Source organism: Methylobacterium oxalidis (genome assembly GCF_007992195.1).
Classification (GTDB): Bacteria; Pseudomonadota; Alphaproteobacteria; order Rhizobiales; family Beijerinckiaceae; genus Methylobacterium; species Methylobacterium oxalidis.
The window spans coordinates 1-43,598 of record NZ_BJZU01000105.1; the positions used below are offsets into that span (position 1 = coordinate 1).

The window sequence follows — 43,598 nt, forward strand, 5'->3', positions numbered from 1 at the left end:
CTTAATGTGCGTCTGGCAGGCCGATGAGCAGGTGGGACCCCCGACGACTCGGAGGTCTCTCCGATGCGGACATTGGCGCAGACCCTATCTAGCGAAGCCCTCGAACATCTGATCACAGGGCTTGCCGAGGCTGCTCTGGAGCATGCCAGCGAACATGTGCCGGTGCTGATGGAACGCCTCTGGCGCTTGGAGATGCAGGCTCGGGCAGACGGCGTGAGTTCCGAGTCCATCAGCGCGATCAGTCGGGGGAGGCGTTTGCTTGGAGATAGACGCTGCCTGATCGTGATGTGAGTTCTTGTAGAGTAGTGCAGCGTATGATCAACCGCGACACGCGAGCGCGCTCAATCACAAGACGCCTGCTATCGATCCTTGAGGAACCAATTCCCTGCGATCCAATGGACCAGCATAGTCAATATTGCGAGCTTCTCGAGCTGGAGAGCGCCGCACAGACAGCATGCGTCGAGCAGTGGCTCCTCGACGAGTTGCAGATTGCACGTGAGGCCGCCGGGGAGGCAGTGCTCGTCGCAGCAAGCGAAGCACGCAGGCACTGACAAACGCTCAAGACCGCGCCTCCTTCCTCACGAGGGGACGATTTCATAGCGCTTTAGCCCGCCCGACAATCACCGTCGCAGCGAGCTGCTTTGCGTTTCAGCGAGCGTAAGGGTCGATGTTCAACTCGGCTGCTGTTCGGCTTCCTTGTCCGAGCCACCCTCCGTCGGCATGCTCTGTCTTCCTGGTGGCGGATCACTCCTCGGCTGATCTTGATCAGCATCCGGCTTGACGTCCGGCCCAGGTGGACTGCCGGCTCCAGGATGGCCCTGCACGTCATCGATGCTGCCGAGGCCGCCGTCGGTGGGCTTCTGCGAGCCCGAAGGATCGGGCGCGTCTGACGGGCTCATATTTCCTCCAGAGACTTTGTGTTCTGCAGAAACCAAGCGTCGGAGTAGAAGCGCGTTCCTCGAAACTGAAGCTATGCGCCATCCAGACCGATATCCGGTGCGTTGCCTGACGGAAGGCAGCGCAGGCTTGACCGACACAATCGCGCCAGTGAACTACGTGCTGCGGGCATCCCGCATCTGAACGACGGCTCACTGGCCCGCCCGGCAGTCTCCCATTTGCGCCGCGGCGGGCCATTCTGCGCCGATCTGGCTCCTGATCGTGCCGGAACCGGTGTCATCGGTCCGAGTTCACCCCGCGCTCAAGCGGGAGGGTGGGCGTGCCGCGGTTCTACATCGACTCGAATGACGACGACTTCCACCTCCGCGATGAGGAGGGTCAGGAGTTCCCCAATCTGGCAGCAGCGCGTGATGCGGCGATGATGATGCTGCCCGATATGGCGCGGGAGAAGCTTCCCGACGGCGACCAGCGCGTGTTCTGCGTCAACGTTCGAGATGAACGAGGCGCAACGCGCTACACCGCGACCTTGAGCTTGGTCGGCGAGTGGAAGCAGACCGAGTAGGCAGCCAATCATTCACCGCTCGGTTCGCCGCACGCGATTGTCTTACAGCAGGAAACCCTGCGCCTTCTCCAGAGCCTCAAGGCCGGCCTGGGTGATCGCCCACATGCCTGCTGTCGCATCGAAGGTGACGTAGCCGAGACCGCGAGCAGCCTGGCGAGCCTTCCCCTGCGCCACTGTGCAGCCGATGCCAATCTTGCGTGGCGGAATGGGACGGCCGCGTTCGGCCAGCACGCGCAGGAACTTCTGCATATCCGGGCTCATGAGCGGCTCCCAGATCCGCTGACCCGCTCCAATTCCGGATGTTTGAACGGCCGCGCCTTTCTCTGCCACTCACGGTTGCGTGATTTCCGCTTCCAGAGGTCTCGCAGCCGAAGTCGCGTGGCATTCTCTTGCCGCGCTTCACCTGCGTGAATGTCCAGTATTGGTGCGTAGGCATCATCACCTCGCTGGACCACACTCTCCAGCGCGGCCCCGCCGGCAGCCTTCATCGTTTCCGACAACTGGCGGGGCCGCCTTCCTCGCACTCAGGATGCTCCAATCCAACCCCGCAGCCTCACAGCTCGCGGGGCTTTTCGTGACCTTCCCCGCCGGGAGGCCGGGTGCCCAGCCAATGGCGAGCGGTGGAGCGGGTGCCAGTGGGAAGCGGGACACCTTCGCTACGGATCCCTGCTGCCGTGACATCACGAGGCTGCTGTGACCTATCACTCGGTCGAAGAAGCCGAAGGCAGGCGAGCCCTACACGCAAGCCCGTGCGTTGACGCCGGCAGAACTCCTCTGCCGGCTGGAGCATCGATGCCCTGGTACTTCTTCGACGTGCTGCACGACGGTGATGACGTCACCCGGGATCACAAGGGCGTCGATCTTCCCGACCTTGATGCAGCCCAGACCCACGCGATCAAGATCTGGCACAGGATCATCCAAGAGCGAGTTGCCGGCGGGCGGGATCCCAAGCACTGGAATGTTGCCGTTCTGGACGTGCATGGGACGGTGCTGGCACTCGTACCGATGCCGACAGGCCCAGATGGTGGGCCGCCCGCGATGGGCTAACGCCTGGCTTCAGCGCCGCCCTACGCCCGCTCCGGGCTTGCTGTCGCGGTCGGCGGCCTCCAGAGCGGCCTCCCGAGCCTTCTCCTCGCTGCGGTAGGCCCTGTCCGATCTCTCGATCAGCTTTCCGCTTCGGCGGAGCGTCCAACCGAAGTGGCCCTCCGGCTTGGTGAGGGGCTCGACTTCGATGCTGTAGGGGTGCGGTACGTCGTTGCTCATGGCCACGCTATGCCACGGCCGGCCAAGGTGACCAACTCGCCGTCGGTCAGCGTCGCGACCGGCTCAGCCCCCGCGCCGCTCCTCGTCCGCCACAGCCTCTACGGCGGCAATGACGTTCTCAAGCTCGGCGATCCGGCGCAGCATGCTGTCCGGCGGGAGCATATCGCGTTCGGCTGCCTCCAGGATGATCTCGCGCTGGTGCGCCTTCAGGCGGTCAAGGAGTGCTTCGAGCTTTTGCATGGAGGCACCTTTAGCTGTGGCACCTGTCGCGAGTACTGCGGCGCCTTCGACTAGCCGAACGCGACGTCGGAGCTAACTGATCCGCCGCCACTTCGGCTGCTGCTTCGTCCAACCGCACTCGGCCAGCCCGCGCCGCTCCAACGCCTCGCAGATCCGCTCGACCGCCGTAGACCGCTCGCCCCAGCAGTCTGGCACGCATTGTGAGCGCGGCCGTTTCAGTGTGGAAGGCACTTGAAACAGAAAGACCGTATTCTCGGCTCAGCAGAGCGGTGGTACACATGACGTGATCGAGCGCATTCCAAGCGAATGCCGGCACATCGGCTTCGATTGCTAGATCGATATACACAGTTTTCATCGGATTCAATATTAGGCTTGAAGCGTGAACCATTTTACCAAGGACGCTCTATCGATTCGCGCAATTGAGTGCGGTTGGAGTATTGGTGATTTCAGCTATGGAACTCCAACCGTTTTAGAATATGGCAATGATGGCAAGTTAATTGTCGGAAAGTACTGCTCATTTGCCATCAATGTCCGAATATTGCTTGGCGGAAATCATAGAATGGATTGGGTTACTACTTATCCATTTAGCGTCCTAAAACCTTCCGTCGCTCATATTGCAGGACATCCCAGCACACGCGGAGATGTGGTGATCGGGCATGATGTCTGGCTCGGGGATGTGTGTGTAATACTGTCCGGAGTTACGATCGGGCATGGAGCAGTTGTAGGTGCGGGGGCGGTTGTCACACGAGATGTCCCACCGTATGCTATAGTCGGTGGCAATCCTGCAGAGATTTTACGTAGGAGATTTTCTGAGCAGCAAATCCAAGACCTGCTTAAAATCACTTGGTGGAATTGGGACGAGGAAAAGATAGAGAACAACCTTGATTTTATGCTCTCGCAGGAAACTGATCACTTTATCCAGATACACCTATCTAGGAAACATCCGCGGTCTATTCGAGATCTGGGCAAACTGATAGCTAGAAATCTTCCGAGCTTCGGTTCGAAGACAGCGAGGTAGTGATCTTGATCTGCCATTCATGACCTGCGGATGTCGTACAGCGTCGTGAACTCGTCGATCAGCGCATCAAGCACACAGTGCAGGGCATGCCGTGATAAGCGGCTCACCGACCCTTCCGGGCTGCAGTCGATCGCGGTTTGATTTGCTCCTGCTCGAGCGTCATCGAAGCGATGTGGATGTCCGGCGCGCGGGCCACCTGGAGCGCGACGTACCAAGCCTCATCCTTCGACAGGCGGCCCGTGAAGCCCAGTTGCTCCGGGTCTTCTGTGAAGCAGATATAGGCCACCGTGAAGCCGATCGCGTCCTCGACGCGGTAGGCGGCCTCAAGCTCGACCACACGCCAGGGCGGTGGGAAATCGTGGGGTTCGGTCATGCCGTCGCCTGTATCAGCCCGAAGGCGAGAAGGCCGAGTTCCATCAAGACAACACGGGCTTGAGCGATCAAGCGACCGTACACTTGCGTCCTGCCGGACTGGATCATCGCTCCGACCGCGCCAGCAGGATCGCGGTGCTCACCGCGGCGCGCCTCAGCTGGTCGGTGGCATTGGCGTTGAGGACGGTCTGCGAGGCCCTAGCGTGCGAGAGGACGCCGGGCGCGAGGCCGTAGCCATCGCCGAACACGAAGAGGCTCGTGGTGGGGTCGGCCATGTATGCGTCGACCACGGCGCTCACGTCTTCGTCGGTGATCGCCTTCGCCTTGAACATGTCACCGGTTGTCAAATTCTCAGCCATTGGCAGGCGGCGTCAGGCCCTTCATTCCGAGCAAGCGCGCCGATGCTATGATCTGGCCGGCATCGAGCCCTCTGCCCTCAGCGAAATAGCGGAGTTTGCCCTCCTCCTCGACGACCTGCAGCGGCAGACCACCTTCGATCAGGAAGCGGATCACGTTGCTCAGCACGAGGTCGAGGATGTTCGTCTCCGCCATGACCCGAGGATAGGGCTCACCACCTGAATTCCCGACTGTGACGCCGGGCGGTATCAGCCCCACCTCGTTCCGCCAGGCACATCGGTGCCAGCGGTGAAAATCCGGCTTCATACAGTTACGGTTCATGGATAATGCCGCAAATTGCATGAAATTCGCCGCGCACCCTCGACCGCCATTCAAACGGTGGGGTAGGTGTGCGTCAGCTTTCAGGGATATCGTGGTGCAGAACGCGATCGAGTGGAATCGCTATGCCGTCGTTCATTGGAAAGTGAGCGTGCTCTCTGAGCGAGGCGAGGCTCATCGAAAGGGAAAAACTCGAGCTTTTGCAGGACTCATGCAGGCTGTGACATTCGTTAAGGCTCTCAGCGATGAGCATCGGCAGACAGCGAGAGTTGACTGCGGCGGTAAGTCCTTTCGTATGAACGAGATCGATTACCTCGCCGGACATGAAGACTTCCTGCGCGAGGGCCGACTTGCAGCGACATGACGCGTCCTACTGCAAAGAGGTCGCCGGGGTCTGCGGTCTGTCACACAGCAAGCCCCACGCGCGTTTCAAACCCGATCTCCACTTGAATTCCCAAGCGGGTGGGCAGCGCCAGCGTGTCGTGCGAGCCGCGCGACACGGACCAGTACGGCCGCACCGTCGCTGCGTGCCGATTGGGCAGCGAGGATCTGAACGGCTGGATGGTGGGGCAAGGGCACGCCATGGCATATCGGCGGTACTCGGAGGCCTCGTGCAGCAGGAACTCACAGCCAAGGCGCTGAAGCGCGGCATCTGGGCCGGAACGTTCCAAGAGCCGCAGGAATGGCGCCGGGCCAAGCGCGAGCAGGGCGTGGCCACCCGACCAGAGGCCGCCGCCCCACGGGTTTCAGGAGGCTGCCAGATTAAGGGCAACATTTCGAGAAAGGGCGAGACGGTTTATCACCTGCCGGGCACGCGCGATTACGAGCGAACCCGCATCGACGAGGCAGGCGGCGAGCGCATGTTCTGTTCGGAGGACGAGGCGAAGGCGGCGGGCTGGCGGCCGGCGCGCGGCTGAGCAGCCCTACTATCGAACCTCCGCGTGTTCGGCGCAGCGTGTCCGGTACCGCGACCATGCTCCTTCGGCTGAGTGGCAGCCACAGGTCTCGCACACCTGCAGAGAGCGCGACCACGTCCGCTCTGTCACCTCGGCGGCGAGATCGAAGTCGGCCTCCTTCCAATCACCGACAGGCCCGATGATCAGGTGCAGACCGGCGCAGTGCTCGCGTGCTACCCGAACGACAACGTGGCGGTTCTTCACCGCAGCCGCACATCGTCGAGGATCTCAGTCCAGCCAGAACCGATCCACACCTGCGCGTCGTCCGCGAGAAGCTCCGGATAGCGCTCACGGATCTCCGCCGCATCCAACCGCGGCATCTTCGGCGCAGCGAGCTTGCCATCTGCGGCTGCTCGGCCCGCTGCGATGATCTGCCTCGCGGTGGTCTCGTCGAGATCCTTGCCGAGGTTGACCAGCGTGGAGATCTCTTGCGTCAGGCGTGCCCCTTCAGGCGTGTCGCGCCCGACGGTCCGGCGCTGCTCGATGCGCTTGCCCATCTCGTTGCGGAGGATGTCACGGGCGAGGCCGAACAGGATGGCAGGCGGGATGGTGGGGTCCATCGCGTCGCTCTGACAGCCCGCGAGCAGCATGGTCAAGCGGATCGGCAGGCGCCCTTTGGACGCGCAATCAGACGAAGGCCACGCCGACCTCCAAGCCTCGCCGCCAGACCACGCTCACGGGCCGCGCCTTTCTTGCCCCGAACGAGAGCTCGAAGCGCTCCGGCAACAACCCAATCGCACTGAAAGCCAGCTTCGCTCCCGTGTCCGACTGGTCCACCACGGTGCAGGTAACCTGTCGTCCGTTTGCGAACGTGGCCGTCCCAGGTACGTTGGCAATCGTGCGGACGGAACGGCGTCGCTCTTGCCCGGCGAATAGCATTCGGATTGCTTTCAGATCGGCCTTCCCAGCTGAGCTTTAGGCCGTCGACCATTGAGGATCGGTAGCTAAGGCCGGTCCTCAAGCTTGCTGCGGCACGCTGAGAAGCGGCTGCTTTCAGGCAGCCTTGCGGCGGCCGCGCCTCTTTGGAGCTTTCGCTGTCTCTTCGTCAGAGGCACGGGCACCCGGCCGGCCGAGGCCGATCGACTTGGCAAGTTCGGAGCGCTGGGCCGCGTAGCTGGCGCACACCATCGGGTAGTCGTTGGGCAGACCAAAGCGCTGGCGGTAGCTGTGCGGATCGAGCCCATGCCCAGTCAGGTGGCGCTTCAGGGTCTTGTAGGGCTTACCGTCGATGAACGAGATCAGCGCGTCCGGCGTGATCGACTTGCGGATCTGCGATGGAGTCGTCTTTTGAACCTCTTCCTCAGCGTTGGTCTGAGGCCCGCCAGCAGCGAGGCCGCTCAGGGCCGCGTGCACGCCAGCGATCAGACCCGGCAAATCGGCAACCGGCAGGGAGTTCTTGGTCACATAGGCCGAGACGATGTCGGCTGCAAGCCCGATGAAGTCTGGGCTCGGCCCTTGCATTTCTTCGATCACGCTCAAGATCCGTAGTTTGTGCTACCCTCAGCGGCTGTAGATCACCATTGCCACAAGCAAATCAAGCGCGGCTGTGCAAAAATATACCGAAAACTTTCTTTCGGCAGTTGACACATGTGAGGGTAAGACCCGTCTAATCAACCCCTTGCCGCTTCGCGTGCCGCAAGCGATGACCTGCATCATCGGCCGGACGAGGGCCGCTGCAGCTCCATCGCCTCCTTCACTAGCGCTTCGAGCCAAGTGCACACCCGCATTCGACCAGATGCACGCAATCGCATGTGAATGGGTCGGGCCGACTGCGCCGTGCACATGCGTGGTCGAGCGGTTGGGGTAAACCATTCGTTTCCAGCCTGCCGCTAGCAGGGCGGTATGCCGCTGAAGCCGTAAGGCCCGCTGTCACGGGTCGGCCTACAGCAGACGCGGCACCAGACCCTCGTTCCTGAAGGACGAACGCGATGCGAATGGTTGTCTATGCCGACGGCGGCTGCGACCCCAATCCGGGCCCGGGCGGGTGGGGCGTCGTCATCTCCGGTCCGAATGGCATGCTCGAACTCTGCGGCGGAGATCTCGGCACCACCAACAACCGCATGGAGCTGACTGCCGCCATCCGGGCTCTGGAGCACTTTCCCGACGGCGCGCAGCTCGAGATGCGCTGTGACAGCCAGTACGTGATCAAGTCCGTCACCGAATGGATGCGCGGCTGGAAGGCGAAGGGCTGGCGAACCACCACCGGCGAGGTGAAGAACGTCGATCTGATGAAGCGCCTCGACGAGCTCGCCAGCAGCCGAGACGTGCGTTGGACCTGGGTGCGGGGTCATGCCGGCGACCCGCTCAACGAACGCGCCGACCGATTAGCCGCGCAAGGACGGCGCGAGGCGCGCGGCCTGTCGCGATCATCCGCTCCGGCCACGCCGCCTGTGCCGGCTGCTTCGGAGAGGGTGGGCCGCACGGCACCGGTGCAGATCGACCTCGCGCTGGGGCTTGAGATCGCGCGCGCAGCCCAGCGGGCTGGCACGACACCGTCAGCCTTCGTCGAAGAGGCGGTCAAGCTTGTGCTCGCACTCGGCCCTGAAGAGACTGCCCGCCTGCAGTCGCGCCGTAAGGCCCCGCCAGCCACCGCCGCTTGAGCGATGGAAAGCCATCGGTCATTGCACGCACACGTACTCTGAAGGTCGTTCTGGGACGTTTCAGCGGCAGGAAGGACACGAAATGGAAATGGCCGGCTCTGGCCAGAACCGGAACCTCCGCTTTCGAGACGTGAGGGCATCGAAGCGGACGTGACAGCCGGGCCGCTCCGCTTCCGTTGTGAAACTCGGGCACGTTCAACTGCGCAACTCAGCGCTGCCAAGTTCTCAGCGACGCCTCAGCAGCCGCGCCCTTCAGTATGACGGGCTCGCTTGAGGTGACGGCTGGCGATCACTCGCCCCTGGCGAGGGCGGCTGCTCGCTCCACGCTGATGCCGGCCACCAGCGGATCGGCGTGGCGATGGGCCAGCCGCCAGTCCGAGCCGACACGGCGGAAGATGAGCGTCACCCGCAAGGGCCAGTCCTGAGCCGGCAGCCCGCCGACCTCCACGTGCTGGCGCTCGACGACAACCAGCGCGACCAGATCGGTCGCGCCGTAGGCCTGGACGACCTGCTGCTCGAAGGTGCCGTTCCGGAAGAAGTGCGCCATCGCCTGCACACGCTCGTCGGTCAGATCCGAAGCGCGCGTCGGCGCGCCGCCGAACGGGGTCATCAGCGTTAAGTCGTCCGTGTAGCGGATCAGTGCCCGGTAGGTGTCGACGTCACCGCGCATCAGCGCGCCGTGCGCCTCCGCGCAGCGCGCGGCGAGCCGGGCGACCTCGTCGGACTGTGCAAGGGTCGGGACGAGGCTCGCGCCGGCGCCTGCAAGAATCGCGCGTCGGGATGGAGACATCTGCGGCCCTCTCCTGTGATGAGACGCAGCAACCGCGCTGCCGCTCCTGCATCGTCCCTCGCGCGTGCTGAAGCCAGTGATACGATCTCAGCGATATGCTGAACGAGATCGACCTTTCCCGGGTAGACCTCAACCTGCTGGTGCTGTTCGAGGCGGTGCTGGCGGAGCGGCATGTCGGGCGCGCGGCCGAGCGCCTGAACCTGTCGCCATCGGCCGTCAGTCACGGCCTCGGACGGCTCCGCCGGCTCCTGAACGATCCTCTGTTCCTGCGCACCCCGAGGGGCGTCGTGCCGACCGATCGGGCGATGGAGCTGGCCGCTCCCGTCGGCGAGATCCTCACTCGGGTCCGAGCCGTCCTCGCGGTCGCCGAGCCGTTCGATCCGGCACGCTCGCGGCGGCGCTTCACGGTCGGAGCGCCCGACGGGGTGTCGGCCGTCGTCCTGCCGGCGCTTCTCGCGAGCCTGCGCGCGCAGGCCCCGGACGTCGCCGTCAGCCTGAGCCAGCTTCTGCCTGTCCAGGGCGACGTCTCGCCCGAGCGCGCGTGGCGCGACGCCCTGGCCGCTCTCGAGGCGCGAGCGCTGGACATCGCGATCCTCCCGTCCGACGCGGTGCCCGCGCGCTTCGCGCGGACGAGGCTCTACGAGGAGGACTTCGTCATCGCCCTGCGACGCGGGCACCCCTACGCGCAGGAGCCGACGCTCGACCGCTACTGCGCGATGCGCCACCTCGTGGTCTCGGCGACCGGCGACCCGTTCGGGTTCGTCGATCAGGTCCTGGCACGGCACGGCCGTGCGCGGCACACCGTTCTGACCGCGCCCAACTTCCTGCTCGCGCTCGCACTCATCGCCGAGACCGATCTCGTCGCCGCCCTGCCGAGGCGATTCGTCGCCGCCCATGCCGCGCGCTTCGGCGTCGACGGCGTCGAGGCACCCGTCCCGTTCGGCCGCTTCCCGATCAACGCCGTGGTTCCGCGCGCGGCGATGCCAGACCGGGGCTTGGCGTGGCTGCTCGACCGGCTCGCGAGCACGGGACGCGCGCCGGGCTGAAGCGGGAACCCCTCAGTGCGCGGGCTGCGAGGCCGCCGCTCCCGTCTTGTCGTGCGTGGCGAAGCGCTCGACCAGCGTCGCGCTGGCCGCGTTCAGGCCGATCACCTCGACCATCTTGCCGCGACGCCGCGCCTTCAGCACGACGCGGTCGAGCGCGCCGATCGCCGAGATGTCCCAGAAATGCGCCGCCCGGACGTCGATGACGATGCGCTCCACCGGCTCCGCACCGTCGACGGCCTCGCTGAACGTCCCCGCCGAGGCGAAGAAGATCTGGCCCGACACGCGGTAGGTCCGCACCCGGCCGTCGGCCGAGAGGTCCGACTCGACCCGGCTCAGCCGCGAGACCTTCCCGGCAAAGAACACGCCCGACAGCAGCACGCCGGCCAGCACGCCGATCGCGAGGTCCTTCGTCGCGACCACGACGCCCACGGTCACGACCATCACCGCCGAAGAGGGCAGCGGGTTCGTCCGCAGCCGCGCCAGGGAGCGCCACTGGAAGGTGTTGAACGAGACCATGACCATCACCGCCGTCAGCGCGGCGACGGGCACGATCGCGAGCAGGTCCTGAAGCGCCACCAGCAGGAGGAGCAGGACGCTTCCGGCGACGAAGGTCGAGAGCCGCCCGCGCGCGCCCGACGAGACGTTGATCACAGACTGCCCGATCATCGCGCAGCCGCCCATGCCGCCGAAGACCGCGGACGCCATGTTGGCCACACCCTGGCCGAAGCATTCCCGGTTCTTGCTGCTCGGGGTGTCCGTCATGTCGTCCACGATCTTGGCCGTCAGCAGGCTCTCCAGCAGCCCGACGGCCGCGAGCGTCACGGCGTAGGGCAGGATGATGCGCAGCGTCTCGAGGGTGAAGGGCACGTCGGGCAGCGCGAGGCTCGGCAGCGCGGAGGGCAGCGCACCGAGTTGCGCGACCGTGCGCACGTCGAGATGGAAGGCGGCGGTGATCGCCGTCAGCACGGCGATCGCCACGAGCGGTGACGGCACGGCTCGCGTGATCCGCGGGAAGCCGTAGATGATGAGAAGGCCGAGCGCGATCAGGCCGTAGGTGGCGGGCGTGACGCCCGTCAGTTCGGGCAATTGGGCGAGGAAGATCAGGATGGCCAGCGCGTTGACGAAGCCCGTCATCACGGATTGCGAGACGAAGCGCATCAGCCGGCCGAGCTTGAGCAAGCCGGCTCCGACCTGCAGCGCGCCCATCAGGATGGTGGCGGCGAAGAGGTATTGCACGCCGTGGTCGCGCACGAGGTCGACCATGACGACGGCGGTCGCGGCCGTGGCCGCTGAGATCATGGCGGGGCGCCCCCCGGCGAAGGCGATCACGCAGGCGATGACGACGGAAGCGTAGAGGCCGACCTTCGGATCGACGCCGGCGATGACCGAGAAGCCGATGGCTTCGGGGATGAGGGCCAGGGCGACGACGAGGCCGGAGAGGATGTCGGCACGGACGCGCGCGACGGAGGCGCGGGCGCGCTTCAGGGATGTGAGCATGGGATGACCGCAGGAGACCGTACCCGCACGAAGCGCCGGGTCCGAGACGTGTCTCGATTGCGTGGTCCGGCGGATCGGCGGCCGGAAGAGCCACCCGGGCTTTCACCGGGTCCAGACGGATGGCCCTCGTTTACTAGACTTGTGCCGCACCACAACATGCCGAGCAGCGCTTTCGGATGCGCGAGGGCATGGCGCGGGGCGAGCGGTCACATCGGTGTGGCTTGCAGCGACGTTCATCGATCGGGGATGCTTGCTCCCGACACCATCCCTGAGACTGCCGCCGGCCTTCTCGGCGCCGCCGATCTCGCCCCCGAAGCTCGGCCTCGCCCGCCCGAGGCTTCGGTCACCGAGGAACGTCAGCCGGCATCAAGCACGCTTGAGATCTCTTCATCCGCCTGGGCAGTGGGCATCAGGATGTCGCCCCCATGCAGGATGAACGCGCAGAAGAGGAGCGTTCCTGCCATACCTGCTACCGGGTAAATGAGGGGGATCAGCTTGCTGCCGGACATCTCAGAACCCCTCTGCTGAACCTGTGGCTCCAGAGTGTGTCACCTGAGACAACTCGCCGGCGAGCGCGCCGTTTCAGAAGCGCCCATAGGCAGCCGGACGGCCGCGGAAGGCGCGATGCGTTTGCCCGACGGTGGCCGAAAGCAGCACGTCCGCTCGGGAGCTCAGTCTGCCGATATCCGGACATTCCGCGCGGCTCATTCGCTAGCACGTGCCGCTCGCGGAGGACCGCTTCGCTGTTGCAAGCAGATGTCTGCAGGCGGACGCAACACCAGCATGTCGCAGCCCACCAATAGCGCATCCGATCCGATTGCATCGTAGCCAGCAGCTACGATGCATCCTCAACGCTCGGCTGATGGGAAGCAGACCAGGTTGCCTCGGACGTGCTTCTTGGTAGCGGTACGCTTCCTGAAGGGCAGATTCGGACCGCCACGCCAGATGTCTCGGCACCCGGATAGGCTGGCGCCGCCAACCTGACACCTGCTACGCTTGGCTGTCGTCCGTTATGCCGGAGGAGGTATGCGAACCCGCACCCCGCCGTTCTCGACCCTCAGGCTCTTCGACGCGGCCGGTCGGCATCTGAGCTTCGCCAAGGCGGCAGCCGAGCTGAACGTCACACCTAGCGCCGTCAGCCACGGGATCGTCGGTCTGGAACGGGCGCTCGGCGTTAAGTTGTTCCTGCGCGAACCCGGCCGGCTATCGCTAACGCGCGAAGGGGCCGACTACCTCACCTACGTGTCCGAGGCCTTGTCGCTCATCCTTGTCGGTACGCGGCGCCTGCCGACGCCGCACTCGGGCAGGACCATCGCCGTGAGCTGTGCGCCGACGGTCGCCTCGAGATGGCTGCTGCCGCGGCTCCACGCGTTCCGCGCCAAGCATCCGAGGATCGCCATCAACTTGGACACCTCCCATCGTCCGGTCGGCTTTCCCGTCGACGGATTCGACTTCGCCATCCGAATGAGCCGGATCCCGGCCGCGCCGACGAATTGGAGCCCCCTGTTCGGAGAATGGCTGGTTCCGGTCTGCAGCCCGAGCTACCGCGAGACCGTTGCCAGCGCCGGCGGCTTCGACCCCGCCCGCGCCACCACGCTCCACGTCACGTCCCTCAGCGAGGATTGGCAGGCGTGGCTCGACGCCACCGGAGCCGCCGATGTTCCTTCGCTCGGCACGATGCGCTTCGACACGATCCAGCTGTCGCTTGAGGCGGCCGCCGCTGGCTTGGGTATCGCTCTCGGTCGGAGATCGCTCATGGACCGGGAACTCCGCGACGGCACCCTCGTCGAGGTCGGGCAGGCAGTCCCGGCCGCGACGACCTATTGGCTGGTCAGCTCCGACTTGGTCGAACAGGAACAGGATCTCCGCAGCTTTCGGGACTGGGTCCTGACGGAGGCCTCGGCCATCGTATCCGACCAAGCGACGCGGATGTCTCCCGTTGCAAGATCCGTGGGCGGCCGAGGCTGCCCCACGCCCGCCGAGGCGGCAACCACCTCGTGAGCACAGCTCATCGGTCGCGCAGAGCTTCTCGTTTGCCTCGCCGGCACCCGGTTGCGACCTTCGCATCCGAGGAGAAGAGCGATGGCAGCGATCTCGAACCGGTGGATGTTGCGGGAACGACGGAGCGGCGCGATCCTCGTCGTGGCGACCGCGGCGCTGGTTCTGAGCGGCGCGATGGGTATCCGGCAGACCTTCGGGCTGTTCCTCGGGCCGTTCTCGTTCGAGCACGGGATCCCGGTGGCGACCGTCGCGCTGGCGATCGCTCTCCACAACCTGGTCTGGGGGTTCGCCCAGCCTTTCGCTGGGGCGGCGGCGGACCGCTATGGCGTCGCTCCGGTGGTTGCCTTCGGTGCTCTCGTCTTCGCCGGCGGCCTGGCGCTGGCCGCCCTTGCACCCTCGGGTCCAATGCTCCTCCTCGGTATGGGGCTGATGGTCGGCATCGGCATCAGCTGCACGAGCTTCGGGGTCGTGCTGACGGCGGTCGGCCGGGCGGCCACGCCGGAGGGCCGCAGCTCGGCATTGGGCCTCGCGAGCGCCGGCGGCTCGCTGGGTCAGGTCCTGCTCGTGCCTTTCGCCGGGACGATCACATCGGCCGCGGGCATGACGGCGGCACTTCTCGCCCTCGCCGGCATCATCCTCGCGGTTGCCCCGCTCGGCCTCTGGCTCGACGGCGGTGATCGACGATCAACGGCCGACGCCGGGACCACATCAGCCAGCCTCTCCGACGTGCTCGTGCAAGCCTGCCGGAACCCCGGCTACCAGCTTCTCACGCTCGGCTTCTTCACCTGCGGCTTCCAGCTCGCCTTCATCGCGACGCATCTGCCGGGCTACCTCTCCCTCTGCCACATGCCTGCGAGCCTGAGCGCGACGGCTCTCGCCCTGATCGGCCTGTTCAACATGGCTGGCAGCTGGGGCTGCGGCTGGCTCGGCGGACGCTTCCGCCAGCAGCACGTCCTCGCATGGCTCTACCTGATCCGAGGCGTCGCGATCGGCGCCTTCGCCCTCGTGCCGAAGACCGAAGCCGTGGTCGTACTCTTCGCCGCCGTCATGGGCCTGACGTGGCTCGGCACCGTCCCGCTGACGAGCGGCCTCGTGGCGAAAGTGTTCGGGGTCCGCCATCTCGGCACCTTGTTCGGCATCGTCTTCCTGAGCCATCAGATCGGATCATTCCTCGGCGCGTGGCTCGGCGGCGTCGTTCTGGACGCGACCGGCTCCTACGGTCCGGTCTGGGCGGCCACGGCTCTCGCCGGCCTGTTAGCCGCTCTGCTCCACTTCCCGATCGACGACCGGCCGGTCTCCGCCGGTCTGCCCATGTCAGCGCGGGCGTGATGTCGACGCTCGTCGTCGACCCCCTCGCTGCCGGCGGCGCACTCGCCGAAGCGGTGACGGTTCGATGCCGGGACGGCTACGTGCTGCACGGTCACCTCTGGAGTGTCGATCCGCGACTGGAGCCGATGCTCGGCACGGTGGTGCTGAACCCCGCGACCGGAGTCCTCGCGGGCTACTATCACGCCTACGCACGGTTTCTCGTCGCACACGGGTTCGAGGTGCTGACCTACGACTACCGCGGAATCGGCACTTCCCGCCCGGCCACTCTGAAGGGGTGCGGTATCCGCTGGCGGGACTGGGGCGAATTGGACTTCGATGCTGTGGTTCGATGGACCCGCGCCCGCCGCGGCGGGCCGCTGCTCGTCGTCGGGCACAGCATCGGCGGCTTTCTTCCCGGCTTCGCGGAGGCAGCCAATCTCGTCGACCGCTACCTCGCTGTCGGCGCACAGTTCGCCTACTGGCCCGACTACGCCGTCGGCGACCGGCTCCGCATGGTCGCGAAGTGGCATTTCGCGATGCCGGCGATGACGGCATTGGCAGGCTACTTCCCGGGCCGGCAACTCGGCTGGCTTGAGGATCTCCCAGCCGGCATCGCCTACGAGTGGAGCTTTCGCCGTGCCCGAATGGAACTCAGCTACCCGCGGCGCGCGCGCGAGGCGATCCTCGCCCGCTTCGCGGCCGTGCAAGCCCCGATCCTGGCCGTCGGAACGACCGACGACGCGTTCGGAACGCCGCCCGCGATCCGCCGGGGTCTCGATTACTACGCAGCAAGTCCCCGCACGCAGGTCGAGTTGACGCCCGCTGCGCTGGGCGCGACGACGATCGGCCATTTCGGCTTGTTCCATGCCCGCCGCAACGGCACGTTCTGGACCGACTCGCTGGATTGGCTGCGCGACGGCAGGAATCCTTGGCCGGAAGCGGTAGCCGCCACCCTTGGTCCGTGTTGTCGCAGCAGGACGCTTTCACGATGACCACCTCCGCCCCCGCCATCCGCGCCGTCGACGCTCCTGTCCGGGCCAAGGCGAGCAACTATCCCGAGCCGTTCGCCTCGCGGATGGACGGGCGGATCAAGCAGCCACTGGGAGACCTCTTCGGGCTTCGGAACTTCGGGGTGAACCTCACCCGGCTGCGACCGGGAGCGGTGTCAGCCCTCCACCATCGCCACACATGCCAAGACGAGTTCATCTATGTTCTTGATGGCGAGCCGACGCTGCTCACGGATGCGGGCGAAACGCGTCTGGAGCCCGGCATGGTGGCTGGCTTCCCAGCGAACGGCACGGCGCACCATCTCGAGAACCGCACGAACCGTGACTGCCTGATCCTCGAGATCGGGGACCGCAGCCGCGGAGACGAGGCGACCTATCCGCAGGACGACCTGATGGCTTTGATGGATGCGAGCGGGACTTGGCGCTTCTCCAGGAAGGACGGAACGCCCTACTAGAGCGGGGCTCGTCCGACCGGAAGCTGCGCAGGGTGGCTGGGGGTTGATGGGGCAAGGAGGCGCTCATACCGGCAACCTTGTCCGTTGATCTTCGCCATCGCGTGGCGTCCGCAATGTCAGCCAGTGCGACCTGTCGACAGACCGCCGAGCGCTTCGGCGTGAGCCGAGCCAGTGCCAGCCGCCGGTCGCAGCAGAAGCGGCGCGTGGGCCACGTCGCGCCCAAGCCGCTGAGCGGCGATCAGCGCTCCCGCCACATCGAGGCGCATGCCATGATCAGCCTCCCTGCCGCGGCCGACCCCTCATGTCGGCACTGACCGATTCGGACCTGCAGGAACTCGCCCGGAGCGAGCACGGCTTCCGGGGAAAGCTCGGGAGCGTCGGGCGCGGCGGCCCGGCGGTCGAGGGCCTGAGCCAGACCGTGACGAGCCTCATGGCGATGCCGGACGCGACGACGATGCTGGCACTGATGCGGCGTCTCGACCCGTTGCACTGGCGGCTGGTGTAGCGGGGTCGGCTGTGATCTGAGCTGCTCCGATGTCCGCTCCCAAGAAGCGTGCTATCCTGGCTGAACGACGGCTTTGGGCAGGAAGCCGCCGGTCCGCAGCCGCCTGCGGTATGTAGAATAAGCGGACATCAGCGTCCCGACCGGCGCCACCCTACTGCGGGCTCTCTGTCTCGCGGCATGCGGGTGTCGCCCCCCTCAACCGCGACAGAAAACGTTGAGGCCGCCGCTCGCTCCGGCTTGGATGAGAGATGAAGGCGCAATGTCAGTCGCTCGCCGCTGCTGCGATCGAGAAGAGTGCTGCGAGCGCGAAGTTGCCGGCCACGAGGAGGGTGAGCAGGGTCAGCATCGTCGCTCCCTTCAAGCCACGCAGGTCCAGACGACCGCGGCCCACTGCGGCGGGCATGCGCGGGTCGGCTTGGACATGCTCGAAAGCTTGGCGACCTGAGGAGCGGCATGCGCCGAGGTCAGCGTCGGCACGTGCGCCGTACCGACCATGAAGGCGCCGCAGATGACCAAGCGAAGAACGATATCGAGCATTGTTCCACCCCTCGTGCGGTCGTCGATGACCGTCTGTAGGTTCAGATGTAGAAGCTATGCCTTTCCTCGATATTGCGTAGTTCGTTGCGTGGTCGGCTAGACCCTGCCATCGGAGAGGCCAGATGCCGGAGCCACTGCCAGAGCCTACGAAAGAGCAGATCCGACTGCTCGCCGCCGCAGCCGCGATCGTCGTTGTGGCCACGGCACTGGCGTGGTTCTTCGTGATGCCTGATCGGCCCGATATGGCTGTTCAGGACAGCGCCGCTGCGGCCATGGTTGCGTCCATGGCGCTGCTCGGGAAAGCGAGGCGGCACCGGAAGCGATGAGAACCGACGGCTTGGGGGCTCAGCACCTGACGAAACTCCTTCAGCCCCGCCGGCACCCACCGCGCATGGCCTAATTCATCCGCGCCACGCTCAACACGCCACGGGTGTGGCTGCGCGGTGACGGCGGGAGGCCTGGAGCCGTTCTATACAACTACAAGTTCGCTTCCTGAGACCCGCGAACCGCCTCTAGCTCGCTCGGCTCGCCGCGGCGGGCTTTTTCATTTCGAGATCTCGCAGGGCGCAGAAAGGCTAGTGCGTCAGTAAAAAATGCTGCAATTGCAGAAATACCTCCTTGTCAGTTTGAGTGCACATCGGAAACACGCTGACCGCCAGCCATCAACCTTAACGCTTATCGAACGATTGCGTTCGAAACTCTCGCTGTTGCTTCACACATCGGAAGGCAGGATCAGCGAAGTTTCAAGAGATGGTTAACATCAATGTGGCCGTTGTCACCGATGGCAACGAAGGCGATGCCGTCATCAACGTTCTAAACAGTGGCAGCGTACAAGCAAACGACACAAACGGGGGATTTTCTGGATCTTTCTTTTCGGCGTTTAAGACGAGTCAATCTTACTACAACGTCGACATCAAGGCTTCGAACGGCAACACGGTCGATATTGGGTCAATCTACGGCGTCAATGCCGGAACGACTACAGATTTCCTAATTTTTCAGGGCCTCAATGCAGGAGGTAACGTCGCTGCCTCCATGCAAGCTACTTACAATCCAACAGATGTTACGCAAAATTATACATCGACTATCACGGCTCTCAACTTTGCCGGTATCACTACGTTGCGTGTTTTCGCAATCAACAACTATGGACAGCCCTTCTATTTCGATTCACCAGATTTTGGCAATATCTCAGCTGGTGGCGCAGATTCGACACCACCGACGCTGGCCATATCGAGCGTGACCGGCGCGACCAACGTGATCGACGGACACACAATCGTCGGCGCGATCGGCGCCGAGGATGCAGGCGCGACGGTCACGATCCGCGATGGCAGCACCGTGCTCGGCACGGCCGTCAGCGACGCTCAGGGCAACTTCAGCTTCGCCCTGCCTAACCTCACAACCGGCAGCGGCCAGACCTACAATCTCACGGCATCGGCTACCGACGTCGCTGGGAACGAGGGCGTCAGCACGAACTTCTCGTTCAGCCTCGACATGGTGCCGAACCAGAACCTCTTCGGTAGCTTCGGTCCTCACCTCGACGACACGGCCAAGGCAATCTACGAGCTCTACGATGCCGTCCTGGATCGCGCTCCCGACGCGCTCGGCTTCGAGAGCTACATCCGATCGGCAGAGAACGGCGCCTCGTTGCGCGACATTGCCGCCTCGATGCTCGGCTCCGCAGAGGCGCAAAGTCATGTCGGTGCTACCGGCAACGCGGAATTCGTCGAGCGGCTATATGAGACCGCACTCCACCGTGGCAGCGATTCTGAGGGACTGACCACCTACACGCAGTACCTCGACAACGGCGGTTCACGTGCGGATGTGGCTCTGATGTTCGCTCAGAGCGCTGAGAATGTTGCCGGACTGACGGCTCTGTCTTCGAACGCGACGCTCGCGCCGGATCCGACCGCCTCCGACGTGGCCCGCCTCTACTATGGTGTTCTTGATCGAGCTCCTGAAGCAGGCGGGCTCCAGGGCTGGACCAATTCGGTCGAGCACGGCACCAGTCTGCAGGATGTGGTCCGCGCGTTCCTTTCGTCCGATGAGTACGAGGTCATCACCACGGGACTGACCGACACGCAGTTCGTCGAGAGCTTGTACCAGCAGGTTCTCGGGCGCACCGCCGAGGACGCTGGTGTCCAGTTTTGGTCCTCAGTCCTTGCTCAGGGAGGCAGCCGTTCCACGATCGCGAACGCGTTCGCGGATTCGCTGGAGTTCCAGTCTGCACACGCGGGTGCGAACAACGCCACCTACGTCCAGGACCTGTACCAAGCCGTTTTGGGCCGGGCTGGCGATGAGGCTGGCATCCAGGCTTGGTCAGCGGCACTCGACGGCCAGAGCTTGACGCGCTCCGACCTTGCCCACGTGTTCACTGCCTCGACGGAATTCCAGACCAAATTCGTCCAGCCCTCTGACGCCGCCTTCGTCGACAGCTTGTACATGGGCGCGCTCGGGCGCCACGCTGACGATGCCGGGTTCGAAAGCTGGACCACCGCTCTCACGCACGGCATCAGCCGAGCGGAGGTGGCAGTGGCCATCTCGGAGAGTGTCGAGGCGCAGACCCACCTCGTGAATGTCATCGAGCAGGGCTGGCACCTCGTTTGAGGGACCACTCAACCCTGCATCCTCAGCCCGCTCGGCCTAGCCGAGCGGGCTTTTTCGTGCACCTCACACTTCACACTTGCGAGGGCTGTTGGCGGTGGTGGGACAGGGATGCCTCAGTTGGCTTTGTCGCCTGACATGGCTCCGCTGGTGGACGTCAACCCCATCCCCGATCGATGCTGGCGGGGCCGCCCCATGCACACATCCTGCCCCACAGCCTCACGGACCGCGGGGCCTCTTCATTGCGCCCGTCATCCGCGCAGGACACTGGGTCGCGAGGAAGTCTGCCCGACGACCTTTGAGCGTCTGACAAGACCACAGTTCGATGAAGCGCCAGACGATGAGGGCAGCAGGCCAGCGATAGGGCAGCAACGTCGCAGGATGGATGCCGCCGAAGACGGCCTGCCTGCCGTCGGTGAGCACCTCGACGCGCTCAGTCTTCCCGTCCGCACCCCTGAACTCCACCGGCTCGTAGGGCAGCGGCTCGGTGATGCGGTAGAGCATCAGGAGCTTTGGAGCGCGCTCGACGCGGCGCGGTGCATTGCCAAGGATCTTTAGAGCCGCGGCGCGCGCCTTCTCGGCGAGATCCGGCGCCAACGTATCGATGTCGATGGCGATCAGCCAGTCGCCCATCTTGCAGCCGACGCCCGTCCACATCTCGAACGACCGGTCGCAATCGCTCTCGACGGTCTCGTGCTGGTGCTAGTTGAAGCCGCGCCAGCCGTGCTGCCCGAGTTCGCCCACGGCCTTGCCGCGGGACGCCGGTCTCCTGGCGATGAAGGAATGGGGAGATAGCTCGGCCTGTGGCGGCACAATGGGGACGAACCGTCGGTAGTCCATTTCCCACAGCCGTCGGAACGGATTGACCCGTGGAGATCTTAGCGCTGGAGAGTTGTCCGATCCGGTATGATCTAACTGCACAAGCTCACCGTTCGACGGCATATTGCTGCTGTCCATGAATGGTCTTCCTGCCGAACGGCCCTGAACAAGCGCTCGTGCTCAAGGTGCTGTATTTGAAAGCGGCGGTTCTTCCGTGCTACCGGCAGGGCCGCTGTTTTCGCGTCCACGGGCAAGCAGGTCGTTTTCCCGCAGGGATCAGGTCAGGCAGCGCCCTCAACAGAGGGCAGCGGCGTCACCTCGACCGGAGCCAGCGGCGTGACGGCACGGCGCGCGATCTCCTCCGTCGCATCGACGATGTAGGCCGATTAGTGCGCCTCAATCATCTGCACGCTCGTGTCGTGGAGAGCCGCGACGAGACGCACCGGTACACTGGCGCTCAGCGCGCGGACGATCGAGCTGTGGCGCAGGCACAGCATCACCGTGTCGGCCGGGACGGCAGCGATGTCGCGTGCGGCAGCCCAATGACGGACAGCTGCGGACGCAGACGCCCAAGGTCTTCGGTCGACCCCCTCCCACTCTGCCGGCCCTATCTGCTTCTTGTGCCAATGCAGCAGGAGGGGCTCATGACCGCGACGGCCGGACAGCGCCGGCTGGAGGCGGGCGATGACATCGGCGCCGACCGGAACGGCAATCGGGGTAGCGCGCTTTGCAGCCCATCCCTTCCGCGATGGCGGCACCATGATGCGGGACGGGGCAACCTCAACATCGGCGACCTTGATGCGGGCAACTTGCGACAGCCGAGCTCCGGTCGCAGCCATGACGAGCACGAGGCGGCCGAAGTCGCTGGTGTCATCGACAGCGAAGGCTGAATCGACCAGCCGACGGATCTCAGCATCGGGCAGCACCTGCTTGCGGGCGTTCGAATCGGCAAAGACGGCCTTCGTGCCCGACTTGATCTCCGCGGAAATAGTGGAGGGGAGGGCGCGCCGATGCAGATCGGCCGAGGCATTCAATGCCGCCCGGAGATCGTTGAGGAGGCGGTGACCGTCGTCGGGGCCAGACCCTTCGACAGGCGTCGACGCCAGGCTTGGATCGCGCTGGCCGTGAGGCGCGCCATGGGCATGTCGGCAAAGTCTGCATCGGAAAACACGTGCTTCGACAAACGGCTCTCGGCATCACGGCCTGCAGTCGCCGTACGACTGGCTCGAGCTGCGACGTAAGCTTCGACCGCCGATCGGACCGTAGGAACCTGCACAGCCGCCACGTCGGTATCGGCTCCTTCGGCTTGTTCGAGCCGAGCCTTCCATTCGATGGCGGCCGTCTCGGCAGTGGGGTAGGGCAGGGCGCCGGGCTCCGCTCCGGCATCGTCGGCCTGCGCGCGGCGCTCCTCGAATCGCCTTCCGCCAAGCACGAGCTTCGCTACCCACATGCCGGGACCGCGGGCCGCCTTGCGATAGTCGAGAGAGAGACGCCCCCTCGCCCTCCGGAGATGCCGTGCCAGTATGGGTTCTTCCCCAGTGCGAGCTTGGTACGCTTCGCAGCACTGTCGAACGTCACGGGCTTGGCCATGCTGCGTCTCACAGATCGTCTCACACAGAAGTGCTGGCGAACTATGATGTAGATGACGGATTTTTGCGAGCGACAGAGGGCGCTGAGCTCATCATGTTTCTCAGGATCCGTCCTGTGACTGCCCTTTCATGACGAAAACACGGGTTCGATTCACGTAGGGCGCGCCACATCTGTGCGGACCCGACTTGTCCGAGCATCTTGCGCGCGAAGACCTCGGACAGCAAACAGCGGCGGAGCCGGGGCTCCCGGCGGCAGGCCGGCGTGAAACCTGCTACAGCGGGCGTCCTGTCACGCAATCCTGGCCGATGACCGATCGAGCGACCCTCAACACCCTGCGCGAGCGCGTCGCGGATGCGGCGGCACCGACCCGCCAGCTCTTCGTCGAGGCGTGGGCCGCCTGCACGGGACACCCGCCGCCGGATGCGACGGATCGCTTCGACGTCCTCGTGGTGGGGGAGGCCTGGGCCGACGCCGCCCTGCTGCTGGCAGCCTGCGCACTTCCGGACGAGCGCCTCGAAGTGTTCTGGTCGGCGGGCGGCGCGAACACGCTGAGCCTCGTCGGGGAAAGCGGGGCCGGGAGGGAAACGGGTGTCGCGGTGGCGGCAGGCTACTCGGGCAGGATCGGGCTCTCGCTCCTCGCGACCGTGCTCGATCGGCTCTGCGACGGGTGAGGCCGCCCTTCGCGCCGAAGAGGCCGAGCGGCCACGCGCCGCTGCCACGCGATCGCGCGGAACTGCTTCCTGCCCCTGCGGTTCTTCTTGGCCGGTTCGGATGCCCGCAGGAGAGGCCCCATGCTCGACGTCGGACAGGATCGCGTATCTGACCCCATCGATGCCGTTCGAGAACACCCCCGCAGCTTCGCGCACGCGGTCCGCGGCCAGACGCAGAGCTACGTCGAGAGGCGAAAGGCCGACGTCGCCCGGGCCGTCTCCGAGATCGCGGACGCGATCCGGACGAGCGGCGACGGGTTCTCGGACAGCCCCAACGTGAAGGCTTTCTTCGACGGCGCCGCGGACGGCGTCACGGAGTTCTCGGCCGGGATCGCGCGCCGGACCTCCGCCGAGCTCTACGACGAGGTGGAGGCGGCGATCCGGCGGCGGCCCGCCGTCGCCGCCGCCGCGGCCGTGCTCGCGGGCCTCGCTCTCTACCGCGTCCTCAGGGCCTCCGAGCTCCGGCCCATCCCCCGCTCGCACGCCGTCGTGCCGGCGGACGTCTTCCCCACGCCGGACATCTGAGGCTCCGATGCGGACTTCCCCCGACCGCAGCATACCGACCCTTCTCGGCGACGCGCTGCGCGAGACCCAGGACCTGATCGGCAAGGAGATCGCCCTGTTCCGCGCCGAGATGGGTGAGGGCCTGGAGCGGTTCGTCCTCGGCATCACGCTCTTCGCCGCCGCCGCGGTGTTCGTTCTCACCGCGCTGCTCGTCTTCATCCTGGCCCTCGTGAAGGGTCTTGCGGTCCTCTTGAACTCCGAGGCGCTGGCGGCGCTCATCGTGGGCGGCCTGTTCGCGGCGATCGCCCTGGCGCTGGCCCTCTGGGGCCGCAGTCGGGCCTCTCCGGCAGGCCTGGAGCCCCGGCGGACCGAGCGGCAGGTGCAGCAGGACGCCAAGATCATCACGGAGCGCATGGACGAATGAGCAGGTCCGCCGACGAACTGGAGCACGAGGTCGAGGCGAGCCGCGAGAGGCTCGACCGCACCCTCGGCGACCTCCAATCCCGCCTGACGGGTCCGGGGCTCGCCAGGGATTTCGCAGGCTTGCGCGACCCGGGCCGTAGCCTGGGCGAGGGTTTCGGGCAGCTCGCCGCGACGATCCGCGAGCATCCCCTTCCGGCCCTCCTGATCGGAGCGGGCCTGGGTCTGCTCGCCTACGACGAGGCGAGACGCGCGGGACGCCGGCGCCGCGTCCCCGTGCCGCCGGCCGCGAGGCCGGCGGAGGGCGACCTGCCGGAGAACAGGGGCACGCGGCTCGACGAACGCCTCGACGCCGGCGTGGAGGAGACGTTCCCGGCGAGCGACCCCGTATCGGTGCGGATCACCAAGTAGCGGGCTCGGCGGAGCTCAGGCGGCCAGGATCTGCGCGAACGGCGCGGGCTCGTCGGCGTGGCCGGCCGTCCCATCCCGGTCCTGCTGCGCCTGCACCTCGCGGGCCACGCGCTCGAGCTCGTCGTCGTCGCACAGGGGCGCCTGCCTGACCATGCCGATCAGGGCGAGCATTCCCACCACGACGAACCCGCCCGCAGCAATCAGCACATACGTCATGCTCACCTCGTCGAGACCGGAAGCGTATCGCCGAAAACTCCGCGGTCTACGGCAATAAGGAGGTAAGCAATCGCTCGACCAGTCCTGCGGGATGCCGCCGGGCGGGGGGCGCTTTCTTCCAGCCACGCCCCCATCCGGCCGATCGACTGTCTCGAGCGGTCCGCGTGGGCTCGGGGAGCGGCGCTGATCCGGTCGATCCTTCCGATCACGCGAGCCGGAAGCGGCCTCGTCGCCCAGGTGCCGGCGTGCGGATGCGGACGGAGCGGCCGAGCACGTAACCTTTTCGGGGCTCCGACCGTATTGGCTCCCGGCAGCAATGCCGTACGGACCTGACAGACTTGAGCCCGCCCGGTGCGCCGCGGCGGGCTCTTTCCTGCCCGCTCGAAGCTTGAACCCGTAGAGGATAATCCACGTTAACCGATCGGGCCCGCGGTGAAGACCTCGGGACCGGTTCAACATCATGGGGAGCAAAGTCTATGAAGACGATCGCTATCCTCGGCATCTGTGCCGCAACCATGATGACACTCACCACGGCCGCGGCGGCGGCCGAAGGTGGAACGACGGGGGCGGGCGGCACGAAGCCGGCGGCGGACAAGGCGCAGCGCGATCCGCACACGACCGGCACGGCGCCCGGCGCCAATGTCGGCGGCGGTGCGCCGGGCGTCGCGGGTCAGCCCGGTGGCCGGGCCGATCCGACCAATCCGCCCGGCCCGGGCGAGCGCCCGGACTCGAAGAAGAAGTAGGAGCCGACACGCCCGCCCGGTTCGCCGGACGGGCCCTCTCGCCGGATTCGCGAAAGACGGCGCGCGGTGGAACAGGCAGCCGGGCTCGCGCGTGATCTTCGGCACCACGAGGACGCGATGAACCCAGCTGACACCCCCCAGCCCGCCAGCGATCCAAAGCCGATCGGCGACCCGTCGCCCGGGCCGCTGACGCCGGACGGCGATCCGCCGCCGAACCCGCCCGCACCGCAACCCCCCGGCCCGATCCCGGAGGACGACCTCGAGCAGGTCGAGGAGCAGCCGAGTTGAGCGGCACGACGCCGTCCCCCCGGGAGAGCGAGGGCATGCAGCAGGACACCCCGGACGCCGATCGCGTCGCCCGCACGGTCGCAGAGAACGTCTACGCGGCCTACAGCCGGCAGATATCGGGTGCGACGCATCCGCAGACCGAGCAGACGATGCTGGCGCGCCTCGCCGAGGCGATCCGGCCGCAGGTGCCGAGCGGGGCGCCGGGCGCGATCATCGAGGCGGCGAATGGCGTGCTCGACGCCTGGGAGCGGCAGGATCCGGAGGTCCGCGGCCCGCGCGTGAGCGCGATCGACCTGATCGACGGCTCCGTCACCGTGCGGCCGAACGGGCCGCCTGACGCGCCCGCGCCGGACTCCCGTCAGGGTCCGGTGTAGCCCAGCGCTGCGGCCGCCTCCCTCAGGCGGGCGAGCGACGTGGCGTAGCGCTCGCGCAGGAACGCGCCGTCCGGCAAGGTCCGGTCCGGACCGACGTTGTCCTCGTTGTCGGACATCTTGATGAGGAGGGCGCCGAGGTTGCGGCTCGCGATCACCGCGCCGATCCGCTCCGAGTAGGCCGTGCGGGACGTAGGCTTGGTGAGGATCCTCACCATCTCGACGACCACCGCAGGGAAGCCGGCCGCGACGAGGTCGGCCTCCGTCCGGGGCCTGTCCTCCAGGACGTCGTGCAGGATGGCGGCCTGCATCACCTCCATCGGGTCGATGGCGATGCGGTCGACGGCCCGAGCGTGCCCGGCGCGCTTCACCGCCGCGTTCGCGACCCGCTCCAAATGCCGGATGTAGGGCTGCCCGCCTTTGTCGATCTGTCCCGCATGGGCCGTGATGGCGAAGCTGTGCGCCTCGAAGATGTCCGGCATCGGCTACTCGATCTCGTCGGGACCGTCCAAGAGCCCCATCCCGATCGCCATGGCCAGGACGTCGGCGCCCGTCATCTCCGGGCCGTGGTCGACCCGGTAGAGGCCCGGGCCGCCCTCGGCCGGCATCACGGTACGGCCGGCCGCGCGCAGGGCCTCGATGGCATCGTGTACCGGGTCCTGATCGAGCGGATCGGCCATGTCCCAACGATAGCGCCCGCCGCCGAAATTCCCAGATCGGATTCCTGTTCGTCCGGGTCCGTCGCCCGCCGTCCATGATCCCGATCACGGAAGCCGCGGCGTGAAGGCCTCATAGGGTCCAGGCCACCACAGGAGGAGGTGCCATATGACACGCACGATGAAGGAGCAGTTGCGCGCGTTCGCGATCATCATCACGGCGCTCGTCGCCCTCGCCGCCGTCTCGGCGGTCGGGCACGCGTACCATCCCTCGGAGACGGACGACGCCGTCCGCTTCGGCGGGATGATGTGATCTCCGGAGCCTCTTCCCGGATCCTCGGAACCGGGAGGGGGCTCGCGCCGACGGCGGGATCAGGTGCGGCCCGGTGGCCGCCGGCGCTGCATGGCGACGTAGATCGCGACCACCACCAGCGCCAGGACCAGCGCGAGCCACAGCCAATTGAGGTCGACCTCCCCCGCCGGCGGATGAGCGGTCGCCGGCTTGCTCTCCGGCACCGGCGGTGCGGGAGAGGTGGCCTGGGCGAGAGCCTCCTGCGCACCGACGAGCAGCGCCAGCAGGCCTGTGCGAGCGATTTTCAGCATCGCGATCCTCCGTGTCTACGCCGGCAACCAGGGCGTGCAACCGGCTGTTCCGGCACCGCACGACGGGCAATCACGTCCTGCGCGCGCGTTGGGGGCACTTCGGCCAAGCGGTTTCGAAGCGGGATTGGCGCGGTTCCGCACCAAATTGGGAGAACCTTGGCCTTAGCGTCGTTTCGCATCCCCATCAATTGCGGAGTCTGGATGCGGCGCACATAGTAATTCTCATGTCTATGCTGCGCTTAGCAGCCTCATGTGCGCTTCTTGTGCTGATTGCAGGCTGCTCTCGTCTGTCTGAGCGGACAGGTAAATACACATCTCTTCCTAAGCGAGCAGCCCCTAAGGCTGCCCTTTATACGAGTACGTTGCCGAAACATCTTCCCGGCCGGCTGACAGCGTCGCCGCCGGCGGATCCGGCCACGAGCGTGACCCCGATCGCGGCGCTCAGGACCTCGGAAGCCGCCCGGCAGAGATGGGAGCCGCTGCGCCCGATCGGTCTGTCCCGCCCGCCCGCCGCGGTGAGAGCTCTCTCGACGATGCCTGAACAGGAACAGCCCGCCGACCTTCTCCCGGCGCCGAGCTACGACCGGGACGCTCGGATGAGCCGCCTGCTGCAGGCGGGCGAGACGGCGGCCAAACCGATCTGCTCGGGCTGCTGAGCGGGGCCGGTACGTTTCCGACCCGTGCGGAACTTCCCGAGGTCCATCGGGCATGTCTGCGGGAATGGTCGGCGGAAATGCTCGGGAGGTGGATGGCGCGCCCTGATCGCGGGGCGGCCGCTGAGGTCACTGATGAGCGTCCCGCCGAAGCAGTTCGTCGATCTGTCCGAGGAAGCCGCGCTGGCGATGGCCTGCGCGGCCCATGGAGCCAGTCGGGCGATCGAGGAGGCGACCGGCTCCGCCCCGGATCCGGAACTCAGCCAGAAGGTGGCGCTGTTCGCGATCGGCGCCTTCATCAGTTGCGGTGGCCTCGGCCTGAAGCATGCCGATCACAAGGCGATCACGACGTGGCTGGCGCAGGATGTGGCCGCAGGTGGAGGCGGCTGAGGCCGGCGCCGTCAGTGCGCGCGGCTGCCAGGCCGAGCCGAGCCGGCAGCCTCGCTGACGGAGGCCTGCACGCTCCCGAAGGGATCGCCGAGGAGTTCGACCCGGGCGGAGATGCTTCCCGACCCGCGTGCGGCATCCCCCGTCACGGGCTCGCTGATCAGCAGCGCCGTCAGAAGCGCGAGCGCGGTGAAGAGGAGAACTGTCAGGCCCTCGGCGACCTGGACGGCCCATCGCTGCAGCAGCTGGATCGTCAGGCATCCGGCGACGAAGACCGCCGTCAGCACGATGGTGACCACGGAGATGCTCATGCGGCCCGTGCCGCGTCGAGGGCGGAGGAGGGAGATGTCACGGGTCAGTCCAGGTCCTTGAGGAGGTAGAGTTCACGAAACTCCTCTGCCGTCACTTCGTCTCCGCTCGCCAAGCGGATTTTCACCGCCTGACCGCTTGCCTCGCACTCGCGCGCCCGCCGGTAGGCCTCGGCGGGCTTCAAGAAATTCTCGGCCATCGTCCCGTCGGCCTCGTCGCTGGTCACCGTGAACGCCATGGCATCCTCCTGATCGCCCAGCCTATCGCCAAGCCGGGTGCGGGGAACAGGAAAAACCCGCCGCGGCAGGGCCGGGCGGGTTTCCGATTGGAGGTCCTGCTGGTCAGGATCAGCAATCGTCGTCCTTCTTGCCGACTTTCTGATCAGCACCGGCATTGTTCATCGCACCGACCGTGCCGGGCGAAGCCGGCTGCTCGCCGCCCGCAAGGTTCTTGGCGGCCGGATCGGTGCGGTCGCCCTTGTTGGCCTGAGCGGTCGAACCTTGATTCGAGCCTGTGGCCTGATTGGCGCCGACATTGTTCATGGCACCGACAGTGCCCGGCGAGGCCGGCTGCTGGCCACCAGCGAGGTTCTTGCTGGAGTTATCGACATCCGAACTCTTCGGATTGGCCGCCTGTTGCTGAGGGCTCTTATCCTTGGTCGAGCCGGTGTTGCAGGGCGCCGCGAGGACCGGGCCGGCCGTCAGGGCAAGAATCGCGGCGGTGCCGATCAGCGTTGTTACCTTCATGGTGTTTTCCTCCTACGGTTGAATGTCGAGGAGAAAACGCTTCCCTTCGCCGAGGTTCCGCGCAAAGTCGCCGCGCGCTGATTTTGCCGTCGCGTCCGAATTCGCCATCGCGATACGGCATCGGCCATGTCTGCCGCCTACGGTCAAGCTAACCCATTCTCGTCGCGATCACTTGGTCTACGGCTCCCGCCCGGCGCGACCGGGCCGTATGGAGTCGAGACATTGCTGGTACGTACCGCCTTCGCCCTCCTTCTCACCACCGCCGCCGCCGCGGCAGCTCCGAACGGGGCCGCGTCCTCGGATCGCAGCGAGCTGAAGAAGTACTGCACCGGCGACTACTTCACCTATTGCGGCGACCTGGAGCCGGACGGCCCCGAGGTTCAGGCCTGCTTCCGGCAGAACAAGGCCAAGCTCTCGCCGAACTGCCAGGCCGCCATCACCGCCTACACAAAGGGCCAGAAGCGGGGCTGAAGCGCCTCAGGCCGGCTCGCCGGCCCCCGGCTCGGAGCCGCGGCCGACGATCTCCAGGGCGCGCAGGACCGCCAAGCCGATCGCGTCGGCGTCGACGCGGCCCTCCGGGGTCGCGGGCGTGACCGCCACGGCCTCCACCTCGTCGCTGCCGAGCGCGCCGACGAAGACCGTGAAGACCGGACCCTGCGGCTCCGACTCGTCCGCGACGAGGCCGACCCGGTATCCGGCCTCCTCGCCGTAGAGACAGAGTGCCTCCGCGGCGCGGCGTGTATCCGGCTGCGCCTCGGCGCGGCGGGCCTTGCCGAATTCGGGACGGATGACGTTGCTCATCCGCGCGAGCATAGCGGAGAGCGGGCCGAGTTCACGGGAAAAAGCGTCGCGCGGCGGGTTCTCCACCCCGGCCCCGCGGCGAGGTTTAACCGATCCACAACGCCTTGCCTGCCAGAGACGGGCGCGGGGGAAGCGTTCGGGACAGATCGATCCGTGATGGAACAGCCTTTCCGCACTGCCTGCATGCTCTGCCGCCGCTCGATGCGGCTCGGCGGCGGCCTCGGCGAGGGGCGGCACGTCGCCGCCTGGAACGTCGCGGTCTGCGATCCGTGCCACGTGGAGAACCCGCAGGGACCGAGCCTCGCGCGCCATCCGCGGCTCGCCGCCTATCTTCGTTCGAAGGGTATCGCGTCCGCCGAGAACGGCGCGGGCTTCGTCGCCTGGCCGGCGGAGCGCGAGGCCGCCTGAGGCGTCCGCCGGGCCCGCGGGCAGGGAGAGCCGCATGGCCGAGTACTGGATCAACGCCTTCCGGCGCTGGGACGGCGCCACGGTCTTCCGGGAGTCCGACGCGACCGGCCGGCCGAACCGGCGCCGGGCCGAGACGCCGATGCTCTACCAGGGCACCTGCCGGCTGACCTATCGTGTCCGCGTCCGGCCGAGATGCGCTGAGGCCGCGGCCTGCGGGCGCCTCGCGGCGGACGGGTTCATCGCCCTATCGGACACCTGCCCCCGCTGCGGGGCACCGCCCCCCATCGTGTGCGCCGCCGCCTTCCGCACCTGAACCCGCATCGGTCACCCCGATCATCAAGATCCGTCCTCGGCTCTGCCGGAAGCGGGTCAGGGTCGGCGAAACTGTGGGTTCCGCCCGCGGCCGCGCGGGCTACCATCCGCCGCACAAGAACTCGGAGTGCCAGGGATGGAAACGAAGCAGCGCGAGCTGGAGGCCCGCATCATCGCGATCGAGTACAGCCTGCAGGTGATCGTCAACTGCCTGTCCGACCGCGATTCCCTCGACCGCGGCAAGCTCCTGCGGCTGCTGCGCTCGGCGGCGGAGGAGCCGGCGGCCGGCGCCTCGAACGCGAGCGTCCCGGCGGCCCTGGTCGGGCTCGCGGAGCGGCTCTGAGCCGCGCGTGCGGTTCCGGACGGAGCGGGCGCGGCGATTGACCCGCCCCGCGCGGGCGGCGGACAACCCGGAACGCGGCTCTCGCCGCACACCTCGAAAGCACCTCGGCCCGCCCGGCTCCACCCCCTTGGCCGCGGCGGGCCCTTCTCGGTGCTGCCCGTCCCGACAGGCCGCACTCAGTACGGAAGGAAACCGGGGCTGCCGCTCACCTGAACGGGGCGCGGCCTGAGCTGTTCTCCTCCTCGAAGGAGAGCGATATGTCCTTGCCCCGCATCGCTTTCACGGCGATCCTCGTGTGCGCCGCGACCGCAGCGCCGGCCCAGACCGAGGGCCAGCCGCGGCGCCTCGACGTGCCCTCCGGCCCACCGACGAAGCAGCAGGCCGACCTCGACACGATGAAGCTCGCCGCCGCTCACCGCGAGCGCGCGGAGACGGTGCAGGAGCGCACGAACGGCCTCTGGCAATCCTGGCTCGTCTCGATCTGCGAGGGCTGCGGCCCGAGCGGACGGCGGTATCAGGATACGATCCGGGACGACATGCAGCGGAACATCCCGACCTTCACCCAGAATACCGCGAGTGCCCAGGACGCGGCCGGGTTCGAGCGTGCGCGGATGCGCACGAGCCGGGCCCTGCCTGCCGGGAGCTACAGCCGGCGCCTGTATACGGACCTCTCGCCGGAGGCGGTCGACCAGATCCGGCGCAGCCCCGCCCGCTAGGCCCGCTCCCGTCCCGACCGGGCGAGGTCGCCGAGAACGTCCGCCATGCGGGGGCGCGCCGCGGCGTCCCCCCGGGTGCAGTCGGCCTCCAGCGCACGGAGCGGCGCCATCCCGGCATCGTCGGGCGGGCAGAGGGCGAGAAGCTCGCCGAGGAGCAGGCCCCAGGCTCGAACCTCGACCCGCTCCCAGGCCGCTCCCATCGGGCCCTGCGGCAACAGGCAGGCGGCGCCGAAATCGGTCAGGACCGCCTCGCCCTCCGTTCCGTCCCAGAGGATGTTGTGCGCGTAGAGGTCGCCGTGGAGCAGACCGCGCCCGTGCAGGTGCGCGGCCGCCCGCGCAGCGGCGGTAGCGAGCGCGCGGGCGGTCCCGAGGCCGAGGCGGAGCTCCGGATCGTAGACGTCCCGGCTGCAGCTCGCGAGGCTCGGCGGGTCGGCGAGAACCCGCCAGTTCGCGGGCAGGAGCGGCATCAGCAGCCCCTGCGCGCCGTCCGGATGGCCGGTCAGGCGGCCGAGCGCCCCTGCCAGGTTCGGGTGCGCACCGGCCGCGAGGCAGGCGGCCATCTCCCGCTCCGGAAGGCCGTCGCTCGTCATCGCCCCCTTGAACAGCTTGAGGGCGACGGGCCGCTCTCCCGAACCCTGGCGCCAGAGTGCGCGGTGCACCCGGCCCGAGGCGCCCTCGCCGAGAAGCTCGCCCGTGACGATGTCGGCTGAGGCCACATCGGCGGCCGCCGCCGGTGCGCCGGCAGGCTCGCACGGGTTGCCGGCCCAGGAGATCCAGGCGAGCCGGGGCAGGGCGGAGAGCCAGGCCGGAATCGCGTCGAGGTCGTTGGCGGAGAGCCGCACCAGCTCCAGCCGGCCGGCCCTCGCGAGCCCGGGCGGCAAGCCCCGCAGACGGTTGCCGGCGAGCATGAGCTTCTGCAGGTTCGGCCGCGCGCCGATCGCCTCGGGCAGATGCGCGATCCGGTTGTCGGTCAGCGTCAGCCAGCGCAGGGCAGGGGGCAGCGCCTCACCCGGAACCTCCCGGATCCCACAGGCCCTGAAGCCGATCTGAGAGAGTTCGGGGCAGTCGCCGAGGACGGGGGGCAGGCGCTCGAACCGGTTGCCCGAGCAGAACAGAACCCGCAGCCGACTCAGGCGCCCCATCTCGGCGGGCAACTCCGTCAGCGCGTTGCCGGTCAGGTCGAGAACCTCCAGCGTGTCGGCGAGGCCGAAGATCTCCGCCGGGAGGGAGGTGAGCCCGCCCGTGAGGCGAAGCTCGCGCGCGCCGGCAAGATCGCCGCGGCGCAGCGCCTGCAGCGAGTGGGAGGTCGGGGTCTGCATCCGGAGTTCCGCGGGCGTGAAGGACGCGACCACAGGCGGCGCGGCGCGGCACCCGTCAAGGGGCAGGGGCTCGCGCCCGGCACGGTTCTAGGGCCGTTCAGCCTCTCGGAGCGTAGCTATTGACGAAAACGATGGCGCGTTATAGCACAGGCTTCAAATGTAACAATTGGTATTTCTTTAAGATCAAAGCCGGGTCATGCTCGGCTCTACCGATTCGCGCAGTGCAATTCCGGATTAATCCTTCAGTATAGGAGGCGCGTCATGCTGTCCGGCGGTGGAATCTCGGAAGGGATGCTGTTGCAGGTCGACGCGTTCGGCTCCTTCGCGTCTCCGGCGCCCGGCGCAGCGGGCGCGCTGGTGCGGGCCCATGTGCGGGCCATTCTGCGCAAGATCCCGCGGTTGCCCCTCGCCTCAGCCGAGGTCAAGAGCGCGTAGGAGGGTTCCGGCCTCGTCCCTGATCTCCATCTGCCAGCCGCCGGCATCACCTGGCAGCTCGCCCGCGGCCCTCAACTCCGCGATGGCCGCCTCGGCTTCCGCGAGCGCTTGGTCGAGATCGTCCGCGACGACCCCAGTGGGATCCTCGATCACGGCCTCGGCATGCACCAACCGGAAGAAGTAGCGCTGAGCCATCGGGCGCTGCCGTGAGGGTTATTCGGAGGTAGGCAGCAGCCGGCGAAACGAGCGGCCCTGCGCGCATGAGGCAATACCGGCGGCGCTCTTGTAAAGCCTCCTTCCGGTGGATCGGACGCCTCCCGGCGAGCGCAAAGGGCTTAACGTGCCGCGAACCGTCGCCGGGTGCTCTCGGTGCGGGAGCGGCGGCGGCACCACGGCGTTGTCAGCGGACGATTGGCACCGGACCGGAGGCGCAGGTGGCGGCGAAGCTCGGGGAGGCACTGAGAGCGGCGACCGCCGAGGGGAGGGCCCGGGCGCGCGCCTTCCCGGGCAGGACCGGCCAGGACGAATTGCCCTTCGCGGTGACCGCCGCGTTCGACGCCCGGATCCGCGGGCAGGTGGAGCGCGACCCGCGCATCGAGGACGAGCGGGACCGGGTGCTGATCGCTGCCGTGAAGCTGGCCGAGACGCCGCCCGACGAGGAGCCCGACGGTTTCGCCGAAGCGCGCGAGGGGCTCATCGTGGCGATCGACGGGCTGGAGCGCGTCACCCTGCGACACGGCATCGTGAGCGCCCGCGGCGAGCGGGACGGCGGCGGAACGCGCGGCGAGCCCCTCGCAGCGCAGGACTGAGGGTCGTCCTCACGCTCTCAGTGCGGGATCGGCGGATGCAGCGCGGCGCGGATAGCGTCGAGCCCGTCCGTCAGTGCGGCCGGTCCCGGTTGGAGGATCAGGGCCGACTTGATCTCGACGATCCGGCCCCGGGCGACCGCCGGGATCCCGTCCCAGCCCGGACGCGCCGCGATGCGGCCGGGCACAACCTTCTTTCCGCACCACGAGGCGAGGATCACATCCGGTGCCGCCGCGACCACCGCCTCCGGCGCCACGATCCGATCCCGGGCCGCGGGCTCGCGCGCGAGGTCGGGGAAGACATCGGCGCCGCCTGCGATCCCGATCAGATCCGAGACCCAGCCGATCCCCGAGATCAGCGGAGCGTCCCACTCCTCGAAGTAGACGCGCGGCCGCGGGCGCTCGCGCACGGCCGCGGCGACCGAGGCGAGACGGGCCTCGAAGCCCGCGGCAAGGTCGGCGGCGTGCCCGGGGCAGCCGACGAGCGCGCCGAGGGTGCGGATCATCGCGAGGATGCCGCTCACGTCGCGCTGGTTGAAGAGGTGCACGGCGATGCCGGCTCGGGCGAGATCTGCCGCGATCTCCGCCTGCAGGTCCGAGAAGGCGAGGACGAGATCGGGCGCGAGCGCCAGGATCCTGGGCAGGTCGGCGCTGGTGAAGGCCGAGACCCGCGGCTTATCCCGACGCACCCGGGGCGGCCGCACGGCGTAGCCGGAGACGCCGACGATGCGGTCCTCCTCGCCGAGGAGGTACAGGGTCTCGACCGTCTCCTCGGTCAGGCAGACGATCCGCTCCGGCGGGAAGCGGCGCATGCCGGCCGCCTCAGGCGGCGCGGGCGTGCCGGTGCACGAGGGTCTCGGCCAGTGCCCGCAGGGCGAGGGCTGCCGCGAGCGTGGCGAGGTTGATCAGGAAGAGGCGCACGACGACCGCCGGCGCGTAGGCCCCCGCGCTTCCCGGCAGCGCCAGGGCGGCCAGGGCGAGGGCGGCCTCGTAGGCGGCGAACGCGCCGAGGAGGCCCGCGAGCGTGCGGGCGACCGGGGCTTGCCGCCCGGCCATATCGGCGGCCGGAACCGCGAGGAGCGCCGCGCCGCCGATGGCGAGGCCCCAGCCCAGAGTCACCACGTCCGCCGGATATCCGAGGAGCCCGAAGCCGACGATCTGGTTCAGGAGCCACGCCGTGCCGACGGCGAGAAGGGCCTGAGGGCGCGGCAGGGCGATGACGGAGAGCGCCGCGAGGGCGGCGAAGGGCGTCGCGCAGGCCAGGGCTGCGCTCAGCAACACCGAGGCCGTAGCGACCGCGCCGACAAAGACGACGTTCGAGGGCGTGGGGGCGGCTGCATCCGTCATGCGCGTCTCGTCGGGTCGGAAGGAAGGCTCTTGCCGTGGCCTCCATCCTAGCGCGGATCGGGCGCGGACGCCTACCCAAACACGCGCTGCCCGTCAGGAGACGAGGGCCTGAGGCTCGTGCACGGCCCGATGCGCCTCGACGAGAACGTCGAGGGGTAGCCACGGCCGCCGCAGGCAGGTCGCCGATCGGGGCAGGTCGCGGATGCAGGCCTCCGGCTCGAGAGCGGTCACGACGAGGCGGATGCCCGGCCACAGCTTGCCGACGGCCGCGGCCAGGCGAAGCCCGTCCCGCTCCGAGCCGAGCGAGGCCCGCGTGAGTAGCAAGGCAACGTCCTCGCCGCAGCTCTGCAGCACCTCGACGGCGGCCTCGCCGCTGGCACAGGTGATGACGTCGAGATCCGTCTCCTCCAAGAGAGTCACGGCCCGCTCGCGCTCGGCCGGAACGGTTTCGACCACGAGGGCGAGAGGCGGCGTATGGGTGATCGTCCGCATTCAGTCCGCTCCTTTCGGCTCCGTCCGGCGCAGGCGCCGCTCGACCTCGGCGGCGAGCTTCGTCCACCGCTCCGGAGGGTTCTCCCGGACCTGCGGCTCGTAGAGTTCCGCAAGGCCGCGGGCGATCCCATGCAGTCGGGGATCGGTGGTCACATCCGAATGGAACGGGCGACGTGTGCTGCAGTCGCGCATGGAGTCTCCTCCCGGGGAGACGCTGCGTCCGTCATCCCGAGCTTTGGATTAACCTGTGTCAGGTTTACGTAACCAATGACGCGGGCAGCAGATGGTTTCACCGCGACCGCAAACGGATCTTGTGAGGACGTCCCGTCCGGGCGATGAGCGGGCGCGAGCGAGGGGCTCGCCACGGGCAGCCGGAGACCATCCATGACAGCCGGAGCGATGCCGCGGCCGATCGTCTTCATCGGCGATTCCATCACCGAGGCCTGGGGCTACGAGCGGCCGGCTCTGTTCGCGGAGCACGGCTTCGTCAACCGGGGGGTGGGCGGCGAGACCTCGGGACGGATCCGGGCGCGCTTCCGCCAGGACCTCCTCGCCGCGGGAGCGCGCGGCGTGCACCTGATGTGCGGGATCAACGACATCGCCGAGAACGAGGGGCCGGTGCCGCTCGGCGAGGTGCAGGACAACATCGCCGCGATGGTCTCGGAGGCCAGGGGCCTCGGCCTCCCGGCCTGGCTCGGCTCGGTGACGCCGGCGGCATCGATCGCCTGGAACCCGGAGATCTCGCCCGGGCCCTCGATCGCTGTCCTGAACCGCTGGCTGAGGGATTTCGCCGCGCGGAGCGGGGCCGGCTTCGCCGATTACCACGCCGCCCTCGCCACCGGGACCGGTGCCCTGCGGCCGGAATACGGGACCGACGGGGTGCATCTGAGCGGGGCGGGCTACCGCGCGATTGAGCCCGTCCTGCTGGCGGTCCTGCGGGGCGCCTGAGCGGCGGCGGACCGCCTTGCCGGGATGCGTCCCGCGGCCGATATCGGGAGTGTCTTCGCGGCGGGCGCTTGGTCCCCGCGCTCGACGGGAGGCCGCCGGCATGGACAGGTTTCGGCTTCTGGCGCTCGCAACGGCCCTCGTCCTGCTCCCCGCCGCGGCGGCGGCGCAGGAAGGTCCTTCGGGGCGGCCCTTCACGCCCGCTCTGTCCTGCGAGAGCGTTCGCCTCCTCGTGGCGCGGGCCGGCGCGGTGACGCTGTCGACGAGCGCCAACGCCTACGAGCGCGTGCTGCGCTCGGGCGGCACCTGCACGGGCGACACCACCGCTGCCCCCGCCTTCGTTCCGGCCCGCGACGATCCCTCCTGCTTCGCCGGCTACCGCTGCCGCCAGCGCAACACCGACACGAGCTACTGACGGGCTCGCTCGGGAGATCGGCTCCGGCGCCTGGAGGTCCCTCGCGTGGAATGCGAGCGGATCGCGACACGGAGCACGCAACATTCGAGACCCGCGACGCGATCGTCCCGCAACACGGGAGGCCTATCACGGCTCCCATGACGAACCGCATCGCCTTCCCGCTCCGCCTCCTCTGGTGCCCGCTCGCCCTCGCGCTCGCCGCCCTCGCCATCGGCGTGGCATGGCTGATCCGGCCGCGCGGCCTCGACTTCGACAGCGAGAACTTCCTGTCCTCGGCGCTCGCCGCGACCGGAGTGCTGATGGCACTCTCGGCACTGCCGCTCTCGGGGCGCGGCGACGAGGCTTGAGCCCGCTCAGCGGCGGCGTGTGAGGTCGAGAGGGAAGCTGAGTTCCGTCGTCCCGTCCTCGGTGAGGAGTTCCGGAGGCGGAGGGGCGAAGGGTGCCGCCGCCCGCGCGGCCGCGACGGCTCGGGGGCCGAGCGCGCCGGACTTCGAGCCGTTCTCGATCGCAGCGTCCTTCAGGCTGCCGTCGCCAGCGATGCGGATGCGGATCGTGACGATGCCGCCGCGTGCCCGCGGCGCCGCAGCGCGGTCCGCGGCACCGATCCGCGTCACCACCTCGGAGAGCCAATCCCGGACGGCGGCGCCGACCGCGGGCTCGGCGAGGCTCATGCCGGGCAGCGGCAGGCAGAGAGCGGCGCAGACGGACAGGCGAAACAGGAGCGAACGCAGGAACATCGATGTCTCGGGGGCGGGGAGGGCTGAGGGTCCCGCACTCCACCTGCCATCGCAAAGGCAGCGGCCTGAGGGCCAAAGGATGACCTTTTGCCGACAGCGTCGGCGGCCCCCGCGTTGGCACGCTCCTCCCATCTCAGTTCAAGCAAGCACAATGTCGTCGCGAATATTTTCAGCTATTTCCTAGCACAGCAAGCGATTACTTAGGGACTCGTTCGCCAAAAATGCGGCCCCGCACCCACTTTCCGGCCATATTGCACCGCAACATAGTCTCGCCGCATTCTCCGACATTTTGCCGGCCCGTCGAAAACAACAACGGGAATGCAGAATGGCCTCGACCGTTCGCCTCGCGCTCTTCGCTCTCGCCGTCACGGCCGGCCTCGCTACGAGCGGCCTCGCCGCCGCCGACGCGCAGGCCCGGAGCGCGCACGCACGCGGCGTGAAGGCCGGAAGCCATCACGGCCAGTCCGGCGTCGCGTCCTGGTACGGGCCGGGGTTTCAAGGTCGGCGCACGGCCAACGGCGAGCGCTTCAACACGCACGCCCTGACGGCGGCACACCGCACGCTGCCCTTCGGCACCCGCGTCCGCGTGACGAACAAGGTCAACGGGCGCTCCGTGGTGGTGCGCATCAACGATCGCGGCCCGTTCGTCGGCGGCCGAGTCATCGATCTGTCGAACGCCTCCGCCCGCGCCATCGGTGTGTCGGGCACGGCCCGGGTCAACCTCGCCCGGCTCTAGGCGCAGCACCTCCCTCGGGCAGCCCGGTGAGGCCCCTTCCCCGCGGGGCGGGGAAGGGGCCTCATGGCGTCAGCCGATCCCTTCGTCAGCCGATCACTGGCCGGCCGGCTTGTTGGCGGGAGCGGGGGTCGGAGAGGCCGGCGGCGTGGGCGCAGGGTTCGTCGGCGCGGTGGTGGTCGAAGCCGGAGGCGTGGTCGGCGGAGTCTCGGCTTTCTTCTCGTCCTTGCAGGCGGCGAGGGCCAGCATGGCGGCCAGCGGCAGCAGGATCTTCATGCGCATGAGCGTTCCTCCATCCATCGAGCGAACCTCGATCAGGGACGGAGGAACGCCGGGCCGCCGCAAGAGTTCAGCACAGCCTGTGGAGGACAGTGTTCCGGTCGGCCTCTCAGGCTCGCAGCGGCACCGGCGAGAGCGGCGTTCCCGCCACGGCGCCGATGGCGATCATCTCGGGCGTGCGGGTCAGCGGCGCGTGTCGAAAGTCGCCGAGGCCCCGCGCCTTCAGCCAGAGCTGGTAGGCGCGCTCGCGGGCATTGAAGGCCTGCCGCAGGCGCGAGCCCGGCTCTCCGCGCGCCTCCGGGGCGTAGCGCAGGCGCGCGGGAGCATCGGCGCCGTGCCGCTGCGCCATCTCCGTGCGCCAAGCCTCGTCGGCCTGACGGAACAGGAAGTCGGTGTTCTGCCGATTGGTCGCCGCCAAGGTCCGCTCCCGATGAACCGCCCGCCGGCCATTTGCCCGCAGGCTCGAAGCTCCTGATCTGGAGCGGGATCGCGCGATGTCACCCCGCACTCCGTTTGCGGCAGGAGCAATGCCGGGCTTTTCGTCTCAGGCGCCCCCCTCGCGGCGGATCGCGTCGACGAGCGTATCGACGAACGCCTCCGCCTCGTCGCCGAGCGAGATCTGCGTCTCGCTCGCGGTGGCGAGCCCCCGCCGCTCCAGTTCGGCGACGCCATCCGGGTCGGCCTCGTGGCCGTGGCCGTCGCGGCGCACCACCGAGGTCACGCGCTCGCCGCTGAGCAGGCGGTGATAGGCGGCGAAGGTGAAGATCGAGAGGGCCTTGTCGGACAGGCCCTGCGTGTTCGTTGCCATCGGCGTGCACCTCCTTGACGCGTCGAGACGGAACGCGACAGGCCGGATCCGGGTCCCTCGATGCGAAATCAGCCGGCTCTCGCACCAGGGACTTGCGCGACCCAGCGCAAACATCCAGACCGCCGAACACGCCCAGGTAAAAGCTTTGCCTTATGTTGCATCAGCTTGCTGAGCGTTACATTTTGCCGCAGTAGGAAAAACACTACGCTGCACCAGCCAAGGTCAAATTAAAGTCAGATTGATTATTTTGCAGTGCAGTATAATCGATGCGGTTAATCCATGTGAACGCCGACACATCGAGAAGATCTAGCCTGAACGCAGGCTGAAAGTCAGCTGTCCAGCTTAGGAGCGGCGCGCATGGCAACGATTTCTGGCACCAATGGGCCCGACAACCTCACCGGCACGAACGACGACGACATCATCCTCGGTCTTCTGGGCAACGACACCATCACCGATCCCGGCGGCTTCAATCGCATCGACGGTCAGGACGGTAACGACACGATCACAGGTGGCAACGATCTCGACTACATCGCCGGTGGTCCCGGCGACGACACGATCTTCGGCCGCAACGGCAACGACCAGATCATCGGCGAGGCCGGCAACGATACGATCTACACGCAGGAGGGCGACGATTACGCCGCGGGCAACCCCGGCGACGACATCCTCTACGGCGGGGTCGGCAACGACTTCCTCGTCGGCGAGGCCGGGCGCGACCAAGTCTTCGGCGAGCAGGGCGACGACTTCGTCGCCGGCGGCGACGACGACGACACGCTGGACGGCGGCGTGGGCAACGACCTCGTCGACGGCGACCTCGGCAACGACACCCTGTTCGGCCGCGCCGGAAACGACGTGCTGTTCGGGGATGCGGGCGACGACCGGATGACCGGCGGCGCGGGAAACGACACGCTCGACGGTGCTCTCGGTCGCGACACCGCCGTGTTCGACTTCACGCTGGCGAACGCCACCATCGACTCCCGTGGATCCCTCGTGGTCGTGCAAGGAGCGGACGGGACCGACACCGTGAAGAACGTCGAAGTGTTCGAATTCGGTAGCCGCACGATCGTGCAGGGCGATGGCCGTCCTCTTGTCGATGACCTGTTCTATCTCAGCCAGAACCCCGACGTGGCGGCCGCCGGCCTCGACGCGGACGATCACTACGCGGCCTTCGGCTGGCGGGAGGGGCGCGACCCGAACGCCTTCTTCGACACGGACGGCTATCTGGCCCGCTACACCGACGTGCGGGCGGCCGGCATCAACCCGCTGGAGCATTACCTTGCCTTCGGCTGGAAGGAAGGTCGCGATCCGTCCGCCAACTTCGACACGCGCGGCTACCTCGCGGCCAATCCCGATGTCGCGGCGGCCGGCATCAACCCGCTGCAGCATTACCTGGAGTTCGGTGCGGCGGAGGGACGCGCGGTGGTGAGCGACGGCATCTTCGCCTGAGACCGCCCACCGTCAGGCCGGGGCGTGCAGAACCGGCGGCGCGGGCGCGTGCCTGCCCTGCCGCCGGGGAACTCAGCGCACCGGCACGAAAAAGCCCCGCGGCGCGTGCGACCGCGGGGCGAAGTGGTCGGAACGAGACGCAGGGACCTGGTCTCGTCCGGTGATGATGCGCGCTGGCGCGGCGCGTGCAAGGGGCCCACCGCCGCCCAAAAAGATGCCGGGACCGGCGCAGAAGGATTATCCTGCGCCGCTCCCCGACCGCGCCCTCAGCCGAAGACGCCGTCGTCGACCACCGCGCGGCCCTCGACCACGCCGAAGGCGAGGTAGTGCTCGAGCGGGTTGATGCCCGCCGCCCGCACGTCGGGATTGGCCGCCAGATAGGCCTTCGTGTCGAAATCGTCGGACGGATCGCGTCCTTCCTTCCAGCCGAAGTTGCGATAGTGCTCCAGCGGGTTGATGCCGGCTGCCCGCACGTCGGCATAGGCTTCGAGATAGCCGTCCGTGTCGAAGAAGGCGTTCGGATCGCGCCCCTCCCGCCAGCCGAAGGCCGCGTAGTGGGCGTCCGCATCGAGGCCGGCCGCCGCGACATCCGGGTTCTGGCTCAGGTAGTGCAAATCGTCGACGAGCGCGTTGCCGTCGTTCTGCCGTACGATGAGCGAGCCGAAGACGAAGGTCTCGACCGAGATGGTCTGCACGAACACGTCGCCGACGTCCCCGCCATCGTCGTCATCGTCGTCGTCGTCATCGTCGAGCGCCGCGCCCTGCACCGGCGCGTCGTCATCGTCGTCATCATCATCGTCATCGTCGACGCCGGAGGAGATGGTGGCGACCGCGCCGCGCGCGTTGATCACGAGATCGCTGATCGAGGCGCCCAGGTTGAGGATGTCGACGCCGGCCTCGCCGTCGAAGACGAAGCGGCCGTTGACCAGGTCGAGGGTGTCGTTGCCGCCGCCGCCCAGGAAGGTGCCGTTGGTGAAGGTGGCGTTCAGAGCCTCGTTGCCGCTGCCGCCGACGACGAGGACCTGATTGAAACTGTCGTCGTCGCCCGTGATATTGAACAGATCGTCACCGCCATTGCCGTAGATGATGATCTCGTCGTCGTCTTCTCCGATATTGAAGATCTCGGTTGCGCTACTGCCACGCACTACTCTCGCCACGGCGTCTCTCCCATAGCCCGACCGCAAGGCCGGCATCTGAAGAAGAGTAGGCGGGAGCGCTCGTCCTGTTAAGCGCCTATTCGCCCCAGGCGCTATTGCCTATTTATCCCGGCTGATTTGCCGAAAGAGCCCGCCATAACATTCGATGCTGGCCGGCGAGGCCGCGCGGAGACTGTCGAGGATCGGGGGCACAGGATGCGGGCGGAAGCGGGCTGCACCTGTGACGCGCCGGTCCCGTCGGGAGCTCTGAAGCTTCGCGGGAGCAGGACGATCTGCGAGGCCGGCCTCGAAGCAGGATCGGACCAGAGACGTCAACTCGCGCGCGAAGAAACCTCGGCAAGAGCCGAAC

The 43,598-nt window shown here is 67.4% G+C and carries 74 protein-coding genes and 1 other annotated feature; of the genes, 38 read left to right on the forward strand and 36 right to left on the reverse strand.

All coding sequences use genetic code 11. The annotated features are described in order from the left end of the window. Positions 1-63: 63 nt before the first annotated feature. Positions 64-291: a hypothetical protein gene (locus tag MOX02_RS22315; protein ID WP_147028037.1), complete on the forward strand. Its 228-nt coding sequence runs from the start codon at positions 64-66 to the stop codon at positions 289-291. A gap of 925 nt (positions 292-1,216) precedes the next feature. Beyond that, complete coding sequence (locus tag MOX02_RS22320) at positions 1,217-1,459, forward strand: DUF6894 family protein (protein WP_147028038.1); 243 nt, start codon at positions 1,217-1,219, stop codon at positions 1,457-1,459. Between the two features lie 42 nt (positions 1,460-1,501). Here the strand turns inward: MOX02_RS22320 and MOX02_RS22325 are convergent, their stop codons facing one another. Next, positions 1,502-1,720: a hypothetical protein gene (locus MOX02_RS22325; RefSeq protein ID WP_147028039.1), complete on the reverse strand. Its 219-nt coding sequence runs from the start codon at positions 1,718-1,720 to the stop codon at positions 1,502-1,504. Positions 1,721-2,251: 531 nt separating this feature from the next. On the opposite strand from MOX02_RS22325, the gene MOX02_RS22330 reads away from it, so the two are divergent. Next, positions 2,252-2,506: a DUF6894 family protein gene (locus tag MOX02_RS22330; protein WP_147028040.1), complete on the forward strand. Its 255-nt coding sequence runs from the start codon at positions 2,252-2,254 to the stop codon at positions 2,504-2,506. Positions 2,507-2,515: 9 nt separating this feature from the next. Here MOX02_RS22330 and MOX02_RS22335 read toward each other — a convergent pair whose 3' ends face one another. Together MOX02_RS22335 and MOX02_RS31440 are read right to left on the reverse strand one after the other, a co-directional pair. Next, a complete protein-coding gene (locus MOX02_RS22335) occupies positions 2,516-2,722 on the reverse strand; it encodes a hypothetical protein (protein ID WP_147028041.1) in 207 nt (68 codons plus the stop codon). Between the two features lie 63 nt (positions 2,723-2,785). After that, positions 2,786-2,962, reverse strand: a complete 177-nt coding sequence (locus MOX02_RS31440) for a hypothetical protein (RefSeq protein WP_170267954.1) — start codon at positions 2,960-2,962, stop codon at positions 2,786-2,788. Between the two features lie 379 nt (positions 2,963-3,341). Here MOX02_RS31440 and MOX02_RS22340 point away from each other — a divergent pair, with 379 nt between their 5' ends. Beyond that, positions 3,342-3,980, forward strand: a complete 639-nt coding sequence (locus MOX02_RS22340) for a CatB-related O-acetyltransferase (protein ID WP_210250398.1) — start codon at positions 3,342-3,344, stop codon at positions 3,978-3,980. A 103-nt stretch (positions 3,981-4,083) separates the two neighbouring features. On the opposite strand, the gene MOX02_RS22345 is transcribed toward MOX02_RS22340, so the two are convergent. The 3 genes from MOX02_RS22345 to MOX02_RS22355 all read right to left on the reverse strand — a co-directional run bounded on the left by MOX02_RS22345 (position 4,084) and on the right by MOX02_RS22355 (position 4,904). Further along, positions 4,084-4,353, reverse strand: a complete 270-nt coding sequence (locus MOX02_RS22345) for a hypothetical protein (protein WP_147028042.1) — start codon at positions 4,351-4,353, stop codon at positions 4,084-4,086. Positions 4,354-4,456: 103 nt separating this feature from the next. After that, positions 4,457-4,684: a hypothetical protein gene (locus MOX02_RS22350; RefSeq protein WP_238178872.1), complete on the reverse strand. Its 228-nt coding sequence runs from the start codon at positions 4,682-4,684 to the stop codon at positions 4,457-4,459. 19 nt (positions 4,685-4,703) lie between these two features. Further along, entirely contained in the window at positions 4,704-4,904 is a 201-nt protein-coding gene (locus tag MOX02_RS22355; protein ID WP_147028044.1) for a hypothetical protein, read from the reverse strand. A 220-nt stretch (positions 4,905-5,124) separates the two neighbouring features. On the opposite strand from MOX02_RS22355, the gene MOX02_RS22360 reads away from it, so the two are divergent. The 3 genes from MOX02_RS22360 to MOX02_RS22365 all read left to right on the forward strand — a co-directional run bounded on the left by MOX02_RS22360 (position 5,125) and on the right by MOX02_RS22365 (position 5,944). Then, a complete protein-coding gene (locus tag MOX02_RS22360; protein WP_147028045.1) occupies positions 5,125-5,391 on the forward strand; it encodes a hypothetical protein in 267 nt (88 codons plus the stop codon). Between the two features lie 113 nt (positions 5,392-5,504). Then, positions 5,505-5,669, forward strand: coding sequence for a thermonuclease family protein (locus MOX02_RS32310; protein ID WP_238178884.1), 165 nt, complete (start codon positions 5,505-5,507; stop codon positions 5,667-5,669). Further along, complete coding sequence (locus MOX02_RS22365) at positions 5,639-5,944, forward strand: sunset domain-containing protein (protein WP_238178877.1); 306 nt, start codon at positions 5,639-5,641, stop codon at positions 5,942-5,944. The genes MOX02_RS32310 and MOX02_RS22365 overlap by 31 nt, the downstream gene beginning before the upstream one ends. Positions 5,945-6,183: 239 nt before the next feature. Here the strand turns inward: MOX02_RS22365 and MOX02_RS22370 are convergent, their stop codons facing one another. From MOX02_RS22370 to MOX02_RS22380, 3 genes are all read right to left on the reverse strand, one after another. After that, positions 6,184-6,579, reverse strand: a complete 396-nt coding sequence (locus MOX02_RS22370; protein WP_147028046.1) for a hypothetical protein — start codon at positions 6,577-6,579, stop codon at positions 6,184-6,186. A 31-nt stretch (positions 6,580-6,610) separates the two neighbouring features. Further along, a complete protein-coding gene (locus tag MOX02_RS32990; RefSeq protein ID WP_147028047.1) occupies positions 6,611-6,862 on the reverse strand; it encodes a PilZ domain-containing protein in 252 nt (83 codons plus the stop codon). Positions 6,863-6,976: 114 nt separating this feature from the next. Then, positions 6,977-7,456 (reverse strand): Ros/MucR family transcriptional regulator, encoded by a 480-nt coding sequence (locus tag MOX02_RS22380; RefSeq protein ID WP_373866777.1) that lies wholly within the window; start codon positions 7,454-7,456, stop codon positions 6,977-6,979. 455 nt (positions 7,457-7,911) lie between these two features. On the opposite strand from MOX02_RS22380, the gene rnhA reads away from it, so the two are divergent. Then, positions 7,912-8,583 carry a ribonuclease HI gene (gene rnhA, locus MOX02_RS22385; protein ID WP_147028048.1) on the forward strand — a complete coding sequence of 224 codons (672 nt, stop codon included), beginning with the start codon at positions 7,912-7,914 and terminating at the stop codon, positions 8,581-8,583. Between the two features lie 289 nt (positions 8,584-8,872). On the opposite strand, the gene MOX02_RS22390 is transcribed toward rnhA, so the two are convergent. Then, positions 8,873-9,373, reverse strand: a complete 501-nt coding sequence (locus MOX02_RS22390) for a YybH family protein (RefSeq protein WP_147028049.1) — start codon at positions 9,371-9,373, stop codon at positions 8,873-8,875. Positions 9,374-9,468: 95 nt separating this feature from the next. Between MOX02_RS22390 and MOX02_RS22395 the strand changes: the two genes are divergently transcribed. After that, entirely contained in the window at positions 9,469-10,419 is a 951-nt protein-coding gene (locus MOX02_RS22395) for a LysR family transcriptional regulator (RefSeq protein ID WP_147028050.1), read from the forward strand. Positions 10,420-10,431: 12 nt separating this feature from the next. On the opposite strand, the gene MOX02_RS22400 is transcribed toward MOX02_RS22395, so the two are convergent. Beyond that, on the reverse strand, positions 10,432-11,916 hold the full coding sequence (locus MOX02_RS22400) for a SulP family inorganic anion transporter (RefSeq protein ID WP_147028051.1): 1,485 nt from the start codon (positions 11,914-11,916) through the stop codon (positions 10,432-10,434). Positions 11,917-11,976: 60 nt separating this feature from the next. After that, positions 11,977-12,032: a sequence feature (sul1 is cis-regulatory element that is thought to sense ions involved in sulfur or methionine metabolism; They are found in Alphaproteobacteria), on the reverse strand. 240 nt (positions 12,033-12,272) lie between these two features. Further along, positions 12,273-12,425, reverse strand: a complete 153-nt coding sequence (locus MOX02_RS31445; RefSeq protein WP_170267955.1) for a hypothetical protein — start codon at positions 12,423-12,425, stop codon at positions 12,273-12,275. Between the two features lie 517 nt (positions 12,426-12,942). Here MOX02_RS31445 and MOX02_RS22405 point away from each other — a divergent pair. The 5 genes from MOX02_RS22405 (at position 12,943) to MOX02_RS22425 (ending at position 17,192) form a co-directional block, all read left to right on the forward strand. After that, positions 12,943-13,917 carry a LysR substrate-binding domain-containing protein gene (locus tag MOX02_RS22405; RefSeq protein WP_147028052.1) on the forward strand — a complete coding sequence of 325 codons (975 nt, stop codon included), beginning with the start codon at positions 12,943-12,945 and terminating at the stop codon, positions 13,915-13,917. An 81-nt stretch (positions 13,918-13,998) separates the two neighbouring features. Next, the gene (locus MOX02_RS22410; protein WP_238178879.1) at positions 13,999-15,246 is read left to right on the forward strand and encodes an MFS transporter; all 1,248 of its coding nucleotides are present in this window, start codon (positions 13,999-14,001) and stop codon (positions 15,244-15,246) included. After that, positions 15,246-16,217 (forward strand): alpha/beta hydrolase family protein, encoded by a 972-nt coding sequence (locus MOX02_RS22415; protein WP_147028053.1) that lies wholly within the window; start codon positions 15,246-15,248, stop codon positions 16,215-16,217. Before MOX02_RS22410 ends, MOX02_RS22415 begins: the two co-directional genes overlap by 1 nt. Continuing rightward, on the forward strand, positions 16,214-16,687 hold the full coding sequence (locus MOX02_RS22420; RefSeq protein ID WP_147028054.1) for a cupin domain-containing protein: 474 nt from the start codon (positions 16,214-16,216) through the stop codon (positions 16,685-16,687). The genes MOX02_RS22415 and MOX02_RS22420 overlap by 4 nt, the downstream gene beginning before the upstream one ends. Positions 16,688-16,988: 301 nt before the next feature. Further along, a complete protein-coding gene (locus MOX02_RS22425; protein WP_147028055.1) occupies positions 16,989-17,192 on the forward strand; it encodes a hypothetical protein in 204 nt (67 codons plus the stop codon). Between the two features lie 357 nt (positions 17,193-17,549). On the opposite strand, the gene MOX02_RS22430 is transcribed toward MOX02_RS22425, so the two are convergent. Continuing rightward, complete coding sequence (locus MOX02_RS22430) at positions 17,550-17,729, reverse strand: hypothetical protein (RefSeq protein ID WP_147028056.1); 180 nt, start codon at positions 17,727-17,729, stop codon at positions 17,550-17,552. 122 nt (positions 17,730-17,851) lie between these two features. On the opposite strand from MOX02_RS22430, the gene MOX02_RS22435 reads away from it, so the two are divergent. Both MOX02_RS22435 and MOX02_RS22440 read left to right on the forward strand, forming a co-directional pair. Then, the gene (locus tag MOX02_RS22435) at positions 17,852-18,055 is read left to right on the forward strand and encodes a hypothetical protein (protein ID WP_147028057.1); all 204 of its coding nucleotides are present in this window, start codon (positions 17,852-17,854) and stop codon (positions 18,053-18,055) included. A gap of 424 nt (positions 18,056-18,479) precedes the next feature. Next, complete coding sequence (locus MOX02_RS22440; protein ID WP_147028058.1) at positions 18,480-20,330, forward strand: DUF4214 domain-containing protein; 1,851 nt, start codon at positions 18,480-18,482, stop codon at positions 20,328-20,330. A gap of 216 nt (positions 20,331-20,546) precedes the next feature. On the opposite strand, the gene MOX02_RS22445 is transcribed toward MOX02_RS22440, so the two are convergent. The 4 genes from MOX02_RS22445 to MOX02_RS32320 all read right to left on the reverse strand — a co-directional run bounded on the left by MOX02_RS22445 (position 20,547) and on the right by MOX02_RS32320 (position 22,596). After that, positions 20,547-20,984, reverse strand: coding sequence for a bifunctional DNA primase/polymerase (locus MOX02_RS22445; protein ID WP_147028059.1), 438 nt, complete (start codon positions 20,982-20,984; stop codon positions 20,547-20,549). 45 nt (positions 20,985-21,029) lie between these two features. Beyond that, on the reverse strand, positions 21,030-21,284 hold the full coding sequence (locus MOX02_RS22450; RefSeq protein WP_147028060.1) for a hypothetical protein: 255 nt from the start codon (positions 21,282-21,284) through the stop codon (positions 21,030-21,032). Positions 21,285-21,532: 248 nt separating this feature from the next. After that, entirely contained in the window at positions 21,533-22,180 is a 648-nt protein-coding gene (locus MOX02_RS32315; protein WP_238178880.1) for a site-specific integrase, read from the reverse strand. Beyond that, the gene (locus MOX02_RS32320; protein ID WP_238178882.1) at positions 22,177-22,596 is read right to left on the reverse strand and encodes a hypothetical protein; all 420 of its coding nucleotides are present in this window, start codon (positions 22,594-22,596) and stop codon (positions 22,177-22,179) included. The genes MOX02_RS32315 and MOX02_RS32320 overlap by 4 nt, the downstream gene beginning before the upstream one ends. Positions 22,597-23,041: 445 nt before the next feature. Between MOX02_RS32320 and MOX02_RS22460 the strand changes: the two genes are divergently transcribed. From MOX02_RS22460 to MOX02_RS32850, 4 genes are all read left to right on the forward strand, one after another. After that, positions 23,042-23,407 carry a hypothetical protein gene (locus tag MOX02_RS22460; RefSeq protein ID WP_147028061.1) on the forward strand — a complete coding sequence of 122 codons (366 nt, stop codon included), beginning with the start codon at positions 23,042-23,044 and terminating at the stop codon, positions 23,405-23,407. 120 nt (positions 23,408-23,527) lie between these two features. Next, entirely contained in the window at positions 23,528-23,971 is a 444-nt protein-coding gene (locus MOX02_RS22465) for a hypothetical protein (protein ID WP_147028062.1), read from the forward strand. A 7-nt stretch (positions 23,972-23,978) separates the two neighbouring features. Beyond that, a complete protein-coding gene (locus MOX02_RS22470) occupies positions 23,979-24,374 on the forward strand; it encodes a phage holin family protein (protein ID WP_147028063.1) in 396 nt (131 codons plus the stop codon). Next, positions 24,371-24,781, forward strand: coding sequence for a DUF3618 domain-containing protein (locus MOX02_RS32850; protein WP_147028064.1), 411 nt, complete (start codon positions 24,371-24,373; stop codon positions 24,779-24,781). The genes MOX02_RS22470 and MOX02_RS32850 overlap by 4 nt, the downstream gene beginning before the upstream one ends. Positions 24,782-24,796: 15 nt before the next feature. On the opposite strand, the gene MOX02_RS22480 is transcribed toward MOX02_RS32850, so the two are convergent. Beyond that, positions 24,797-24,997 (reverse strand): hypothetical protein, encoded by a 201-nt coding sequence (locus tag MOX02_RS22480; RefSeq protein WP_147028065.1) that lies wholly within the window; start codon positions 24,995-24,997, stop codon positions 24,797-24,799. Between the two features lie 476 nt (positions 24,998-25,473). Between MOX02_RS22480 and MOX02_RS22485 the strand changes: the two genes are divergently transcribed. The 3 genes from MOX02_RS22485 (at position 25,474) to MOX02_RS22490 (ending at position 26,402) form a co-directional block, all read left to right on the forward strand. Beyond that, positions 25,474-25,740, forward strand: a complete 267-nt coding sequence (locus MOX02_RS22485) for a hypothetical protein (protein ID WP_147028066.1) — start codon at positions 25,474-25,476, stop codon at positions 25,738-25,740. A 117-nt stretch (positions 25,741-25,857) separates the two neighbouring features. Continuing rightward, positions 25,858-26,028, forward strand: a complete 171-nt coding sequence (locus MOX02_RS31450; protein ID WP_170267956.1) for a hypothetical protein — start codon at positions 25,858-25,860, stop codon at positions 26,026-26,028. A 35-nt stretch (positions 26,029-26,063) separates the two neighbouring features. Continuing rightward, complete coding sequence (locus MOX02_RS22490) at positions 26,064-26,402, forward strand: hypothetical protein (RefSeq protein WP_147028067.1); 339 nt, start codon at positions 26,064-26,066, stop codon at positions 26,400-26,402. On the opposite strand, the gene MOX02_RS22495 is transcribed toward MOX02_RS22490, so the two are convergent. Further along, positions 26,387-26,881 carry an HD domain-containing protein gene (locus MOX02_RS22495; protein ID WP_147028068.1) on the reverse strand — a complete coding sequence of 165 codons (495 nt, stop codon included), beginning with the start codon at positions 26,879-26,881 and terminating at the stop codon, positions 26,387-26,389. The genes MOX02_RS22490 and MOX02_RS22495 overlap by 16 nt on opposite strands. Before the next feature lie 3 nt (positions 26,882-26,884). Continuing rightward, on the reverse strand, positions 26,885-27,079 hold the full coding sequence (locus MOX02_RS22500; protein ID WP_147028069.1) for a hypothetical protein: 195 nt from the start codon (positions 27,077-27,079) through the stop codon (positions 26,885-26,887). A 145-nt stretch (positions 27,080-27,224) separates the two neighbouring features. Between MOX02_RS22500 and MOX02_RS31455 the strand changes: the two genes are divergently transcribed. Then, positions 27,225-27,368 carry a hypothetical protein gene (locus MOX02_RS31455; RefSeq protein ID WP_170267957.1) on the forward strand — a complete coding sequence of 48 codons (144 nt, stop codon included), beginning with the start codon at positions 27,225-27,227 and terminating at the stop codon, positions 27,366-27,368. Between the two features lie 59 nt (positions 27,369-27,427). Here the strand turns inward: MOX02_RS31455 and MOX02_RS22505 are convergent, their stop codons facing one another. Beyond that, the gene (locus MOX02_RS22505) at positions 27,428-27,658 is read right to left on the reverse strand and encodes a hypothetical protein (protein WP_147028070.1); all 231 of its coding nucleotides are present in this window, start codon (positions 27,656-27,658) and stop codon (positions 27,428-27,430) included. A 533-nt stretch (positions 27,659-28,191) separates the two neighbouring features. Between MOX02_RS22505 and MOX02_RS32720 the strand changes: the two genes are divergently transcribed. Then, on the forward strand, positions 28,192-28,314 hold the full coding sequence (locus MOX02_RS32720; RefSeq protein WP_280525349.1) for a hypothetical protein: 123 nt from the start codon (positions 28,192-28,194) through the stop codon (positions 28,312-28,314). Positions 28,315-28,446: 132 nt separating this feature from the next. After that, on the forward strand, positions 28,447-28,701 hold the full coding sequence (locus tag MOX02_RS22510; RefSeq protein ID WP_147028071.1) for a hypothetical protein: 255 nt from the start codon (positions 28,447-28,449) through the stop codon (positions 28,699-28,701). Between the two features lie 11 nt (positions 28,702-28,712). On the opposite strand, the gene MOX02_RS22515 is transcribed toward MOX02_RS22510, so the two are convergent. Genes MOX02_RS22515 through MOX02_RS22525 form a run of 3 tightly spaced genes read right to left on the reverse strand, consistent with a single transcriptional unit; the run spans position 28,713 to position 29,753 of the window. After that, positions 28,713-29,009, reverse strand: a complete 297-nt coding sequence (locus tag MOX02_RS22515; RefSeq protein WP_147028072.1) for a hypothetical protein — start codon at positions 29,007-29,009, stop codon at positions 28,713-28,715. Positions 29,010-29,053: 44 nt separating this feature from the next. Then, positions 29,054-29,401, reverse strand: a complete 348-nt coding sequence (locus MOX02_RS22520) for a hypothetical protein (RefSeq protein WP_147028073.1) — start codon at positions 29,399-29,401, stop codon at positions 29,054-29,056. Beyond that, entirely contained in the window at positions 29,355-29,753 is a 399-nt protein-coding gene (locus tag MOX02_RS22525; RefSeq protein WP_147028074.1) for an exopolysaccharide production protein YjbE, read from the reverse strand. The genes MOX02_RS22520 and MOX02_RS22525 overlap by 47 nt, the downstream gene beginning before the upstream one ends. 222 nt (positions 29,754-29,975) lie before the next feature. Between MOX02_RS22525 and MOX02_RS22530 the strand changes: the two genes are divergently transcribed. Further along, complete coding sequence (locus MOX02_RS22530; protein WP_147028075.1) at positions 29,976-30,224, forward strand: hypothetical protein; 249 nt, start codon at positions 29,976-29,978, stop codon at positions 30,222-30,224. A 6-nt stretch (positions 30,225-30,230) separates the two neighbouring features. Here MOX02_RS22530 and MOX02_RS22535 read toward each other — a convergent pair whose 3' ends face one another. Next, positions 30,231-30,554: a hypothetical protein gene (locus MOX02_RS22535; protein ID WP_147028076.1), complete on the reverse strand. Its 324-nt coding sequence runs from the start codon at positions 30,552-30,554 to the stop codon at positions 30,231-30,233. A 156-nt stretch (positions 30,555-30,710) separates the two neighbouring features. Here MOX02_RS22535 and MOX02_RS22540 point away from each other — a divergent pair, with 156 nt between their 5' ends. The 4 genes from MOX02_RS22540 (at position 30,711) to MOX02_RS22555 (ending at position 32,333) form a co-directional block, all read left to right on the forward strand. After that, entirely contained in the window at positions 30,711-30,962 is a 252-nt protein-coding gene (locus MOX02_RS22540; protein WP_147028077.1) for a hypothetical protein, read from the forward strand. Positions 30,963-30,996: 34 nt separating this feature from the next. After that, positions 30,997-31,275, forward strand: a complete 279-nt coding sequence (locus MOX02_RS22545; protein ID WP_147028078.1) for a hypothetical protein — start codon at positions 30,997-30,999, stop codon at positions 31,273-31,275. 135 nt (positions 31,276-31,410) lie between these two features. Beyond that, complete coding sequence (locus MOX02_RS22550; protein ID WP_147028079.1) at positions 31,411-31,617, forward strand: hypothetical protein; 207 nt, start codon at positions 31,411-31,413, stop codon at positions 31,615-31,617. 263 nt (positions 31,618-31,880) lie between these two features. Beyond that, positions 31,881-32,333, forward strand: a complete 453-nt coding sequence (locus tag MOX02_RS22555; protein WP_147028080.1) for a hypothetical protein — start codon at positions 31,881-31,883, stop codon at positions 32,331-32,333. Here MOX02_RS22555 and MOX02_RS22560 read toward each other — a convergent pair. Then, positions 32,330-33,652 (reverse strand): leucine-rich repeat-containing protein kinase family protein, encoded by a 1,323-nt coding sequence (locus MOX02_RS22560; RefSeq protein ID WP_147028081.1) that lies wholly within the window; start codon positions 33,650-33,652, stop codon positions 32,330-32,332. The genes MOX02_RS22555 and MOX02_RS22560 overlap by 4 nt on opposite strands. 261 nt (positions 33,653-33,913) lie before the next feature. Between MOX02_RS22560 and MOX02_RS31460 the strand changes: the two genes are divergently transcribed. Next, the gene (locus MOX02_RS31460) at positions 33,914-34,087 is read left to right on the forward strand and encodes a hypothetical protein (RefSeq protein ID WP_170267958.1); all 174 of its coding nucleotides are present in this window, start codon (positions 33,914-33,916) and stop codon (positions 34,085-34,087) included. On the opposite strand, the gene MOX02_RS22565 is transcribed toward MOX02_RS31460, so the two are convergent. Beyond that, on the reverse strand, positions 34,064-34,282 hold the full coding sequence (locus MOX02_RS22565) for a DUF6894 family protein (RefSeq protein ID WP_147028082.1): 219 nt from the start codon (positions 34,280-34,282) through the stop codon (positions 34,064-34,066). The two genes, MOX02_RS31460 and MOX02_RS22565, sit on opposite strands and share 24 nt — an antisense overlap. A gap of 239 nt (positions 34,283-34,521) precedes the next feature. On the opposite strand from MOX02_RS22565, the gene MOX02_RS22570 reads away from it, so the two are divergent. Further along, positions 34,522-34,896 carry a hypothetical protein gene (locus MOX02_RS22570; protein ID WP_147028083.1) on the forward strand — a complete coding sequence of 125 codons (375 nt, stop codon included), beginning with the start codon at positions 34,522-34,524 and terminating at the stop codon, positions 34,894-34,896. A 17-nt stretch (positions 34,897-34,913) separates the two neighbouring features. Here MOX02_RS22570 and MOX02_RS22575 read toward each other — a convergent pair whose 3' ends face one another. From MOX02_RS22575 to MOX02_RS22590, 4 genes are all read right to left on the reverse strand, one after another. After that, positions 34,914-35,705: a cobalamin-binding protein gene (locus MOX02_RS22575; protein ID WP_147028084.1), complete on the reverse strand. Its 792-nt coding sequence runs from the start codon at positions 35,703-35,705 to the stop codon at positions 34,914-34,916. A 10-nt stretch (positions 35,706-35,715) separates the two neighbouring features. Continuing rightward, complete coding sequence (locus tag MOX02_RS22580) at positions 35,716-36,240, reverse strand: hypothetical protein (protein ID WP_147028085.1); 525 nt, start codon at positions 36,238-36,240, stop codon at positions 35,716-35,718. Between the two features lie 93 nt (positions 36,241-36,333). After that, positions 36,334-36,732: a DNA-binding transcriptional response regulator gene (locus MOX02_RS22585; RefSeq protein ID WP_147028086.1), complete on the reverse strand. Its 399-nt coding sequence runs from the start codon at positions 36,730-36,732 to the stop codon at positions 36,334-36,336. After that, a complete protein-coding gene (locus MOX02_RS22590) occupies positions 36,733-36,924 on the reverse strand; it encodes a hypothetical protein (RefSeq protein WP_147028087.1) in 192 nt (63 codons plus the stop codon). It lies immediately after the preceding gene. 192 nt (positions 36,925-37,116) lie between these two features. Between MOX02_RS22590 and MOX02_RS22595 the strand changes: the two genes are divergently transcribed. From MOX02_RS22595 to MOX02_RS22605, 3 genes are all read left to right on the forward strand, one after another. After that, positions 37,117-37,680, forward strand: coding sequence for a GDSL-type esterase/lipase family protein (locus MOX02_RS22595; RefSeq protein ID WP_238179563.1), 564 nt, complete (start codon positions 37,117-37,119; stop codon positions 37,678-37,680). Positions 37,681-37,780: 100 nt separating this feature from the next. After that, the gene (locus MOX02_RS22600; RefSeq protein WP_147028088.1) at positions 37,781-38,092 is read left to right on the forward strand and encodes a hypothetical protein; all 312 of its coding nucleotides are present in this window, start codon (positions 37,781-37,783) and stop codon (positions 38,090-38,092) included. A gap of 137 nt (positions 38,093-38,229) precedes the next feature. After that, a complete protein-coding gene (locus MOX02_RS22605) occupies positions 38,230-38,439 on the forward strand; it encodes a hypothetical protein (RefSeq protein ID WP_147028089.1) in 210 nt (69 codons plus the stop codon). 6 nt (positions 38,440-38,445) lie between these two features. On the opposite strand, the gene MOX02_RS22610 is transcribed toward MOX02_RS22605, so the two are convergent. Beyond that, a complete protein-coding gene (locus MOX02_RS22610; protein ID WP_238179565.1) occupies positions 38,446-38,829 on the reverse strand; it encodes a TonB family protein in 384 nt (127 codons plus the stop codon). A 325-nt stretch (positions 38,830-39,154) separates the two neighbouring features. Between MOX02_RS22610 and MOX02_RS22615 the strand changes: the two genes are divergently transcribed. Continuing rightward, positions 39,155-39,565, forward strand: a complete 411-nt coding sequence (locus tag MOX02_RS22615) for a septal ring lytic transglycosylase RlpA family protein (protein WP_147028090.1) — start codon at positions 39,155-39,157, stop codon at positions 39,563-39,565. 93 nt (positions 39,566-39,658) lie between these two features. On the opposite strand, the gene MOX02_RS22620 is transcribed toward MOX02_RS22615, so the two are convergent. The 3 genes from MOX02_RS22620 to MOX02_RS22630 form a co-directional block, all read right to left on the reverse strand. Next, positions 39,659-39,844: a hypothetical protein gene (locus MOX02_RS22620; protein ID WP_147028091.1), complete on the reverse strand. Its 186-nt coding sequence runs from the start codon at positions 39,842-39,844 to the stop codon at positions 39,659-39,661. A 106-nt stretch (positions 39,845-39,950) separates the two neighbouring features. Continuing rightward, positions 39,951-40,259 carry a hypothetical protein gene (locus tag MOX02_RS22625; RefSeq protein ID WP_147028092.1) on the reverse strand — a complete coding sequence of 103 codons (309 nt, stop codon included), beginning with the start codon at positions 40,257-40,259 and terminating at the stop codon, positions 39,951-39,953. Positions 40,260-40,385: 126 nt separating this feature from the next. Then, positions 40,386-40,649, reverse strand: a complete 264-nt coding sequence (locus MOX02_RS22630; protein WP_147028093.1) for a hypothetical protein — start codon at positions 40,647-40,649, stop codon at positions 40,386-40,388. A gap of 357 nt (positions 40,650-41,006) precedes the next feature. Between MOX02_RS22630 and MOX02_RS22635 the strand changes: the two genes are divergently transcribed. Next, complete coding sequence (locus tag MOX02_RS22635) at positions 41,007-42,092, forward strand: calcium-binding protein (protein WP_147028094.1); 1,086 nt, start codon at positions 41,007-41,009, stop codon at positions 42,090-42,092. 266 nt (positions 42,093-42,358) lie between these two features. Here MOX02_RS22635 and MOX02_RS22640 read toward each other — a convergent pair whose 3' ends face one another. Beyond that, positions 42,359-43,237 carry a calcium-binding protein gene (locus MOX02_RS22640; protein ID WP_170267959.1) on the reverse strand — a complete coding sequence of 293 codons (879 nt, stop codon included), beginning with the start codon at positions 43,235-43,237 and terminating at the stop codon, positions 42,359-42,361. Between the last annotated feature and the right edge of the window lie 361 nt (positions 43,238-43,598).

What these genes read in the sequence shown, in the direction of transcription:
- MOX02_RS22485 (WP_147028066.1), top strand. Translation starts at nt 25,474, where the DNA reads ATGAAGACGATCGCTATCCTCGGCATCTGTGCCGCAACCATGATGACA.
- MOX02_RS22345 (WP_147028042.1), bottom strand. Translation starts at nt 4,353, where the DNA reads ATGACCGAACCCCACGATTTCCCACCGCCCTGGCGTGTGGTCGAGCTT.
- MOX02_RS22580 (WP_147028085.1), bottom strand. Translation starts at nt 36,240, where the DNA reads ATGACGGATGCAGCCGCCCCCACGCCCTCGAACGTCGTCTTTGTCGGC.
- MOX02_RS22560 (WP_147028081.1), bottom strand. Translation starts at nt 33,652, where the DNA reads ATGCAGACCCCGACCTCCCACTCGCTGCAGGCGCTGCGCCGCGGCGAT.
- MOX02_RS22325 (WP_147028039.1), bottom strand. Translation starts at nt 1,720, where the DNA reads ATGAGCCCGGATATGCAGAAGTTCCTGCGCGTGCTGGCCGAACGCGGC.
- MOX02_RS22400 (WP_147028051.1), bottom strand. Translation starts at nt 11,916, where the DNA reads ATGCTCACATCCCTGAAGCGCGCCCGCGCCTCCGTCGCGCGCGTCCGT.
- MOX02_RS22420 (WP_147028054.1), top strand. Translation starts at nt 16,214, where the DNA reads ATGACCACCTCCGCCCCCGCCATCCGCGCCGTCGACGCTCCTGTCCGG.
- MOX02_RS22495 (WP_147028068.1), bottom strand. Translation starts at nt 26,881, where the DNA reads ATGCCGGACATCTTCGAGGCGCACAGCTTCGCCATCACGGCCCATGCG.
- MOX02_RS22510 (WP_147028071.1), top strand. Translation starts at nt 28,447, where the DNA reads ATGAGCGTCCCGCCGAAGCAGTTCGTCGATCTGTCCGAGGAAGCCGCG.
- MOX02_RS32320 (WP_238178882.1), bottom strand. Translation starts at nt 22,596, where the DNA reads ATGTGGGTAGCGAAGCTCGTGCTTGGCGGAAGGCGATTCGAGGAGCGC.
- MOX02_RS22595 (WP_238179563.1), top strand. Translation starts at nt 37,117, where the DNA reads ATGACAGCCGGAGCGATGCCGCGGCCGATCGTCTTCATCGGCGATTCC.
- MOX02_RS22520 (WP_147028073.1), bottom strand. Translation starts at nt 29,401, where the DNA reads ATGCCGGTGCTGATCAGAAAGTCGGCAAGAAGGACGACGATTGCTGAT.
- MOX02_RS22500 (WP_147028069.1), bottom strand. Translation starts at nt 27,079, where the DNA reads ATGGCCGATCCGCTCGATCAGGACCCGGTACACGATGCCATCGAGGCC.
- MOX02_RS22505 (WP_147028070.1), bottom strand. Translation starts at nt 27,658, where the DNA reads ATGCTGAAAATCGCTCGCACAGGCCTGCTGGCGCTGCTCGTCGGTGCG.
- MOX02_RS22635 (WP_147028094.1), top strand. Translation starts at nt 41,007, where the DNA reads ATGGCAACGATTTCTGGCACCAATGGGCCCGACAACCTCACCGGCACG.
- MOX02_RS31460 (WP_170267958.1), top strand. Translation starts at nt 33,914, where the DNA reads ATGCTGTCCGGCGGTGGAATCTCGGAAGGGATGCTGTTGCAGGTCGAC.
- MOX02_RS32850 (WP_147028064.1), top strand. Translation starts at nt 24,371, where the DNA reads ATGAGCAGGTCCGCCGACGAACTGGAGCACGAGGTCGAGGCGAGCCGC.
- MOX02_RS22590 (WP_147028087.1), bottom strand. Translation starts at nt 36,924, where the DNA reads ATGCGCGACTGCAGCACACGTCGCCCGTTCCATTCGGATGTGACCACC.
- MOX02_RS22550 (WP_147028079.1), top strand. Translation starts at nt 31,411, where the DNA reads ATGGAAACGAAGCAGCGCGAGCTGGAGGCCCGCATCATCGCGATCGAG.
- MOX02_RS22605 (WP_147028089.1), top strand. Translation starts at nt 38,230, where the DNA reads ATGACGAACCGCATCGCCTTCCCGCTCCGCCTCCTCTGGTGCCCGCTC.
- MOX02_RS22575 (WP_147028084.1), bottom strand. Translation starts at nt 35,705, where the DNA reads ATGCGCCGCTTCCCGCCGGAGCGGATCGTCTGCCTGACCGAGGAGACG.
- MOX02_RS22465 (WP_147028062.1), top strand. Translation starts at nt 23,528, where the DNA reads ATGCTCGACGTCGGACAGGATCGCGTATCTGACCCCATCGATGCCGTT.
- MOX02_RS31440 (WP_170267954.1), bottom strand. Translation starts at nt 2,962, where the DNA reads ATGCAAAAGCTCGAAGCACTCCTTGACCGCCTGAAGGCGCACCAGCGC.
- MOX02_RS22395 (WP_147028050.1), top strand. Translation starts at nt 9,469, where the DNA reads ATGCTGAACGAGATCGACCTTTCCCGGGTAGACCTCAACCTGCTGGTG.
- MOX02_RS22330 (WP_147028040.1), top strand. Translation starts at nt 2,252, where the DNA reads ATGCCCTGGTACTTCTTCGACGTGCTGCACGACGGTGATGACGTCACC.
- MOX02_RS22355 (WP_147028044.1), bottom strand. Translation starts at nt 4,904, where the DNA reads ATGGCGGAGACGAACATCCTCGACCTCGTGCTGAGCAACGTGATCCGC.
- MOX02_RS22410 (WP_238178879.1), top strand. Translation starts at nt 13,999, where the DNA reads ATGGCAGCGATCTCGAACCGGTGGATGTTGCGGGAACGACGGAGCGGC.
- MOX02_RS22535 (WP_147028076.1), bottom strand. Translation starts at nt 30,554, where the DNA reads ATGAGCAACGTCATCCGTCCCGAATTCGGCAAGGCCCGCCGCGCCGAG.
- MOX02_RS22630 (WP_147028093.1), bottom strand. Translation starts at nt 40,649, where the DNA reads ATGGCAACGAACACGCAGGGCCTGTCCGACAAGGCCCTCTCGATCTTC.
- MOX02_RS22390 (WP_147028049.1), bottom strand. Translation starts at nt 9,373, where the DNA reads ATGTCTCCATCCCGACGCGCGATTCTTGCAGGCGCCGGCGCGAGCCTC.
- MOX02_RS22525 (WP_147028074.1), bottom strand. Translation starts at nt 29,753, where the DNA reads ATGAAGGTAACAACGCTGATCGGCACCGCCGCGATTCTTGCCCTGACG.
- MOX02_RS31455 (WP_170267957.1), top strand. Translation starts at nt 27,225, where the DNA reads ATGACACGCACGATGAAGGAGCAGTTGCGCGCGTTCGCGATCATCATC.
- MOX02_RS31450 (WP_170267956.1), top strand. Translation starts at nt 25,858, where the DNA reads ATGAACCCAGCTGACACCCCCCAGCCCGCCAGCGATCCAAAGCCGATC.
- MOX02_RS22335 (WP_147028041.1), bottom strand. Translation starts at nt 2,722, where the DNA reads ATGAGCAACGACGTACCGCACCCCTACAGCATCGAAGTCGAGCCCCTC.
- MOX02_RS22435 (WP_147028057.1), top strand. Translation starts at nt 17,852, where the DNA reads ATGCCGGAGCCACTGCCAGAGCCTACGAAAGAGCAGATCCGACTGCTC.
- MOX02_RS22540 (WP_147028077.1), top strand. Translation starts at nt 30,711, where the DNA reads ATGGAACAGCCTTTCCGCACTGCCTGCATGCTCTGCCGCCGCTCGATG.
- MOX02_RS22450 (WP_147028060.1), bottom strand. Translation starts at nt 21,284, where the DNA reads ATGGACAGCAGCAATATGCCGTCGAACGGTGAGCTTGTGCAGTTAGAT.
- MOX02_RS22585 (WP_147028086.1), bottom strand. Translation starts at nt 36,732, where the DNA reads ATGCGGACGATCACCCATACGCCGCCTCTCGCCCTCGTGGTCGAAACC.
- MOX02_RS22350 (WP_238178872.1), bottom strand. Translation starts at nt 4,684, where the DNA reads ATGTTCAAGGCGAAGGCGATCACCGACGAAGACGTGAGCGCCGTGGTC.
- MOX02_RS22315 (WP_147028037.1), top strand. Translation starts at nt 64, where the DNA reads ATGCGGACATTGGCGCAGACCCTATCTAGCGAAGCCCTCGAACATCTG.
- MOX02_RS22515 (WP_147028072.1), bottom strand. Translation starts at nt 29,009, where the DNA reads ATGAGCATCTCCGTGGTCACCATCGTGCTGACGGCGGTCTTCGTCGCC.
- MOX02_RS22565 (WP_147028082.1), bottom strand. Translation starts at nt 34,282, where the DNA reads ATGGCTCAGCGCTACTTCTTCCGGTTGGTGCATGCCGAGGCCGTGATC.
- MOX02_RS32720 (WP_280525349.1), top strand. Translation starts at nt 28,192, where the DNA reads ATGCCTGAACAGGAACAGCCCGCCGACCTTCTCCCGGCGCCGAGCTAC.
- MOX02_RS22620 (WP_147028091.1), bottom strand. Translation starts at nt 39,844, where the DNA reads ATGCGCATGAAGATCCTGCTGCCGCTGGCCGCCATGCTGGCCCTCGCC.
- MOX02_RS22415 (WP_147028053.1), top strand. Translation starts at nt 15,246, where the DNA reads ATGTCGACGCTCGTCGTCGACCCCCTCGCTGCCGGCGGCGCACTCGCC.
- MOX02_RS22425 (WP_147028055.1), top strand. Translation starts at nt 16,989, where the DNA reads ATGTCGGCACTGACCGATTCGGACCTGCAGGAACTCGCCCGGAGCGAG.
- MOX02_RS22405 (WP_147028052.1), top strand. Translation starts at nt 12,943, where the DNA reads ATGCGAACCCGCACCCCGCCGTTCTCGACCCTCAGGCTCTTCGACGCG.
- MOX02_RS32990 (WP_147028047.1), bottom strand. Translation starts at nt 6,862, where the DNA reads ATGCTATTCGCCGGGCAAGAGCGACGCCGTTCCGTCCGCACGATTGCC.
- MOX02_RS22600 (WP_147028088.1), top strand. Translation starts at nt 37,781, where the DNA reads ATGGACAGGTTTCGGCTTCTGGCGCTCGCAACGGCCCTCGTCCTGCTC.
- MOX02_RS22460 (WP_147028061.1), top strand. Translation starts at nt 23,042, where the DNA reads ATGACCGATCGAGCGACCCTCAACACCCTGCGCGAGCGCGTCGCGGAT.
- MOX02_RS22430 (WP_147028056.1), bottom strand. Translation starts at nt 17,729, where the DNA reads ATGCTCGATATCGTTCTTCGCTTGGTCATCTGCGGCGCCTTCATGGTC.
- MOX02_RS22615 (WP_147028090.1), top strand. Translation starts at nt 39,155, where the DNA reads ATGGCCTCGACCGTTCGCCTCGCGCTCTTCGCTCTCGCCGTCACGGCC.
- rnhA (WP_147028048.1), top strand. Translation starts at nt 7,912, where the DNA reads ATGCGAATGGTTGTCTATGCCGACGGCGGCTGCGACCCCAATCCGGGC.
- MOX02_RS22545 (WP_147028078.1), top strand. Translation starts at nt 30,997, where the DNA reads ATGGCCGAGTACTGGATCAACGCCTTCCGGCGCTGGGACGGCGCCACG.
- MOX02_RS31445 (WP_170267955.1), bottom strand. Translation starts at nt 12,425, where the DNA reads ATGTCCGGCAGCAAGCTGATCCCCCTCATTTACCCGGTAGCAGGTATG.
- MOX02_RS22440 (WP_147028058.1), top strand. Translation starts at nt 18,480, where the DNA reads ATGGTTAACATCAATGTGGCCGTTGTCACCGATGGCAACGAAGGCGAT.
- MOX02_RS22480 (WP_147028065.1), bottom strand. Translation starts at nt 24,997, where the DNA reads ATGACGTATGTGCTGATTGCTGCGGGCGGGTTCGTCGTGGTGGGAATG.
- MOX02_RS22490 (WP_147028067.1), top strand. Translation starts at nt 26,064, where the DNA reads ATGCAGCAGGACACCCCGGACGCCGATCGCGTCGCCCGCACGGTCGCA.
- MOX02_RS22610 (WP_238179565.1), bottom strand. Translation starts at nt 38,829, where the DNA reads ATGTTCCTGCGTTCGCTCCTGTTTCGCCTGTCCGTCTGCGCCGCTCTC.
- MOX02_RS22445 (WP_147028059.1), bottom strand. Translation starts at nt 20,984, where the DNA reads ATGTGGACGGGCGTCGGCTGCAAGATGGGCGACTGGCTGATCGCCATC.
- MOX02_RS22470 (WP_147028063.1), top strand. Translation starts at nt 23,979, where the DNA reads ATGCGGACTTCCCCCGACCGCAGCATACCGACCCTTCTCGGCGACGCG.